The organism is Tolumonas osonensis, from assembly GCF_014202415.1.
In the GTDB taxonomy this organism is placed as follows: Bacteria; Pseudomonadota; Gammaproteobacteria; order Enterobacterales; family Aeromonadaceae; genus Tolumonas; species Tolumonas osonensis.
The window spans coordinates 57,672-115,342 of sequence record NZ_JACHGR010000010.1 but is presented as its reverse complement, the minus strand read 5'-3'; the positions used below and the strand labels follow the sequence as shown (position 1 = coordinate 115,342).

At 52.9% G+C, this 57,671-nt stretch carries 51 protein-coding genes and 1 pseudogene (2 of these 52 cut by a window edge); 21 read left to right on the top strand and 31 right to left on the bottom strand.

Features of this window, described 5'->3' with window-relative positions:
* On the top strand, nt 1-784 hold the 3' portion of the coding sequence (gene pfkB / locus HNR75_RS14000) for a 1-phosphofructokinase (protein WP_188027606.1). It extends 155 nt beyond the left edge of the window; the window shows 784 of its 939 coding nt (coding positions 156-939); its start codon lies beyond the left edge, outside the window; it ends in the stop codon at nt 782-784.
* Between the two features lie 11 nt (nt 785-795).
* Nucleotides 796-2,532: a PTS fructose transporter subunit IIBC gene (gene fruA / locus HNR75_RS13995; protein WP_188027605.1), complete on the top strand. Its 1,737-nt coding sequence runs from the start codon at nt 796-798 to the stop codon at nt 2,530-2,532.
* 387 nt (nt 2,533-2,919) lie between these two features.
* On the opposite strand, the gene HNR75_RS13990 is transcribed toward fruA, so the two are convergent.
* The 3 genes from HNR75_RS13990 to HNR75_RS13980 form a co-directional block, all read right to left on the bottom strand.
* Complete coding sequence (locus HNR75_RS13990; protein WP_223157925.1) at nt 2,920-3,456, bottom strand: MltR family transcriptional regulator; 537 nt, start codon at nt 3,454-3,456, stop codon at nt 2,920-2,922.
* A gap of 122 nt (nt 3,457-3,578) precedes the next feature.
* Nucleotides 3,579-4,730 carry a mannitol-1-phosphate 5-dehydrogenase gene (locus tag HNR75_RS13985; RefSeq protein ID WP_188027604.1) on the bottom strand — a complete coding sequence of 384 codons (1,152 nt, stop codon included), beginning with the start codon at nt 4,728-4,730 and terminating at the stop codon, nt 3,579-3,581.
* A 57-nt stretch (nt 4,731-4,787) separates the two neighbouring features.
* Entirely contained in the window at nt 4,788-6,704 is a 1,917-nt protein-coding gene (locus tag HNR75_RS13980) for a PTS mannitol transporter subunit IICBA (RefSeq protein ID WP_188027603.1), read from the bottom strand.
* A gap of 480 nt (nt 6,705-7,184) precedes the next feature.
* On the opposite strand from HNR75_RS13980, the gene HNR75_RS13975 reads away from it, so the two are divergent.
* The gene (locus tag HNR75_RS13975) at nt 7,185-8,828 is read left to right on the top strand and encodes a GGDEF domain-containing protein (RefSeq protein WP_188027602.1); all 1,644 of its coding nucleotides are present in this window, start codon (nt 7,185-7,187) and stop codon (nt 8,826-8,828) included.
* A 56-nt stretch (nt 8,829-8,884) separates the two neighbouring features.
* Here HNR75_RS13975 and pgi read toward each other — a convergent pair whose 3' ends face one another.
* Together pgi and ilvY are read right to left on the bottom strand one after the other, a co-directional pair.
* The gene (gene pgi / locus HNR75_RS13970) at nt 8,885-10,534 is read right to left on the bottom strand and encodes a glucose-6-phosphate isomerase (protein ID WP_188027601.1); all 1,650 of its coding nucleotides are present in this window, start codon (nt 10,532-10,534) and stop codon (nt 8,885-8,887) included.
* A 140-nt stretch (nt 10,535-10,674) separates the two neighbouring features.
* Nucleotides 10,675-11,553, bottom strand: coding sequence for an HTH-type transcriptional activator IlvY (ilvY, locus tag HNR75_RS13965; RefSeq protein ID WP_188027600.1), 879 nt, complete (start codon nt 11,551-11,553; stop codon nt 10,675-10,677).
* A gap of 150 nt (nt 11,554-11,703) precedes the next feature.
* Between ilvY and ilvC the strand changes: the two genes are divergently transcribed.
* The 4 genes from ilvC to HNR75_RS13945 all read left to right on the top strand — a co-directional run bounded on the left by ilvC (nt 11,704) and on the right by HNR75_RS13945 (nt 16,893).
* Nucleotides 11,704-13,188, top strand: a complete 1,485-nt coding sequence (gene ilvC / locus HNR75_RS13960) for a ketol-acid reductoisomerase (RefSeq protein WP_188027599.1) — start codon at nt 11,704-11,706, stop codon at nt 13,186-13,188.
* Between the two features lie 174 nt (nt 13,189-13,362).
* Complete coding sequence (locus HNR75_RS13955; protein ID WP_188027627.1) at nt 13,363-14,673, top strand: PqiA/YebS family transporter subunit; 1,311 nt, start codon at nt 13,363-13,365, stop codon at nt 14,671-14,673.
* Complete coding sequence (gene pqiB, locus HNR75_RS13950; protein ID WP_188027598.1) at nt 14,663-16,300, top strand: intermembrane transport protein PqiB; 1,638 nt, start codon at nt 14,663-14,665, stop codon at nt 16,298-16,300. The genes HNR75_RS13955 and pqiB overlap by 11 nt, the downstream gene beginning before the upstream one ends.
* On the top strand, nt 16,297-16,893 hold the full coding sequence (locus HNR75_RS13945) for a PqiC family protein (protein ID WP_188027597.1): 597 nt from the start codon (nt 16,297-16,299) through the stop codon (nt 16,891-16,893). The genes pqiB and HNR75_RS13945 overlap by 4 nt, the downstream gene beginning before the upstream one ends.
* Here the strand turns inward: HNR75_RS13945 and HNR75_RS13940 are convergent.
* From HNR75_RS13940 to HNR75_RS13925, 4 genes are read right to left on the bottom strand one after another with little or no spacing between them, the layout of a single operon-like run.
* Complete coding sequence (locus HNR75_RS13940) at nt 16,881-17,888, bottom strand: NAD-dependent epimerase (protein ID WP_188027596.1); 1,008 nt, start codon at nt 17,886-17,888, stop codon at nt 16,881-16,883. The two genes, HNR75_RS13945 and HNR75_RS13940, sit on opposite strands and share 13 nt — an antisense overlap.
* 2 nt (nt 17,889-17,890) lie before the next feature.
* Nucleotides 17,891-19,606, bottom strand: a complete 1,716-nt coding sequence (locus tag HNR75_RS13935) for an ArnT family glycosyltransferase (RefSeq protein ID WP_188027595.1) — start codon at nt 19,604-19,606, stop codon at nt 17,891-17,893.
* Between the two features lie 28 nt (nt 19,607-19,634).
* On the bottom strand, nt 19,635-19,976 hold the full coding sequence (locus tag HNR75_RS13930) for a lipid-A-disaccharide synthase N-terminal domain-containing protein (protein ID WP_188027594.1): 342 nt from the start codon (nt 19,974-19,976) through the stop codon (nt 19,635-19,637).
* Nucleotides 19,966-20,739 carry a glycosyltransferase family 2 protein gene (locus HNR75_RS13925; protein WP_188027593.1) on the bottom strand — a complete coding sequence of 258 codons (774 nt, stop codon included), beginning with the start codon at nt 20,737-20,739 and terminating at the stop codon, nt 19,966-19,968. Before HNR75_RS13925 ends, HNR75_RS13930 begins: the two co-directional genes overlap by 11 nt.
* A gap of 208 nt (nt 20,740-20,947) precedes the next feature.
* On the opposite strand from HNR75_RS13925, the gene tcdA reads away from it, so the two are divergent.
* Nucleotides 20,948-21,727 (top strand): tRNA cyclic N6-threonylcarbamoyladenosine(37) synthase TcdA, encoded by a 780-nt coding sequence (tcdA, locus tag HNR75_RS13920; protein ID WP_188027592.1) that lies wholly within the window; start codon nt 20,948-20,950, stop codon nt 21,725-21,727.
* Nucleotides 21,728-21,804: 77 nt separating this feature from the next.
* Here the strand turns inward: tcdA and HNR75_RS13915 are convergent, their stop codons facing one another.
* The 5 genes from HNR75_RS13915 to HNR75_RS13895 form a co-directional block, all read right to left on the bottom strand.
* Nucleotides 21,805-22,482, bottom strand: coding sequence for an EAL domain-containing protein (locus HNR75_RS13915; protein ID WP_188027591.1), 678 nt, complete (start codon nt 22,480-22,482; stop codon nt 21,805-21,807).
* Between the two features lie 104 nt (nt 22,483-22,586).
* Nucleotides 22,587-23,045 (bottom strand): SufE family protein, encoded by a 459-nt coding sequence (locus HNR75_RS13910; RefSeq protein WP_188027590.1) that lies wholly within the window; start codon nt 23,043-23,045, stop codon nt 22,587-22,589.
* Nucleotides 23,038-24,264, bottom strand: coding sequence for an aminotransferase class V-fold PLP-dependent enzyme (locus HNR75_RS13905; protein ID WP_188027589.1), 1,227 nt, complete (start codon nt 24,262-24,264; stop codon nt 23,038-23,040). Before HNR75_RS13905 ends, HNR75_RS13910 begins: the two co-directional genes overlap by 8 nt.
* Nucleotides 24,265-24,372: 108 nt before the next feature.
* Nucleotides 24,373-25,494 carry a TAXI family TRAP transporter solute-binding subunit gene (locus tag HNR75_RS13900; RefSeq protein WP_188027588.1) on the bottom strand — a complete coding sequence of 374 codons (1,122 nt, stop codon included), beginning with the start codon at nt 25,492-25,494 and terminating at the stop codon, nt 24,373-24,375.
* A 35-nt stretch (nt 25,495-25,529) separates the two neighbouring features.
* Complete coding sequence (locus HNR75_RS13895) at nt 25,530-26,012, bottom strand: hypothetical protein (RefSeq protein WP_188027587.1); 483 nt, start codon at nt 26,010-26,012, stop codon at nt 25,530-25,532.
* A gap of 103 nt (nt 26,013-26,115) precedes the next feature.
* Between HNR75_RS13895 and rep the strand changes: the two genes are divergently transcribed.
* The 3 genes from rep (at nt 26,116) to HNR75_RS13880 (ending at nt 28,887) form a co-directional block, all read left to right on the top strand.
* Nucleotides 26,116-28,140, top strand: a complete 2,025-nt coding sequence (gene rep / locus HNR75_RS13890; protein WP_188027586.1) for a DNA helicase Rep — start codon at nt 26,116-26,118, stop codon at nt 28,138-28,140.
* A gap of 3 nt (nt 28,141-28,143) precedes the next feature.
* Nucleotides 28,144-28,446, top strand: a complete 303-nt coding sequence (locus tag HNR75_RS13885; protein WP_188027585.1) for a hypothetical protein — start codon at nt 28,144-28,146, stop codon at nt 28,444-28,446.
* A gap of 111 nt (nt 28,447-28,557) precedes the next feature.
* Nucleotides 28,558-28,887 carry a DUF496 family protein gene (locus HNR75_RS13880; RefSeq protein WP_223157922.1) on the top strand — a complete coding sequence of 110 codons (330 nt, stop codon included), beginning with the start codon at nt 28,558-28,560 and terminating at the stop codon, nt 28,885-28,887.
* Between the two features lie 43 nt (nt 28,888-28,930).
* On the opposite strand, the gene pmbA is transcribed toward HNR75_RS13880, so the two are convergent.
* A complete protein-coding gene (pmbA, locus tag HNR75_RS13875) occupies nt 28,931-30,274 on the bottom strand; it encodes a metalloprotease PmbA (RefSeq protein WP_188027584.1) in 1,344 nt (447 codons plus the stop codon).
* Nucleotides 30,275-30,360: 86 nt separating this feature from the next.
* Between pmbA and yjgA the strand changes: the two genes are divergently transcribed.
* On the top strand, nt 30,361-30,885 hold the full coding sequence (yjgA, locus tag HNR75_RS13870; protein ID WP_188027583.1) for a ribosome biogenesis factor YjgA: 525 nt from the start codon (nt 30,361-30,363) through the stop codon (nt 30,883-30,885).
* Nucleotides 30,886-30,933: 48 nt separating this feature from the next.
* Here yjgA and tldD read toward each other — a convergent pair whose 3' ends face one another.
* The 8 genes and pseudogenes from tldD to HNR75_RS13830 form a co-directional block, all read right to left on the bottom strand.
* Complete coding sequence (gene tldD, locus HNR75_RS13865) at nt 30,934-32,379, bottom strand: metalloprotease TldD (RefSeq protein ID WP_188027582.1); 1,446 nt, start codon at nt 32,377-32,379, stop codon at nt 30,934-30,936.
* Between the two features lie 4 nt (nt 32,380-32,383).
* Complete coding sequence (locus tag HNR75_RS13860; RefSeq protein WP_188027581.1) at nt 32,384-33,205, bottom strand: carbon-nitrogen hydrolase family protein; 822 nt, start codon at nt 33,203-33,205, stop codon at nt 32,384-32,386.
* Nucleotides 33,205-37,023 carry a YhdP family protein gene (locus HNR75_RS13855; protein WP_188027580.1) on the bottom strand — a complete coding sequence of 1,273 codons (3,819 nt, stop codon included), beginning with the start codon at nt 37,021-37,023 and terminating at the stop codon, nt 33,205-33,207. The genes HNR75_RS13860 and HNR75_RS13855 overlap by 1 nt, the downstream gene beginning before the upstream one ends.
* Nucleotides 37,024-38,493, bottom strand: coding sequence for a ribonuclease G (gene rng / locus HNR75_RS13850; protein ID WP_188027579.1), 1,470 nt, complete (start codon nt 38,491-38,493; stop codon nt 37,024-37,026).
* 9 nt (nt 38,494-38,502) lie between these two features.
* Nucleotides 38,503-39,096, bottom strand: a complete 594-nt coding sequence (locus HNR75_RS13845; RefSeq protein WP_188027578.1) for a Maf family protein — start codon at nt 39,094-39,096, stop codon at nt 38,503-38,505.
* A gap of 5 nt (nt 39,097-39,101) precedes the next feature.
* Nucleotides 39,102-39,593, bottom strand: coding sequence for a rod shape-determining protein MreD (gene mreD, locus HNR75_RS13840; protein WP_188027577.1), 492 nt, complete (start codon nt 39,591-39,593; stop codon nt 39,102-39,104).
* A 146-nt stretch (nt 39,594-39,739) separates the two neighbouring features.
* Nucleotides 39,740-40,633, bottom strand: a pseudogene (gene mreC, locus HNR75_RS13835) (rod shape-determining protein MreC); the annotation flags it as partial.
* 49 nt (nt 40,634-40,682) lie between these two features.
* Nucleotides 40,683-41,726, bottom strand: coding sequence for a rod shape-determining protein (locus tag HNR75_RS13830; protein ID WP_188027576.1), 1,044 nt, complete (start codon nt 41,724-41,726; stop codon nt 40,683-40,685).
* A 303-nt stretch (nt 41,727-42,029) separates the two neighbouring features.
* Between HNR75_RS13830 and HNR75_RS13825 the strand changes: the two genes are divergently transcribed.
* The 5 genes from HNR75_RS13825 to ohrR all read left to right on the top strand — a co-directional run bounded on the left by HNR75_RS13825 (nt 42,030) and on the right by ohrR (nt 46,412).
* Nucleotides 42,030-43,070, top strand: a complete 1,041-nt coding sequence (locus HNR75_RS13825) for a DUF2157 domain-containing protein (protein WP_188027575.1) — start codon at nt 42,030-42,032, stop codon at nt 43,068-43,070.
* Nucleotides 43,071-43,288: 218 nt separating this feature from the next.
* Nucleotides 43,289-44,332, top strand: coding sequence for a methionine ABC transporter ATP-binding protein MetN (gene metN / locus HNR75_RS13820; protein WP_188027574.1), 1,044 nt, complete (start codon nt 43,289-43,291; stop codon nt 44,330-44,332).
* The gene (locus tag HNR75_RS13815) at nt 44,313-44,966 is read left to right on the top strand and encodes a methionine ABC transporter permease (RefSeq protein WP_188027573.1); all 654 of its coding nucleotides are present in this window, start codon (nt 44,313-44,315) and stop codon (nt 44,964-44,966) included. The genes metN and HNR75_RS13815 overlap by 20 nt, the downstream gene beginning before the upstream one ends.
* Before the next feature lie 59 nt (nt 44,967-45,025).
* Nucleotides 45,026-45,823 carry a methionine ABC transporter substrate-binding lipoprotein MetQ gene (gene metQ / locus HNR75_RS13810; protein WP_188027572.1) on the top strand — a complete coding sequence of 266 codons (798 nt, stop codon included), beginning with the start codon at nt 45,026-45,028 and terminating at the stop codon, nt 45,821-45,823.
* Between the two features lie 136 nt (nt 45,824-45,959).
* Nucleotides 45,960-46,412: a transcriptional regulator OhrR gene (gene ohrR, locus HNR75_RS13805; RefSeq protein WP_188027571.1), complete on the top strand. Its 453-nt coding sequence runs from the start codon at nt 45,960-45,962 to the stop codon at nt 46,410-46,412.
* Here the strand turns inward: ohrR and HNR75_RS13800 are convergent.
* The 7 genes from HNR75_RS13800 to srlA all read right to left on the bottom strand — a co-directional run bounded on the left by HNR75_RS13800 (nt 46,409) and on the right by srlA (nt 52,259).
* A complete protein-coding gene (locus HNR75_RS13800; protein ID WP_188027570.1) occupies nt 46,409-47,866 on the bottom strand; it encodes an amino acid permease in 1,458 nt (485 codons plus the stop codon). The genes ohrR and HNR75_RS13800 overlap by 4 nt on opposite strands.
* Before the next feature lie 286 nt (nt 47,867-48,152).
* Complete coding sequence (gene srlR / locus HNR75_RS13795; protein ID WP_188027569.1) at nt 48,153-48,917, bottom strand: glucitol operon DNA-binding transcriptional repressor SrlR; 765 nt, start codon at nt 48,915-48,917, stop codon at nt 48,153-48,155.
* Nucleotides 48,918-48,996: 79 nt separating this feature from the next.
* Entirely contained in the window at nt 48,997-49,353 is a 357-nt protein-coding gene (locus HNR75_RS13790; RefSeq protein ID WP_188027568.1) for a transcriptional regulator GutM, read from the bottom strand.
* 107 nt (nt 49,354-49,460) lie between these two features.
* A complete protein-coding gene (gene srlD, locus HNR75_RS13785) occupies nt 49,461-50,237 on the bottom strand; it encodes a sorbitol-6-phosphate dehydrogenase (RefSeq protein WP_188027567.1) in 777 nt (258 codons plus the stop codon).
* A 78-nt stretch (nt 50,238-50,315) separates the two neighbouring features.
* Nucleotides 50,316-50,684, bottom strand: a complete 369-nt coding sequence (locus HNR75_RS13780; protein WP_188027566.1) for a PTS glucitol/sorbitol transporter subunit IIA — start codon at nt 50,682-50,684, stop codon at nt 50,316-50,318.
* A 24-nt stretch (nt 50,685-50,708) separates the two neighbouring features.
* A complete protein-coding gene (gene srlE / locus HNR75_RS13775; protein ID WP_188027565.1) occupies nt 50,709-51,683 on the bottom strand; it encodes a PTS glucitol/sorbitol transporter subunit IIB in 975 nt (324 codons plus the stop codon).
* A 21-nt stretch (nt 51,684-51,704) separates the two neighbouring features.
* A complete protein-coding gene (srlA, locus tag HNR75_RS13770; RefSeq protein WP_188027564.1) occupies nt 51,705-52,259 on the bottom strand; it encodes a PTS glucitol/sorbitol transporter subunit IIC in 555 nt (184 codons plus the stop codon).
* A 206-nt stretch (nt 52,260-52,465) separates the two neighbouring features.
* Here srlA and HNR75_RS13765 point away from each other — a divergent pair, with 206 nt between their 5' ends.
* The 4 genes from HNR75_RS13765 to HNR75_RS13750 are packed head-to-tail and all read left to right on the top strand — an operon-like array spanning nt 52,466 to nt 57,585.
* Complete coding sequence (locus HNR75_RS13765) at nt 52,466-52,690, top strand: hypothetical protein (protein ID WP_188027563.1); 225 nt, start codon at nt 52,466-52,468, stop codon at nt 52,688-52,690.
* 33 nt (nt 52,691-52,723) lie between these two features.
* Nucleotides 52,724-54,793, top strand: a complete 2,070-nt coding sequence (gene recG / locus HNR75_RS13760) for an ATP-dependent DNA helicase RecG (protein WP_188027562.1) — start codon at nt 52,724-52,726, stop codon at nt 54,791-54,793.
* Nucleotides 54,794-54,841: 48 nt separating this feature from the next.
* Nucleotides 54,842-56,881, top strand: coding sequence for an AsmA family protein (locus HNR75_RS13755; protein WP_188027561.1), 2,040 nt, complete (start codon nt 54,842-54,844; stop codon nt 56,879-56,881).
* Nucleotides 56,878-57,585: a spermidine synthase gene (locus HNR75_RS13750; protein ID WP_188027560.1), complete on the top strand. Its 708-nt coding sequence runs from the start codon at nt 56,878-56,880 to the stop codon at nt 57,583-57,585. Before HNR75_RS13755 ends, HNR75_RS13750 begins: the two co-directional genes overlap by 4 nt.
* Here the strand turns inward: HNR75_RS13750 and dtd are convergent.
* Nucleotides 57,539-57,671, bottom strand: the end of a protein-coding gene (gene dtd, locus HNR75_RS13745) for a D-aminoacyl-tRNA deacylase (RefSeq protein ID WP_188027559.1). Its footprint extends 308 nt past the window's final position; 133 of the gene's 441 nt are visible here — the last part of the coding sequence; its start codon lies beyond the right edge, outside the window; the stop codon is at nt 57,539-57,541. The genes HNR75_RS13750 and dtd overlap by 47 nt on opposite strands.

Below are 57,671 nucleotides of genomic sequence, written 5' to 3'. Positions count from 1 at the left end.
GGGAGCTGAAGTTGCCGTTAGCGGCATTCTCGGCGCCGGAAACCAGCAGGCTTTCCGTGATCTGTTCAAGCAATACGGCCTGACTGATCATTTTATGGCTGTACCGGGTGATACCCGTATTAACGTCAAAATGGTGGAAGAGAACGGTGATGTGACCGATCTGAACTTCCCGGGTGTGGCTGTCGCTGACGATGAGCTGAAAGAGTTCGAAGCTCGTTTATTACGTCAGGCGGAACAATACGAATATATCGTGTTTGCAGGCAGCTTACCTCGCGGTATCAGTGCTGAAGCCAGCCGTGACCTGATCGCCAAACTGCAACAAAAGGGTGCGAAAGTACTGTTTGATAGCAGTAAAGAAGCTTTAGTCAAAGGTCTGGAAGCCAAACCGTTCCTCATTAAGCCGAATGAAGTTGAATTGGCTGAATGGGCCGGACAACCACTGGACACCGAAGAAGCACTGCGTGCTCAGGCCGAAAAACTCTGCGCAGAGGGTATCGCCAACGTCGTGATCTCTCGCGGTGCGGATGGTGTGCTCTGGTGTGCAGATGGCGAATGCTGGGCAGCCAAACCACCCCGTATGGAAGTTGTCAGCACGGTCGGTGCCGGTGACTCCATGGTGGCAGGTTTTGCCTGGGGCTTAAGTCAGGGTATGGATAAAGAACAGATCCTGCGCCTTGCTTCTGCAGTGTCTGCTCTGGCTGTAACCCAGATTGGTGTGGGTGTTCCTAATAAACAGCAGCTGGCCGATATGATGGCGCGTATTGACGTGAAAAGATTAGGTTAAGGAATAAACATATGAATATTGTAATTGTCACCTCTTGTCCGAGTGGCATTGCCAACAGTGTTATCGCCGCAGGTCTTCTGGAAAAAGCGGCTGCCTCCCTGGGTTGGAATGCCGTTGTTGAATGTCATAACAACATTGAACCAGCAAAATTACTGACTGTAGACGAAATCAGCACTGCAGATCTGGTCGTTATTGCCGGCGACAACATTGATATCGCCCGTTTCACCGGTAAACGCGTTTACCAGGCAGGTGTAATGGATGCAATCCCGGACGCAAAAGCTTTCTTACAAACGGCAGCCGCAGCAGCGACAGTGACGTCAGCTGAGGCGGTTGCTTCTCAGCAAACCCAAGAGAAACCCAAGGTGTCCCCAATGAGCAAACGTATCGTTGCTATAACCGCCTGTCCAACAGGGGTTGCCCATACTTTTATGGCTGCCGAAGCACTGGAAGAAGAGGCGAAAAAACGTGGTTACTGGATCAAAGTCGAAACTCGCGGCTCTGTTGGTGCTAAAAACGCACTGACTGCTGACGAAATCGCGCAGGCTGATATTGTTATCATCGCTGCAGATATCGAACTGGATCTGTCTCGTTTCGCAGGCAAAAAACTGTACAAAACCAGCACCGGCGCAGCACTGAAAAAGACTGCTCAGGAAATGGACAACGCGCTGGCAACCCAGAACGTATTCCAGGGTGGGGCAACTGCTGCTGCGGCTCATTCAGGTAAAGCTGAATTGCCAGGTGTCTACAAACACTTAATGACCGGTGTTTCTCACATGCTGCCACTGGTTGTTGCAGGCGGTCTGTTGATTGCGCTGTCTTTCGTGTTCGGTATCGAAGCATTTAAAGAACAAGGTACTCTGGCCGCTGCACTGATGCAGATCGGTGGTGCTTCCGCGTTCGCGCTGATGGTTCCGATTCTGGCTGGTTTCATTGCGTTCTCTATCGCTGACCGTCCAGGTCTGGCTCCAGGTCTGATCGGCGGTATGCTGGCAAGCTCTTTGGGCGCTGGCTTCTTAGGCGGTATCGTTGCCGGTTTCCTGGCTGGTTACAGCGCTAAATTTGTTGCTGATAACGTAAAACTGCCTCAAACCATGGAAGCGCTGAAACCAATCCTGATCATCCCGCTGATTGCCAGCTTGATCACCGGTCTGGTTATGATCTACATCGTTGGTGGCCCGGTTTCTGCTGCAATGACTGGCCTGACTAACTTCCTGGCTGGCATGACCTCTGCGAACGCTGTTCTGCTGGGTATCCTGCTGGGCGCGATGATGTGCTTCGACCTGGGTGGTCCGGTAAACAAAGCGGCTTACACCTTTGGTGTTGGTCTGCTGGCTTCCCAGTCTTACCTGCCAATGGCTGCCATCATGGCTGCTGGTATGGTGCCTGCGCTGGGTATGGGTCTGGCGACTTTCGTTGCCCGTAACAAATTCACTGAATCTGAACGTGAAGCAGGTAAAGCCTCTTTCGTTCTGGGTCTGTGCTTCATCTCTGAAGGTGCCATCCCATTCGCAGCGCGTGACCCAATGCGTGTTATTCCGTCAACCATGGCTGGTGGCGCACTGACTGGTGCTCTGTCTATGCTGTTCGGTTGCACCCTGATGGCTCCACACGGTGGTCTGTTCGTACTGGCTATCCCGAATGCGGTTGGTAACGTACTGATGTATCTGGTTGCTATCGCTGCAGGTACTGCACTGACTGGCCTGATGTATGCCATGCTGAAACCAGCAATGGAAACTCAGGAAGCTTAATTGTTTCATCACAAATGGAACTAGCTCCCTCCATTTTTGTGTGCCCCCCTCCCCGGCTGAATAAGCCGGGGCTTTTTGCTTTCTGACAAGCAGGTGAAAGAAACCGGGGACAAAGGAAAAACGTCAGACACAGATTACGCTGTGTCTTTTCGTTGATGTCATAGTGGTTTGCTGAGCTTTCACCTGTGTCAGCAATATGCAGAATGGATCTGGCTTTCTAATCGCAAAAACGCCGCAGCAATAGCTGTGGCGTTTTTTTTCATATCAAACAGCCGGCTTATTTCAGCAGGTTACCCATGCTTACACAGGTGGAGACATTGATTTGCCAGATATAAAAAAGCTCCGTCAGCGTTGCTGCGGAGCTTTGTTCTCGCAATGGTGGCCGGTTTAAATAGGACTGTCTTTGCCTAATTCAGATAATACGGATGACACTGCCAGCAATAATGCGGAACGGATCACCTGGTCACGGCGATTAAGCTGTAACTGTAAAAGCATTGGATCGCCGTTATCGACCGGCTCATCAATTTGCATCATGCTGATATTCTGCAGACTGTGTAAGCGGTTAAGATGTTCTTTGACACACTCTTCACCAAAGCGGTGATCATGAATATCATTCACCAGGAAATCCCGCAGGCGAATGAAGCGTTCGATATCCTGAGAGACTTCGTAAGAAATCAGCCCCAATGCAAAAATAAGCTTTAAACGAATATTGAGATCAGCCAGCGGACCTTTGCCATTCAGCAGCGGTTCAATCGCATATTTCACCGCATACTCTTCCTGACGGAAAGCACGTCGCATCAATTGATCAACAGCGTCTTCCAGCATATCAACAACTTCAATGAAGAACCCTCGGGGGTTCTCCGGTTCAGTCAGACGTTCAAATACTGCGTCCTCCTGATAGGTTGGAATCTTAACTTTATTCATATTATGTAATCTTATGTGGAAACCCGAAAACCTGATCCAGTGCTGCTATCTATTCTTAATTGTTATAATTTGCTTGAACTATAAACGAGAAAAGAGAGGCCATAGCCTCTCTTTTCTGTGTATCACTGAGCCATGCGCTGATATTCAGCCACAATGGTAGCCACACAAGGCTCGTCTGCTTTCAGACCGGTAGCGCGTAATAACGCAGCCTCGACACCTTCCTGCTCGATCCAGCCCTGTAACTCTACGGCCTGAGGATCGTCAGCATTCCGGTAATGTAATGCTGCCGCAATTCCTTTCAATAGCGCGTCATTAGGTAAACCGTATTCCAGCGTACCCAGAAGCGGCTTGACCAGACGATCTTCCGCGCCCAGTTTACGCAGTGGCTGACGGCCGACACGATCAATTTCATCCACCAGATATGGGTTCGCAAAACGGGTCAGGATTTTCTCGATATAAGCATGATGCAATTGACGATCAAAGCCGTAACGATTCACCAGCACTTCACCGCTCTGCTGCATTGCCTGGCGCACGGTATTCTGAATGGCCTCATCAGCAATCGCTTCACGGATCGTTTTATAACCCGCCAGTTTACCCAAATAGGCCGTCACAATGTGGCCGGTATTCAGCGTAAACAGCTTGCGTTCCACATAGGCAAGCAGATTGTCAGTCAGTTCCATGCCCTGTACCGGCGGAATATCACCCTTGAACTGATTTTTATCGACAATCCATTCACTGAAACTTTCTACTGTTACTGCCAGCGGATCTTCGTCGTTGGCTGCAGCCGGAGGAACAATACGATCCACCGCAGAATCAACGAAACCAACATACTGCTCTAACAGATCATGGTATTGCTGTGGCAGTTCGGCTAATACAGCCTGTTTTAACTGGCTGGTGCCGCGAACCATATTTTCACAGGCAATAATATTCACCGGTGTATGGTTGCCCTGTTCAAACCGAAGTTGCAGGCCTTTCGCAATCGTTGCGGCAATTTTCGCCAGAACCTGTGGTCCGACAGCAGTCGTAATAATATCCGCTTTAACGATCTGACTAATTACATCATCACTGTTCGCCTGAACAGCGGCAATGTGACGGATAACATCGGTATGCTGGGTATCACCCACCACCCGGACATGATATTCCTGGGAATGATTCAGCTGATCAACCAGCTGTGTATTCGCGTCGGCAAATGTTACTTCTGCATCTGACTCCGCCAGTAATTTACCAATGAAACCGCGACCAATATTTCCAGCGCCAAAATGTAATGCTTTCATCTTATATAACTCCTTCGATCCGGGGTAAAGAAGGCCACCGGGGTGGCCTTCCTGCTATCATGCTGCGCGTTGACCACTGAGCAGTTCCAGCACGAACTTCACATCCGTGGTGGTTGCCAGACGCTCGATCAGCGATGGATCATCCAGAGTGCAGGTCAGGTTGTTGATCACTTGCAGGTGTTCATCGTTACGGGCTGCAATACCAATCACCAGACGAGCCACTTCATCTTTTTCCGGACCGAACTGCACACCTTCAGGGTATTGGCAGATCACGATACCGGTTTTCTTTACCTTATCTTTTGATTCAATCGTGCCATGCGGAACAGCGATGGATTCACCCAGATAAGTTGATACCAGTTTTTCACGTTCTAACATCGCATCAATATATTCAGGTTCAACACAGCCGTTAGCTACCAGCATTTCACCTGCTTTACGAATCGCTTCTTCTTTGGTGCTCGCTTTCAGACCCAGGCAAATGTGTTCTTTACCCAAGGTGAACAGCGCCGGACTCATATTCTCACCACGATAAGCGTCTTCGTTAGCGGCTACCGCCTTTGGGCGGCGACCTTCGCTTGCCTCCTGCAAGCGGGTGATCAGATTGTCATACAGCTGATTGTCCAGGAAGTTGTTCAGCGAAATATGCTGTGCATGTGGCGCATGACGTTTTGCACGGTCAGTCAGGTCACGATGCGTAATCACGATATCCGCTTTGTCATCCAGATTGTTGATAGCCTGGTTTACCACAGTAATTGGCAGACCTGCTTTTTCAATTTTCTTCCGCAGCATGCTGGCACCCATGGCGCTTGAACCCATACCGGCGTCACAAGCAACAACGATGTGTTTTGCAGTCAGTGGAGAATGGCCATCATCATTGGCAGCAGTTGAAACAGCAGCATTACCCTGTTTCATGCTCTTCATTTTACGGGTAGCTTCATCCAGCTCATCTTTGGTGTTAGCACCTTGGGCACGTACGAATACAGAAGCCACCAGGAATGACACTGCTGTTGCTGCGGTTACGGAACACAGAACACCCAGAATAGAATCTTTTGGCGTCATCAGCAGCACAGCGAAGATAGAACCAGGTGATGCCGGAGATACCAGGCCTGCGTTGAACATAGTCAGAGTGAACACACCAGTCATACCACCAGCAATAACCGCCAGAATCAGACGTGGGTTCATCAGCACGTACGGGAAGTAGATCTCGTGGATACCACCCAGGAAGTGAATGATAGACGCACCGGCAGCAGACTGTTTAGCGTTACCACGACCAAACATCATGTACGCCAGCAGAATACCGAAACCAGGGCCCGGGTTCGCTTCAATCAGGAAGAAGATGGACTTGCCATGTTCAGTGGCCTGCTGAATACCCAGTGGCGAGAAGATACCGTGGTTGATTGCGTTATTCAGGAACAGGATTTTCGCAGGTTCAACGAAGATAGAGGTCAGCGGTAACAGGCTGTTTTCAACCAGGAAACCTACACCAGCCGCCAGCGCAGCAGACATACCTTTTACAAACGGACCGATCAGGAAGAATGCCAGCATTGCCAACAACATACCGATAATACCGGCAGAGAAGTTGTTAACCAGCATTTCGAAACCGCTCTTGACTTTACCGTCAATCATGCGGTCAAAGCGTTTGATAGTCCAGCCGCCCAGCGGACCAGCCATCATCGCGCCCATGAACATTGGGATATCAGTACCTACGATCACGCCCATGGTGGTTACAGCACCAACCACAGCGCCACGTTCGCCGCCAACCAGTTTACCGCCGGTATAACCGATCAGCAGTGGCAGCAGGTACATAATCATCGGGCCAACCAGTTTGGCTAACGTTTCATTCGGCAGCCAGCCTGTTGGAATAAATAATGCGGTAATAAACCCCCACGCGATAAATGCGCCAATGTTGGGCATAACCATGTTGGAGAGAAAACGGCCAAAATTTTGTATCTTGACCTTGGTATCTGGTGATAGCATAAAACACCCCGTTCGATGCCTGATTAATGGTGGATTGTGGTAACGGATTTGCCGATCCGTGATTTGTTGTCTCATGAATAAATCTACCACTTTCTACGGAAATCGGGTTGAGAACGGGGGGTTTTGTGAGACGCATCAATTAATCACGACCCCTCCTTGGTTTTTGACGTGATCCCGATCACACAAAATGACCGGTTAGTCGGTGATTTTGTAACCATAACGCACGCAACTCCCCACTTTTTGTGATCGCTGTCACCTTTACTGATTGAGTCGCCCATCACAACTAAGTGATACAGATCACACTTCAAATAAAAATACCCAATCGAATCGCAATTAGGTATAACCCATATGACGCTTGGCCATAATTAGTGTGTATCCTTCCCGCGATCTCGTGCCACTATCTACACTATTAGAAAAGGAATGCAGGCATTTTCTTCCCGGCAGTGAAGAATATACCGTTTAATCAAAAAGGATCTTCTGATGGCGGCTTTCCGGTGGATAACATTGCTGTTACTCAGCAGTTTCATTACCTCTTCCACAGCAGCGGAGAAAGTTGTCGTTCAGCTGAAATGGGTCAATCAGTTTCAGTTCGCCGGTTATTATGCCGCACTGGAAAAAGGGTTTTATAAGGCCGCCGGGCTGGATGTCACATTGCGTCCTAATGGTTATAACGGTTCTTTCGTTTCACCAGTCGATGCAGTGGTGAGCGGAGATGCACAATACGGCATTTCCAACTCCGGACTGATACTTGATTATCTGAATGGTAAACCGGTCGTGGCGCTTGCTGCGACATTGCAGCATTCGGCCGTCAGCTGGCTGGTGCTGGAAAAATCCGGTATCAGAAATATTCATGATATGGCCGATAAACGGTTAATGACCGTTTTTCCGCTCAGTGAAAGTCTTGAGCTGCTCGAACCATTCAGGGCGGAAGGCATTGATCCGAAAAGACTGAACCTGATACAAACCATTTTTGATCTGCAACCACTGATTGACGGTCAGGTCGACGCCTATGATGGCTATGTCACTAATGAACCTTTTCTGCTGGAACAGAAAGGCATCCCTTACCGTTTAATTGATCCCCGAGCCTATGGGATTGATTTTTATGGTGATGTGTTATTCACCTCGCAGGCGGAACTGCAGAAGAATCCCGATCAGGTAGCCGCATTCTATCAGGCCAGCATGGCTGGCTGGCGCTATGCCATGGCTCATCCGGAAGAAATCATCGATATCATCATTAACAAATACGCACCTCAGAAATCGCGGGAGCATCTGCGTTTTGAGGCCCGAACAATGCGGAATCTGATGCAACCGGACATCATTGCAATCGGCCACATGAATCCTGGCCGCTGGTTGCGCATCGCCGAAGTGATGACAGAACATAACCGAGCCATCGATAACCAGGTACTGAATGCTTTTCTCTATAACAGGGAAGACTATCAGCCCAATCTGTTGCGTTATCTGCGTATTGCCACAATAGCCTCCGTTATTGCCTTGTTACTGGCAGGGATTGCAACCTGGATTTACCGGATAAACCGTCGTCTGAGCCGGGAAATCCTCGCAAGAGAGGCCGCAGAGCAGCAATTGCGCCATTTATCGGAAACAGACGCGTTAACCGGCCTCGCTAACCGGCGCGCATTTGATCAACGGTTACACAAAGAATTCCGGAGTTTTCTGCGAAACCAGCACTTCTTCAGTATCATCATGGTCGATATTGACTGGTTCAAACGGATTAATGACACCTATGGTCATCCGGTGGGAGATCATGTACTGACGGAATTTGCCTGGCGTCTGCGCGACCATATTCGTAAAACCGATTTTCTGGCACGGATTGGTGGTGAAGAGTTCGCCATCATCCTGCCGGAAACCTATCCCCAGGAAGCCAGAAAAAGATCCGAGCAGCTACAGCACGTGATAAACGATACCCCTTTTCTGCCACCCGGCGCAGATACTATCCCCCTCGTGATCACCGCGAGTTTTGGTATTTCCTGTGTAGCCGAAAATGATTTGGCGGCTGACGCTGTCCTGATCAGAGCGGATATAGCGCTGTATAAAGCCAAAAATAATGGCCGGAATCAGGTCGAGCTGTACCATGGTGAGAATAAGCTGGCATTAGTGACCCAATGAAAAAAGCCCCTTTCATCAAGGGGCTTTCATTGAGCAAACCTGACAAACCGGAAAGATTACGCTTTCCATGCCTTCCAGGTGTTGATCAGACCATTAGTTGAGCTGTCGTGGCTGGTCACGGCTGCATCTGAATTCAGTTCAGGCAGGATCTTGTTCGCCAGCTGTTTGCCCAGCTCCACACCCCATTGGTCAAAGCTGAAAATATTCCAGATGATACCTTGTACGAAGATTTTGTGTTCGTACATGGCGATCAGTGCGCCCAATGTTTTCGGGGTCATCTGCTTGAACAGAATGGAGTTGGTAGGACGGTTGCCTTCAAACACTTTGAACGGTACCAGATTTTTAACCTGTTCCAGTGTTTTGCCTGCCGCCAGGAACTCTGCTTCAACTGCTTCTTTAGACTTACCAAATGCCAGCGCTTCGGTCTGAGCGAAGAAGTTCGCCAGCAGTTTAGGATGATGATCACCGATTGGGTTGTGAGTGATAGCCGGAGCCAGGAAATCACAAGGGATCAGTTTAGTGCCCTGATGGATCAGCTGATAGAACGCGTGCTGACCGTTAGTACCTGGTTCACCCCAGATGATCGGACCAGTCTGGTAATCCACTTTGTTGCCGTTACGGTCAACATATTTACCGTTGGATTCCATGTTGCCCTGCTGGAAGTAAGCAGCAAAACGGTGCATGTACTGGTCATACGGCAGAATTGCTTCAGATTCAGCTTCGTAGAAGTTGTTGTACCACAGGCCGATCAAGGCCAGCAGAACCGGAATGTTTTGCTCGTAAGTGGTGGTGGCGAAATGGGTATCCATTTCAAACGCGCCTTCCAGCAGTGCTTCGAAGTTTTCGAAGCCCAGTGACAGCGCGATTGGCATACCGATCGCAGACCAGGAAGAGTAACGACCGCCAACCCAGTCCCAGAATTCAAACATGTTGGCAGTGTCGATACCAAATTCAGCCACAGCTTTGGTGTTGGTAGACAGTGCAGCGAAATGTTTCGCAACATGAGCCTGATCACCCGCGATATTCACAAACCAGTCACGCGCAGACAGCGCATTGGTCATGGTTTCCTGCGTGGTGAAGGTCTTGGATGCGACCAGGAACAGGGTGGTTTCCGGATCAACATTTTTCAATGTTTCCGCGATATGAGTGCCATCGACGTTGGAAACGAAGTGCATCTGCAGATGGTTTTTGAACGGACGCAGCGCTTCAGTGATCATCACCGGACCCAGGTCAGAGCCACCGATACCGATGTTCACTACGTGCTGGATCGCTTTGCCGGTATAGCCTTTCCATTCGCCGGAAATAACGCTGTCGCAGAAAGTTTTGATTTTAGCCAGTACCGCATTCACTTCCGGCATCACATCTTTGCCGTCAACCAGTACTGGACGGTTTGAACGGTTACGCAATGCAGTGTGCAGAACAGCACGGCCTTCAGTCTGATTAATCTTCTCACCATTGAACATGGCATCAATAGCAGAACGCAGATCCACTTCGTGAGCCAGATCGAACAGCAGAGCCAGCGTTTCGTCGGTGATCAGGTTTTTGGAGTAGTCCACCAGAATGTTGTCTTTGTAGGTGGTGGAGAACTTGTCAAAACGAGCTGGGTCGGCGGCAAACAATTCACTCAGCTGACGATCTTTATTTGCAGCGAAGTGTGCTTCCAGCGCTTTCCACGCTTTGGTCTGGGTAGGATTGATGTTTTTCATCGTGTCACTTTTCCTGAGTCGATTAATAAACTTTTATTGTCTGTACATACGTCTCACAGAGCCCCCACAAACGTATGTACAGTGCCGATGATTCAGCCTGCAGTTTACACCTTTTTGTGTGAATTTGCTGCAGACACCCGCTATTGCTGCACCATTTGCCAGAAGGCCTGAATCAAGGGCTCTTCCAATCGCCGTTTGAGAACACAAAAACCCACTTCGAAAGGTTTAAGTGCCGGTACCGGCTGGATCACCCGCACCTGCGACCCCAACGTACTATGCTCAATGACCGCTTCCGGCACCAGGCCGATACCGCAATCCAGCGTCACCATGCTGACAATGGCTTCATTGCCAGCCACTTCGGCATAGATATTGGGGCTGATACCTTTGTTGCGGAACCATTGATCACAACGCTTCCGGGCCAGCCCCTGCTGCGAAACAATGAGCGGTACCTGCGCCCAGTCGGGTTCACCGTCTTTGAGCCACTGACTGACATTGGTGCTGGTGCGCGGGGCGATAAAGACCAGCGGCACCCGCTGCAGCAGACAATATTGCAGACGGGCAGGCAACGCATCCGGCCTGGCGGCAATGGCAATATCGGTTTCTTCCTGCAGCACCTTATCCACCGCCAGTGCGGCATCCCCGGTTTCCAGCTTTAATTCCAGCTGCGGATAGCGGTGACGAAACCGCCCCAGCACTTCCGGCAGCAAAAAATAGCTGGCTGTCACCGAGCAGAACACCCGGATCCGCCCTTGCAGCGCTTCACGGGGATGGCGCAAATCGTCACGCAGTTCATGCCACTCCTGCAGCCAGCGTTCCGCAGAAGCGAGCAGGCGCCGACCCTCTGCCGTCAGCACCACACTGCGGTTATCCCGTTCAAACAAGGCACAGCCGGTTTCCTGTTCCAGACGCTGCATGGTCCGGCTTAGCGTAGAAGGGCTGACCGCCATCTGGTTGGCGGTATTGGCAAAATGCAGCGTGCGCGCCAGATGTGCAAATAACGATAATGTCCGGAAGTCCATCAGCTCCTCCACGTTGCAAAAAACGCAACATTTCGTTCCGAATATATCATTTCCAGCAATGTTCTGCCTCGTTTATAGTAGTGAAGTTTTCGGACTCTGACCGTTATCAGACAACACACAGAAATTAATTTATAGATGGAGCTATTCTCGATGGCTAACTACTTCAACACCCTGAACCTGCGTCAGCAGTTAGAACAGTTAGGCAAATGCCGTTTCATGAACCGTGACGAATTCGCCAGCGGTTGTGATTTCCTGAAAGGTAAGAAAGTTGTGATCGTGGGCTGTGGTGCTCAGGGTCTGAACCAGGGTCTGAACATGCGTGATTCAGGTCTGGATGTTTCTTACGCGCTGCGTGCAGAAGCTATCGCTGAAAAACGTAAATCATTCAAACAGGCTTCTGAGAATGGCTTCAAAGTCGGTACTTACGAAGAGCTGATCCCAACTGCGGATCTGGTAGTAAACCTGACCCCGGACAAACAGCATACTGCTGTAGTTAAAGCAGTTATGCCGCTGATGAAAGAAGGCGCTGCTCTGGGTTACTCTCACGGCTTCAACATCGTTGAAGAAGGTACTCAGGTTCGTAAAGACCTGACCGTAGTGATGGTTGCGCCAAAATGCCCAGGTACCGAAGTTCGTGAAGAATACAAACGTGGTTTCGGTGTTCCAACACTGATCGCGGTTCACCCTGAAAACGATCCGAAAGGTGAAGGTCAGGCCATCGCGAAAGCATGGGCTGCTGCAACCGGCGGTCACCGTGCAGGCGTTCTGGAATCCTCTTTCGTTGCGGAAGTGAAATCCGACCTGATGGGTGAGCAAACCATTCTGTGCGGTATGCTGCAGGCAGGTTCTATCCTGTGCTACGAAAAAATGGTTGCTGACGGCATCGACGCTGGCTACGCCGGTAAACTGCTGCAGTTCGGTTGGGAAACCGTAACCGAAGCCCTGAAACAGGGCGGTATCACTGCAATGATGGATCGTCTGTCAAACCCGGCAAAACTGCGCGCGTTTGAACTGGCTGAAGAAATGAAAGTGTTGATGCGTGCACTGTTCCGTAAACACCAGGACGACATCATCAGCGGCGCGTTCTCCAGCGGCATGATGGCTGACTGGGCAAACAACGACGCTGACCTGTTCAGATGGCGTGAAGAGACTGGTGCATCTGCATTCGAAAACGCACCAGCATTCGACGGCACTATCGCTGAACAAGAATACTTCGACAACGGCATCCTGATGGTTGCCATGGTAAAAGCGGGCGTTGAGCTGGCATTCGAAACCATGACCGAATCAGGCATCATTGCTGAATCTGCTTACTACGAATCACTGCATGAACTGCCGCTGATCGCGAACACCATCGCGCGTAAACGTCTGTACGAAATGAACGTGGTTATCTCCGACACCGCTGAATACGGTAACTACCTGTTCGCCAACGCAGCTGTACCATTGCTGAAAGAACACATCATGCCGAAAGTAGGCACTGACGTGATCGGTAAAGGTCTGACTGTGAAAGATAACGGCGTAGACAACGTGGCTCTGGTTCAGGTGAACGAAGCGATTCGCAACCACCCAATCGAGCAGGTTGGTAAAGTACTGCGCGGTTACATGAAAGATATGAAACGTATCGCAGTAGGTGGTTAATCGTTACTGATTAATTTCCGCTCAATACAAAAGCCCGGGCAGCGATGCGCGGGCTTTGTTTTATCTGTGCCATAATCCTCGTTGTTCATCGCAAATTCGTCTTAAGAACAGTTTCAGCCAACAGCTGCAACCGGTAAACTGTCCGTTAATTTCCCGAGCAGAAAATCTGATTTGATGAAGCGCCACCGTCGCAGCACCTATGTACCCTCAGCCGTGCAATACACCGCCTGTCATGAATGTGACTGGCTCATGGTGATTCCGCCGCTGCAGCCCGGTGAACAGGCCGTCTGCCCGCGCTGTGAACATAAGCTCCGCGCCTTGCCGGCAGAGGCCAGACTGCAGCCGATGGTTTACAGCATTGCCGCCTTGATCATGTTGCTGTGCAGTAACTTCTTCCCCTTCCTGGGGATGGCGGTCAAAGGTATCCATCAGGATATGACGCTCTATCAGACGGCAACGACCCTGCTGGAAGAACAGCATCCGGCGCTGGCACTGACCGTTTTCCTGTTCATGCAGATTTTGCCCGCCATCTGTCTGACCCTGATCTGCCTGATCTATTACCGCCTCGGTCACTGGCGCGGCAAGCGGCTGCGTAAACGTTATACACTCTGGCTGTTCCGGTTGATACCCTGGTGTATGGTGGAAGTCTTTCTGATCGGCGTGCTGGTCAGTCTGATAAAAATCGCATCGTTAGCGGATATCGAGCTGGGTTACAGTTTCTGGGCGTATGTCCTGTTTTCGCTGGCCATGCTGAAAGCCTTCAGCGCCATCGATCGGGACTGGCTCTGGCTGCAACAAAGCGGACCAATACACCTGCGGCAACCACCCGTTCCCCGTGGCAGAGCCATCGATCAGCATCTGACGCTGTGCCACGCCTGTCACGGACTGGTCTCGCTCCGCACTCACCGTTGCCCACGCTGTCATAGTGTGCTGCATGCCCGAAAGCCACATAGCCTGCAGTGGACACTGGCGCTGCTGTTCACCGCAGCTATTCTCTATATTCCGGCCAATGTCCTGCCCATCATGATCACCGAGAGTCTGGGGCAGCAAACCTACTCAACCATACTTGGTGGTGTCGTCTTGCTCTGGGAGATGGGCTCCTATCCGGTCGCGCTGGTTATTTTTATCGCCAGTATCCTGGTTCCGATTGTAAAAATGCTGGCTATTGCCTGGTTATGCTGGAGTGTCTATGCCGGCCGCATTCATCACCGCCGGGGACGAACCCGGTTATACCGGCTGACAGAATTCATCGGCCGCTGGTCCATGGTCGATGTCTTTGTCGTCGCCGTGCTGGTCGCCCTGATCCGGATGGGCAAACTGATGTCGGTTTATCCCGGCTCTGCCGCATTGGCTTTTGCCGGTGTGGTAATATTGACCATGCTCTCTGCCATGAGTTTCGATCCCCGGCTGCTTTGGGATAATGAACCCATCTCAGATCGTGCTAATCCACAGGAAAAAGAGGCTGAAACGAATCGTGCCGAATAACTATGCCAACATCAAAAAGTTACAACGTATCTCACCGATCTGGCTGATTCCGATTGTTGCAGCCTGTATCGGTTTATGGATGGTGGTCACGACGATCAGCCACCAGGGACCATTGATCACGCTGGAACTGGATAATGCCGAGGGGATTGAACCGGGTAAAACGCCGATCAAAGTCCGCAGTGTGGAAATCGGAAAAGTACAGACCGTGACCCTGGACGACGATCTTAGGCATGTCATCGTAACCGCACAGATGAACGTTGAAGCCGAACGGCTGCTCCGCGAGGATACCCGCTTCTGGGTTGTCAAACCACGCGTGGGCAAAAGCGGTATCTCCGGATTAAATACCCTGCTGTCCGGCTCCTATCTCGAATTGCAGCCCGGAAAAAGCAAAGAGTCGAAACTGGAATTCACCGTGCTTGATACCCCGCCGGTGACACCAACTAACGCGCCCGGATTACGGATTGAGCTCAGCAGCGAACAGGACAGCGCTTTATCGATCGGTGATCCGGTGTTATATCGTGGCTTTACGGTTGGCCGGGTGGAACAGGCTGAATTCAAATCCGATACCCGGCAGATGAGTTACCAACTGTTTATTCAGGCACCTTATGATGCGCTGGTCACCAGTAATACCCGTTTCTGGCTTAACCGCGGCATTCAGTTACAGGCCGCGACCGATGGTATCAAGATCAAAACCGGCACACTGGAAACCATCCTCTCCGGGGGAGTCAGTTTCAGCGTGCCGCCGGGTTGGGAACTGGGTCAGCCGGTAAAAAGCTATCGCTCCTTTAACCTTTATACCGATGAGGACAGCAGTACCATCCGTCGTTATCAGGATAAGGTTGATTACATATTACTCTTCGATGAATCCGTTCGCGGACTGAATCCCGGAGCCCCGGTCGAATATCGCGGCATTCAGGTGGGTAGCGTGCTGGCCGTGCCGTTCTCTGTACCAGGCAATGACCTGCTGACCGCCCGCTCACGCCAGATCCCGGTATTGATCCGGATTGAGCCGGGCCGTATCCGCAGTGATATGGATAAAGATCAGTTACCCAACTGGGAGAAAGAATTTACCACCGCAGTCAGACAAGGCCTACGCGCATCACTGCGCTCGGGTAATCTGCTGACCGGCGCGCTGTATGTTGATCTCAATTTTTATCCTGATTTACCCAAAACAACCGGTCTGGGTGAGCTGGCTAATTATCGTACCCTACCCACGGCCCCGGGCGGGCTGGCGCGAATCGAACAGCAGGTGGTGCAATTGCTGAATAAGCTGAACCAGCTGGATATTGAACAAGTGCTGACAAACGCCCAGACCATGCTGACAGAAACCGAGGCCGCTATGGCGAATGTACGCCAGGTCAGTGCCAGCATGGACAAAATTGCGACACAGCAGAGCACACAGCAATTACCGGCCGAATTGCAGAAAACACTGGCAGAGATGCAAAAAACGCTGCAGGGACTCTCCGCCAATTCACCTGCATACGGAGAGCTGAACCGTTCCATTCAGTCACTGAACCGGGTACTGCGTGAAGTACAACCGATGGCGCGAACACTGAATGAAAAACCGAATGCCTTACTGTTCCAGCCCGACGCGGACAATGATCCGGAACCGAGGAAAGCCAAATGATGAAGTTGCGATTATTACTGACGGGTCTGTTACTGGGGGGGCTTGCGGCCTGCAGCAACGGGAGTGCACCGCATTATTATGCGATTGCGTTACCAGAGGCACAGAACAGTTTCGTAACACCTAACCAGCAACCCGTTGTTTCAGTTAATGATATTGACCTGGCTGATTATCTCAACAGCGTCGGCATTGTGTATCAGCAGGATGATGTTCAGCTGACCACCGCGAATCAGCATCGCTGGGCAGAAGCGCTGGATAAACAGCTGACCCGTTCTCTGCTGCAAAGCCTGCGGCAACAATTACCGGCCTATCAGTGGCAAAACGGACAGACGGCCGGACAGAATGTCGCACAGTTGCAGGTCAAGGTACGCGGATTTCACGGCAGAGCCGATGGTCATGCCGTGATCAGCGGAGAATGGACGCTGGTTACCGGTTCGCAGCAATACAGCGGACAATTCCAGCAACAGTACCCGCTGACCGCCGACGGTTATCCGGCACTGGTACGGGAACTGCGCGCTGGCTGGCAACAGACCAGCCAGCAACTGGCAGTGCAGTTAAAACCGCTGCTTGCCGCTGCGGTTCATCACACCGAATAGAACGATTTATACCAGTCAACAAACCGCGCCAGCCCCTGCGCCAGCGGAGTCTGCGGTTTAAAACCAATCACGGCTTCCAGTGCCGACGTATCGGCGCTGGTCTCCAGCACATCGCCAGGTTGCAACGGTAACAGATTCATCTGCGCCGGAATCCCTAACGCTGTTTCCAGCTCATGGATAAATGTTTTCAGCTCGACCGGCTGGCTATTTCCGATGTTGTATACCCGGTACGGTGCGGAGCTTTCCGCCGGCGATCCGGTTTCTACCGTCCAGTCTGCATCCGGCTGCGGGATCACATCCGCCAAACGGATAATGGCTTCGGCAATATCATCGATAAACGTAAAGTCCCGCTTCATCTCGCCGAAGTTGTACACATCGATCGGCTGCCCGGCAAGAATGGCCTTGGTGAACTTGAACAGCGCCATATCCGGACGCCCCCACGGGCCATACACGGTAAAGAAGCGCAGTCCGGTACAAGGCACGCCATACAGATGCGCATAGCTGTGGCTCATCAGCTCGTTCGCTTTCTTGGTGGCCGCATACAGTGACACCGGATGATCCACAGAGTCATCAGTAGAAAATGGCGTTTTCCGGTTCAAACCATACACCGAGCTGGAAGAAGCATAGAGCAGATGTTCAATCTTGTGCTGACGGCAACCTTCCAGAATATTCAGATGCCCGACCAGATTCGCATCGGCATAGGCATGTGGATTTTCCAGTGAATAACGCACACCTGCCTGCGCTCCCAGATGGATCACACGCCGGAACTGCCCGTTAGCGAACAGATCAGCCATCATCGTACGATCGGCCAGCTCCCCTTTCACAAAATGGAAGGCGGAATGCGCCCGCAGTAACGCCAAACGACTCAGCTTCAGATTCACATCATAGTAATCATTCAGGTTATCCAGACCGGTTACCTGATGCCCTGCTGCCAGCAGCCGTTCAGCGACATGAAAACCGATAAAGCCGGCTGCGCCTGTAACCAGATAATGCATACTCACTCTCCTGCCAACAGTTTAGGCGCATAATAGAAAATATCGGCACCGGAGCTTTGCGCTGACTGACAGGCCGGGATGACGGCATCGGCCCGGAACAGGAACCAGTCATCACCATGACGCTGGCCCAGTGCAATACCCTTATCCGCCGCAAAACATTTACTCAATTTATCACCCGGACCTAATACCCACCGGTGTGGCGAAGCTTGTACCCAGACGGCCGCATCTGTTGGCTGCGGTTCATCGGCCTGCAGATAGGCAAAGTGATACAAGGGCCGATTCGCGAACAACAGGAACTGTTCCCGGAAATTGGTCAGCAATAGTTCATCCTGCGGCGCCAGACGCTGTCCTGCATCCTGCATGATCTGTTGCGGTGTCCGCAGATGATTCATCAGCGGGTACGACCAGAAACCATAATGCAGCCAAAGGATGGTCAGCATGGTCAGTATCGCCGAAAGCGGCTGACGTCGCAGGAACCAGTTGACCAGCAACCCTGTCACGCCCAGCGATAATGCCAGCAACACCGGCGAATCCATCTCTCCCAGTTTGGCAATCAGCGCGGGTTTGAGTAATAAAACAATACCGGCACACAGGAAGAGTCCGCTCAGCAACCAGCTTAATCCGGCCAGCAGACGGGCAGGCCAGCGGCGGTTCAGCAATTCAGGTAGCCAGTAAGCAACCAGCAGCGCCAGAACCGGAGTTGCCGGTGTGATATAGACACCGCGTTTACCCGCAGAAGCAGAGAAGAACAGCAGGGTCAGCAGCAGGTAACCCGCCAGCAATATCACCGGTCGTTGGCCCTGTTTCACATCCCGTTTAATCTGCCAGACCATCCAGGGTAACAATAACGACCACGGCAACCAGAATGACGGGATCACATTTACCAGATAGAACCAGAACGGTTTGATGTGGTGCCAGGCATTGGCATAACGGGTCACGGTCTGGCGGAACAGGATATTATCCCGGTACGCCAGAAATTCCGGTAACGGATGCTGCTGTACCACCAGCACCATGGGAATGACCCACAATGCGCAGGCCAGCAACATGAACAGCGGCCCCGCCAGCCCTTTCAGCCACTGGGCACCGGTGGCCTGTTTTATCTGTTCGCGATGTGTCCACAGCGTCGGAATCAGCATCAGCGCGGCAATAATGCCGACCCCCTTGGTGATAATGCCTAAACCGGCGGCAAACCAGCCCAGGTAGTACCAGCGCCAGCCGCCATTACACAGCAGAAAACGCAGGAAACCGTAGCCGCCCAGGGTGATAAAAAAGGTCACCAGCGCATCAATCTGGGCCTGTTTTGCCTGTACCGTGAATTGCACCGTAAACAATAAAAAAAGACCGGCGCGAAAAGCAGTTGCCCGATCCCAGATCCGGCGGGCAATGTCATAGGTCAGGACAAGACAACCGAGCCCTGCCAACAGTGACGGCAGCAAAAAAGCGACCCGCAATGAGCCGGTAATGAAATAACCCAGCGCGATGCCCCACATAAACATCGGCGGCTTATCCGGATAAATTTCACCACCACGGAACGGGAACAGCCACTGCCCCGATTCCACCATCTGTTTTGCTACCAGGGCAAAACGGGGTTCATCCGCCGGCCAGGGATCGCGCAGACCAAGCCCTGCACCCAGAATCAACAATCCCAAACCGAGTAAAAACAACAGATTGAGCCGGTCGTTCTGCCAGCCCTGCAACACATTACGATCAGTTATCATAAAGGATCCTGAAAAGCAGACTTCGTTATCAGTGCGAAGCCCTGTCCCGATGCCAGCCACGGTGCTTGATATCCAGCCAGAGACTGTAGAGCGCGGTAAACGCAGGGAATATATTCTGCAACACGCCGACCGAGTCCTGTTTGGCAGAAAACAGAAAATAGCTCAGCGTCATCAGACTGCCGCCCACACTCATGTACCAGAACAGCCGGGGAATGACCGGTTTACCGGCCCGTTTTGATGCCACAAACTGTACCAGCCAGCGACCACCAAACATCAGCGCGCCGGTATAACCAATAATCTTCCAGCCGGTGATATGCACACCCGTCCATTCCAGCCAGGAAATAGGCAGATCCAGCCAATCAATCGCCATTCAGGATCTCCCGGATCACAATCCGTTTCGCCCGGTGCTGTAACCAGCGCACACCGAAGACATCAACCAAGCCGACCCACAAACGGTTCCAGACGCCGTAGTTAGACACTCCGGCCATACGCGGACGATGATTCACCGGATGCACCAGCATTTCGCCCCCCATGCTCTGGATCAGCGCCGGGACATAACGATGCATATGATTGAATGCCGGCAACTGCACATACCAGTCACGACGAGTCGCTTTCAGGCCACAACCGGTATCAGGAATACCATCTTTCAGCATCCAGTCACGGAAACCATTCGCCAGCTTAGAAGAAAGACGTTTCACCCAGTCATCCCGACGCGTTACCCGATGGCCAATGATCCCGACTTTTTTCGGATCAGCCGCATAAGCCGCCTGCAGCGTCTTTAACATGCCTGGAATGTCCGCCGGATCATTCTGTCCGTCCGCATCCAGCACCACCAGCCATTCGCCTTTGCCATTTCGCGCACCATTCAGCACCGAAAAACTCTGTCCGACAGATTGCTGATGGCTGATCACTTTCAGCTTGCTGAAGCCTTCATCCCGGATAGTCTTCAGAATATTAAATGTCTGATCGGTACTGCCGTCATCAACGTAGATCAGTTCGTAATCAAATACATCATCCATCGCCGCACGGATCTCACTGATCAATGGACGGATATTTTCTGCTTCATTTTTCGCGGGGATAACAACGGTAACCGCCGGTTGGCGTTTCACCATTTCTGCGTGCTCACAGATCATGTTTTCTTCCTGATATTTCTGGGATATGTGCCAAGGCAACATAAAGGCAAGATGCCACTATTTTGCCTGATCCAGCACCATCACTAAATAGCCGTCTCCCGTTGATATGTAACAAAAGCACAAATTTCGGGATACCGGAGGCCATCAGCTTAATTCACAAAGCTGATATAATCCTTAAATTCTCATATTGATGTGAACGTTTAATAATATGCAGTCAGATAATTCTCAGCGTTTCGGTGGCATAGCCCGTTTATATGGTGAAAAAGCATTCCAGCGCTTTCAGCAAAGCCATGTCTGTGTCATCGGCATTGGTGGCGTCGGTTCATGGGCAGCAGAAGCACTGGCCCGCTCCGGGATCGGCCAATTAACACTGATTGATATGGATGATGTTTGTGTCACTAACACCAACCGCCAGATACATGCCTTGCAGGGCAATGTCGGCAAGTTAAAAACGGAAGTGATGGCAGAGCGTATTCAGCTGATCAATCCTGATTGCCGGATCCATATCATTGACGATTTTATCACCGAGGAAAATCTGAAGGAGTATGTAGACTCCCGCTTTGATTTCGTGGTCGATGCCATTGACAGCCTGCGCGCCAAAGTCGCGCTGCTGGCCTACTGTAAACGACAGAAGATCCCGTTGATCACCACGGGTGGCGCTGGCGGACAGATGGATCCTACTCAGATCACCATTACGGATCTGGCCAAAACCACCCAGGATCCGCTGGCAGCCAAGGTTCGGGCCGACCTGCGACGCAAATTTGGTTTTCCCCGCGATCCGAAGAAAAAATTCGGGATCCCATGCGTCTATTCCACAGAACAGCTGACCTACCCGGACGGCGCTGGCGGAACCTGCAGTGCCAAAGCCAGCAGTGATGGCAACATGAAGATGGATTGTGCTTCCGGATTCGGAGCCACGACCGTAGTGACCGCGACCTTTGGTTTCACCGCGGTATCTTATGTTCTGAAAAAACTGGCAGGAAAATAAACAAAAAAAAACACAAAAACGTCCAGGTTGTTTTTGTGATTTTCTGGTTGATTACACGGCTGAATCAGAATATCGGATTACGCAGTCTGATTCTGGTTCAGCAAGACCATATCCGCAAATATTTTACCCTGCAGGAAATCAATGCCCAGTTGAGACAATGTTTCACGGCGGGCTTCATCATCCACACCAGCCGCCAGCATAGGCACACAGTTACTTTCTGCAAATGAAATCCAGCGAGCCCATTGATCTTCCGGAACCTGACGGATATCCATACGTAAGGTATCGACCGGCAGAGACATGGCCGTGATTTGCATCAGCAATTTCACGTCATAGCTGAAACGGACACCACACTGGCGCAAATCGGCAATAACTTCTGCCAGATTAAACTGCTTGTTACTGGTATCCAGATTCATCACGTTGACCATAACCCAGCGTTTGGCACCCGGGTCCGCCAACATTAACAATGCTTCAACGACTGCCTCTTCCTGTAAGGAATCAGCAAACAGATTAATGCAGCAACAACCCGTCAAATTGTGAGTTCGCAGCACTGGCTCTGCCATACGACAAACTTCGAGATCCAGATTCTGACGCAAACCCATATGGTTTACGATTTTCATAAACATTGCCGGGTCTTTATGCTGCTTATGTAACAACATCATTTCGTGACCATATAATTCACCTTTCTGGCGAAAAATAGGCTGAGCCACGAACCGCAACGATGCTTTATTCAGTACGGCAGGTAATCCGTCTAGCATGCGATTCCTCCACCTGGAATTATCCGTTGGTTATTCTGATTAACCGGGAACCTATAACTATTATGATTCAGTAGGGTCCCGATTAATGTGCTCCAGTTATAATTTTATGCAGACAGCGCACAAAAATCACTCATTTTTTTCCATACGGCGACCAAACCGTTCGTCCGGGATGGCGTTATATGCTGAGCAAATCCCAGTTCAGCAAAATAGGATGCTACTTGGATCCTCTGGATCTTGTCAGCTGGTTGATGATCAACCGCAGCTAAAAGTGTGATCAGCAACGCTTTTACAATCCGGGACTCACTGTCGACCGCAAAATGATACAATCCCTCTTCGTCTTTATAAAGCACTAGCCACACCCGACTCTCACACCCGCTGACCTCAAACTCCGTCTGACGCCATTCCGGTGGGAGCGCCGGTACCTGCCGGGTTAACTGCAGCAACTGGCGATACCGCTCTTCCCAGCTGTGAGCGTTGGTTAACAACTGCCGGATATGATGTTCGTCTAGCGCCATGCCCGCACCGACAGGATAATGTATCGCCAAATCAGATAAATCAGTCATGCAACAGCTCCAGAGCCTGACGCAGTGCCTGCAGGAAAAGATCTATCTCCTCCTCACTATTATAGACACCCAGAGAGATTCGCAAGGTGCCGGCAAGCCCTAATTGACTCAATAATGGCATAGCACAGTGGTGGCCGCTGCGTACGGCGATACCCTGCGCATCCAGTAACTGGCAAACATCATGGTGATGTGCCCGCGTCAGAACGATTGAGACAACACCCTGCCGTTGTGCCGGTTGTCCCACCAGCGAGACGCCATCTATCTGCTGCAGACCCTGCAGTAAACGCTGCAACAGTTGTTGCTGGTACTCTTCTGCACCTGCGGCCTGCTGCTGACAAAGAAAGTCCAGTGCCGCCGATAATCCCAATGCTTCCGCGATCGCCGGTGTGCCGGCTTCGAAACGCAAAGGCGGCAGACTAAACTGCGTTTCGGTGAAAGAGACTTTTTCTATCATCTCACCACCAAACTGCCAGGGCGGTAGTTGCGCCAGTAACTCCTGCCGGCCATACAACACGCCGATTCCGGTTGGGCCATAGACCTTGTGCCCGGAAAAAGCATAAAAATCACAATCCAGTGCCTGCACATCTACCGGTGCATGCGCCACCGCCTGCGCCCCGTCGATTAGAGTCAGCGCCCCGGCCTGTTTTGCCAGCCGCACGATTTCTGCGACCGGATTCACCGTCCCCAGGACATTGGAGACCTGCACCACCGCGACCAGACGGGTACGCGCAGACAACAGATTCTGATACGCCTGCATATCCAGATCGCCGTTTTCCAGCAGCGGGATGATGCGCAACTGCGCGCCGGTTTCTATAGCAATCTGTTGCCAGGTGACCAGATTGGCATGATGTTCCATCGCCGATAACAGGAGCTCATCGCCCGGTTGCAGATTTCTGCGTCCCCAGGTCTGTGCCACCAGATTGATCGACTCGGTGGTTCCGCGCGTCCAGATGATTTCATGACTGCTGCGGGCATTGAGAAAATCGGCGACTCGCTGTCGCGCCCGCTCAAACTTGTGCGTTGCCCGGGCCGCCAGCGTATGCGCGCTGCGGTGAACATTGGCATTATCCGAGCGATAAAAATCAAACATTGCCTGCAGGACGCACTCCGGTTTATGGGCTGTTGCTGCACTATCGAGATAAACCAGCGGATAACCATTGATCTGTTGCTGTAAGATCGGAAACTGTTCGCGCACCCGCTGCACATCAAAAAAGGTCATAACATGAAACCACCTGCCGCACAAAGGTGGCTATGATAGCGTAAAGCGCAGATCCATGATGAAAAAAAACCACCGCCGCCAGCGGTGGTACGGTGTTTTTCCGTCACGTTACATACACAAACCGATAGCCCTGTCTTCCATGGTACAAGGTAACGCCGTGGATTCCGCAGCCAGTGATGGCTGGCTTGTGCTGTCGGCATTACACGCCTCCAGGACAGGCGTGGTGATATCGGAATATTTCCAGCCGGAAAGCAGAGACGGCAAGTGCGGACGTTGGGGAGACCAGACCAGCTCTTTCCACTTGTCATGCCCATGTTCATACAATTTATCGTAATTTTTACACAGTGAATCGGCGAACTGTTTCACAAAGCCACGGCGCTGTTTATCACGAAACTGCGCCGTGATCAGATACGACTGCACCATCATGACCGGCATATGTTTTGGCAGGAACGGATAGTTTTTCTGATCCGCAAAACCGATGCTGTAGTCTTTCAGCAACGCTTCCGTTGCATCATTTTTAATATTGGTTGCCAGCAGTTTGTAATCCTTGCCCAGGCGCTGCAGCAGTGGCAGTGGCTGACCGCCGATAATCACCACCACGTCCGCTTTGCGCTCTTCCGGACCGGCCTCAGGATGTGCCAGATGCCAGAGTGCGGAACGGACATAGCGCGTCCCTTCATCCGAGCCCAGAACACCCTCTTCGATGAACGGTTTCACCACGATCGGCGCTTTGCCGAACAGCTTGTAATAGATGTTTTTAGCGGTCAGATTGGTACCACTGCCTTCCGGGCCGATCGCCAGCCGCTTGCCGGCAATATCCTGTAACTCCTGCATCGGGGAGTCTTTATGCACGACAAAATAGATTTCTTCGCTATATAACGGTGCGACAACCCGCAATGAATTCAATAGATCAGAAGCCCATTGCCGGACCGCCGGATCCGGATCATTCTCCTGAAGATTTACATAGGTCTGATATACATCCGACTGCACAATAGCAAAAGAGACGCCCTTGGATTTACTGAGCGCCTTGATATTGTCGACTGCACCTCTTGAGGTCTGATTCTGTAATTCAGGCATCACGTATTGTCTGAGCTCTTCCCCTATCCGGAAATAGGTATCATTTTGTCCTCCGGTAGCAATCGCATTGCGCACCGGCGTGATAGCGCCGGCACCGGCACTCTGCAGCAACATCAACAAACTGACCGCGATAATAGATGAGCTCATTTTCATTACGTTATCTCCCTGATTATTATTTGTCCGTGTCATTACTGGCAAAGTTCGGCGGCCCGATCTTCTGCTGAACAGGAGATCTGCGTCGGGGTGTTCGAACGGGATGGTGTTGTTTGCGGTGGTGCTATTGATGCGGCGCTGGCAGTATCATCCGCCACAGCATGCGTGCCTGTGACTGCGGTGACAGCCGGCTCTGATTTTGTTGTGGGCTGAACCGGCTTCACGTTGCCGGGCTCGGCTACCGGCGCCGCGATAACGTCAGCCGATGCGATGGCCGCTGTTACTGCAGTTTTAGTCTGTGCCGGCTGTTCTTGTGCGGGAGTGACGGCCGCCGCCGGTTGTGTTGCCGCCGGAACCGGCTGGGAAACTGTTGTGGCTGGCGCAGAACCCAGCATGGCAAAGAGTTTCTCTTTGGTCATATCCGGAAACACCAGTTTCACCGTTACCAGCACACCAACTACGGCTAAGAACAATATGATCAGGCCGATCATTTTCCAGTCATACTGCGATGTTTTCATCTCGATTCCGGAATTCATGTAAGCCATCGAATTACACCTCCCACAAGGTATCTTGTATTTGTTTTGCTATACTGCCCGCCCGATGCGCTGATGGTGACAAGGCATGAAACTCAATCCCCGACAACTCGATGCAATGCATTATGTCTCCGGCCCCTGCCTGGTGCTGGCGGGTGCCGGTAGCGGAAAAACCCGTGTAATTACCGCTAAAATTGCTTACCTGATCCGCGAATGCAGCTATCAGGCACGTCATATCTTTGCCGTCACCTTTACCAACAAAGCAGCGCGAGAGATGAAAGAGCGTGTGGCGCAAACCCTGGGTCGCCGGGAAGCGCGTGGTCTGACGGTTTCAACGTTTCACTCTCTCGGGCTGGATCTGATCCGGCGGGAACACAAACAGCTGCAGCTCAAGGCAAACTTTTCCCTGTTTGATGACACCGATCAGATGAGTCTGCTCAAAGAGCTGACCGAGCCGGAGCTACAGGGTGACAAAGTTTTGTTACAGGAATTAGTACAAAGCATCTCCCGTTATAAAAATGATCTGATTTTGCCGGCGCAGGCCCTGAAACGGGCCCGGACACCGGAAGAACAGCGCACGGCGATCTTCTATGAACGCTATCAGAAGCAGATGAGTGCCTATAACGCACTGGATTTTGATGACCTGATCCTGCTGCCAACGTTGTTGTTAAAAACCAATGCCGAAGTGCGGGAACAGTGGCAAAACCGCATCCGTTACCTGCTGGTCGATGAATACCAAGACACCAATACCAGCCAGTACGAGCTGGTGAAACTGCTGGTTGGCGAGCGCGCCCGCTTTACCGTGGTCGGTGATGACGATCAGTCGATCTATTCCTGGCGTGGCGCACAGCCACAGAATCTGGTGCGGCTGCAGCAGGATTTCCCGCGCCTGAACGTGATCAAGCTGGAGCAGAACTACCGCTCCAAAGGCCGCATCCTGAAATGCGCCAATATCCTGATTGCCAATAACCCGCACGTGTTTGATAAACAGCTGTTCTCCGAGCTGGATTACGGTATTCCGGTGCGGGTGCTGATGGCAAAGAACGAAGAACATGAAGCGGAAAAGGTCGCGGCAGAAATCATGGGACATCGTTTCATGAACCGGACCAGCTGGAAGGATTACGCCATCCTGTATCGTGGCAACCATCAGTCTCGCCTGCTGGAAAAGGTGCTAATGCAGAACCGCATTCCTTACAAGATCAGTGGCGGCACGTCGTTTTTCTCGCGTACCGAAATCAAGGACATCATGGCGTACCTGCGTCTGCTGGTGAATCCCGATGATGATAACGCCTTCCTGCGGGTGGTGAATCTGCCCCGCCGCGAGATTGGTCCGCAAACACTGGAGAAACTCGGCCATTACGCCAATCAGCGGGGCAAGAGCCTGTATGCCGCGAGTTTTGAACTGGGACTGGAACAACATCTGCATGGCCGCGGATTGCAGGCGCTGCGGCATTTCTGCGACTGGCTGTGCCGCATGAGCGACAACGCGGCACGGGGCAACAGCGAAGAAGTGGTCCGCGATCTGATCAAAGACATTCACTATGAGGAATGGCTGTATGAAACCTCGCCCAGTCCGAAAGCCGCCGAGATGCGGATGCAGAACGTCTCCACGCTGTACCGCTGGCTGACCGATATGCTGGCCGGCGATGTCCAGACCGATGAAGCACCGCTGAATCTAAGCGAAGCGGTCGCCCGTTTTACACTGCGGGATATGCTGGAGCGCAACGAAGGGGATGAAGAGCTGGACCAGGTACAGCTGATGACTTTGCATGCCTCTAAAGGACTGGAATTTCCGTATGTCTTCCTGATCGGGATGGAAGAAGGACTGCTGCCGCATCAGACCAGCATTGATGAAGACAACATTGATGAGGAACGTCGCCTGGCGTATGTCGGCATCACCCGGGCACAGACCGAACTCTGTTTTGTGCTGTGCAAGGAACGCCGTCAGTTCGGCGATACGGTACGTCCGGAACCGAGCCGCTTCCTGCTGGAGCTGCCGCAGGATGATTTGCAGTGGGAAAACCGCAAAGAGCCGGCCAGTGCCGAACAGCGCCAGCAGAAAGGCAGAACCGGCATTGCCAACCTTCGTGCCATGCTGAAAGAAAAGGGGTAATTCATGTCCGCCACCCGTTGGAAATACGTCTTCAGCCTGAAAATCCGGCTGAGTTCGCTGGTACTGGGGATCGTCCCTGCGCTCGTCGTGCTCGGCTGGCTGGGGATCTGGCTGCCGGTGCCGTTACGAACGCTGATGCTCACCTTGTTTGATCAGCTGGGCGAACTGGTTTATTACCCGCTGGCGGCGCTGGCTCTGGCTGGTGGATTTTTCTGTGCCGCTTTGTGGCGGCGGGAATTTAACGGGCAATATCTGCTGGAAGGCACACTGTCTGTATGGATACTGCTGAATTGGCCGGTATACTGAAACCGGGGCTGGCTCTTGCGCCATAAACATGGCAGGATGAAGGTAAACCACAGCCAACAAAACAGTGGTCAGAGCGAAGAATCAACAAGCTGAAATATGGTGGACAACACAATGCAAAACAACGAAATGAATAACATTCTGGAATTCGTACGCGTGGCTCGTCTGAAAAACAAACTGACCCGCGAAATCGAAGACAATGCCCGCAAAATCCGTGACAACCAGAAACGTGTTGCACTGCTGGCTAACCTGACCGAATACCTGAAACCAGGCATGAGCTACGAAGATATTCTGGAAATCATCCACAACATGAAAGGCGATTACGAAGATCGCGTGGATGATCTGACCATCGTGGGTGCCGAGCTGTCCAAACAGCGTCGCGAAGCCAGCAAACAACTGCGTAACTTCCCGCGCACCTTCCGTAAAGAAGGCACCCCGGAGTAATTCCTGCTTAACAGACGGCCCTGGCGCCGTCTGTCATCCCGCCTTAATTGCCCGCGATTTTCATCCGCTCAATCAGCACGGAACCGCTTTGCAGACTGCAGCGGGGATCGATATCACTGCCGACGGCAACGATCTGGCTGAACATCTCTTTCAGATTACCGGCAATGGTGATCTCTTCCACCGGATACGCGATCTGACCGTTTTCCACCCAGAAGCCGGTCGCGCCGCGTGAATAATCGCCGGTCACGATATTGACCCCTTGCCCCATCAGCTCACTGACGACCAGACCGGTCCCCATCTGCTTGATCAGCGCGTCCAGTGTCTGTCCCTGACCGTCAACGCGCCAGTTATGGATCCCACCGGCATGACCGGTTGATTGCATGCCCAGTTTACGGCCGGAATAGGCGGTCAGCAGATAGGTCTGCAACACACCGTCCTGAATGATGGCCCGGTCACAGGTCCGGACCCCTTCATTGTCGAACGGCGAACTGGCCAGCCCTTTCGGCAGATGTGCATATTCATTGATTTGCAGCCAGGCCGGGAACAGGGATTGGCCCAGGCTATCCAGCAGGAACGAGGACTTACGGTACAGGTTGCCACCACTGATCGCGGAAACCAGATGGCCGAACAGGCTGTTCGCGGCTTCCGGCAGGAACAGTACCGGCACTTCGGTAGTAGCGATTTTACGGCCGCCGAGATGCGACACCGTACGTTGCACCGCCTCTTCCGCAATACGTTCCGGTGTCCAGAGGTCACTCAGCTCGCGCGCCGTACTGTAGCTGTAATCACGCTGCATATCGCCATCCAGTTCTCCGATCAGCACGCAACTCAGCGAGTGACGGCTGGCGGCATAGCCTTTGACAAAACCATGGGTATTGCCATAGACCTTGATGCCATGGTGACTGGAGAAACTGCCGCTGTCCGATTGCTTGATCCGCTTATCCAGTGACAATGCATGCTGCTCGCAGCGACGCGCCAGTTCAATTCCGTACTGCGGATCCAGGGCCACCGGATACAGCAGTGCCAGCTCCGGCGCATCCCAGGCCATCAGCTCGCGTTCAGCCAGCCCGGCACAGACATCCACTGCGGTATAGCGTGATATTTCCAGCGAGGCTTCAATACAACGACGGATAGCGGCGGTGCTGAGATCGGCGGTCGATGATGAGCCTTTGCGACCATCCCGATAGACCGCAATGCCAAGTGCGCCATCTTTGTTAAATTCAATATTCTCGACTTCACCGCCCCGGGTATTCACCGAAATACCGGTCTGCTTGCTGATCGAGATTTCGGCCGTATCCGCACCGAGCTCCTGCGCAATCTGCAGCGCATCCGAAATGACCTGTTCGAGTTTGTGCTGTTCCTGTAAAACCTGTTCCTGAGAATTCATGTTCGCCTGATCCGACTGCATTTTTTCACAGGCTATCACAGATACCTGTTACCATATAAGAGAGGAATAAAGAGAAGAGTGACACCATGAATCATCAGAAACAGACCCAGGACGACTGGGATGACGATTACGTCAGTAAAAGCGAGCTGAAACGTGAAGCCACTGCGCTGCAGAAACTGGGCGAGGAGCTGGTGAACTTAAAGCCTGCCGAACTGGAGCGCGTGCCACTGGATGAAGATCTGACCGACGCTATCGCCACCGGCCATAAGCTGAAGGGCAAACATGAAGCGTTTCGCCGTCATCTGCAATATATCGGCAAGCTGATGCGCAACCGGGATATTGAAGACATCAAAGCGGTACTGGATCAGATCCGCAGCCGCAACAACAGTACCAACACCCGCTTGCATAAACTGGAAAAATGGCGCGATCGTCTGCTGAGCGAAGGTGACGAAGCCATCAATGCCGTGCTGGCGGAATGCCATACCCTGGAGCGGCAGAAACTGCGTCAGTTAATCAGCAAAGCCAAAAAAGAACAGGCCGCCAATCAGCCCCCGGTGGCGTTCCGCGAATTGTTCAAATATCTGCGTGAGCATTTCGAGGCTCAGCTTTAAGCGATATCGCAGACCAAAACGGCGTGGAATACCACGCCGTTTTCGTTATTACCGGGTACCACCGACCGTCATTTCGTCCAGTTTCAGTGTCGGCTGACCGACACCTACCGGCACACTCTGACCATCCTTGCCACAGACACCGACACCGCGATCCAATGCCAGATCATTGCCCACCATCGACACCTGCTGCATCGCTTCCGGACCATTGCCAATCAGCGTGGCTCCTTTGATCGGTGCCGTGATTTTGCCATCTTCGATCAGATAGGCTTCCGACGCGGAGAACACGAATTTGCCGGAGGTAATATCAACCTGACCACCACCGAAATTCGGCGCATAAATGCCTTTCTTCACGGACGCGATGATCTCCTGCGGATCATACTCGCCCGGCAGCATATAGGTATTGGTCATGCGTGGCATCGGCAAGGCCGCGTACGATTCACGGCGACCATTGCCAGTGGAGGAGACACCCATCAGCCGCGCATTCAGCTTGTCCTGCATATAGCCTTTCAGAATCCCATTCTCGATCAGTACGGTATGCTGAGTTGGCGTGCCTTCGTCATCCACTGTCAGTGACCCACGACGCCCCATGATGGTACCGTCATCAACAATCGTGCAATGTTTTGATGCCACCTGTTGTCCGATTTTACCGCTGAAGGCAGAGGAACCTTTACGGTTGAAATCGCCTTCCAGACCATGTCCCACTGCTTCATGCAGCAACACACCCGGCCAGCCGGCACCCAGCACCACCGGCATCATGCCGGCCGGCGCATCCACCGCTTCCAGATTAACCAGCGCCTGACGCACAGCTTCCCGGACATAACCACGGGCGCGACTTTCGCCATGCTCCACTTCAAAGAAATAATCATAGCCACAGCGACCACCGCCACCGGCGCTGCCTCGTTCACGCCGGGCTTTCTGCTCTGCCAGCACGGTCACGCTGAGTCGTACCAGTGGCCGGATATCCGCCACCAGCGTACCATCGGTTGCCGCAATCAGCACTTCTTCATACACCCCGGATAACGAGGCCATGACTTGCGTGATCCGGGGATCAAGCGAACGGGCAAACTGATCCAGCTCTTCCAGCAAGGCAATTTTTTGCGGTTGAACCAATCCGGGTAACGGGTCTACCGCCGGATAGCGTGCCTGCGGACTGCCTGGCTGCCAGACCCTGATCTGGCCATCGCCGCCACTCCCGGCGACACCGCGGGCGGCAATAACGGCCTGCTGCAGCGCATTCAGACTCAGTTCATCGGAATAGGCAAAGCCGGTCTTTTCGCCACTGATCGCACGGACGCCGACGCCCTGCTCAATGTTATAGCTACCGTCTTTGACAATGCCATCTTCCAGGATCCAGGACTCATGCACACCGCTCTGGAAATAGAAATCACCGAAATCAATCTGATGACTCATCAACTGACGCAACTGCTGTGCCAGAATGTCCTGATCCAGACCGTTTACGGCCAATAACCGTTCGCTGACTTGCGATAACAACATTAAATTATTCTCTCCAGGCCGGTGTCAGTCTGGCATGCAGCTGGACCGGCATTGATTTGCGGATATGTTCCGTTTGTTGTGGATCCAGCGTGGCCGCAATCACGCCGGGCTGCGTGCCTTGCTGAGCCAGTACATCCCCCCAGGGCGCAATAATCACCGAGTGCCCCCAGGTTTCACGATTTCCGTCATGACTGCCACACTGATTGGCGGCCACGATATAACACTGATTTTCAATTGCCCGCGCCTGTAACAGCGGCAGCCAGTGGGCCTGCCCCGTCACTTTGGTGAACGCCGCCGGCACCAGTAAAATATCGGCTCCCTGCTGACGCAGTAAGCGGTACAGCTCCGGAAAACGCACGTCATAACAGATACTGAGACCCAGACCGCCGAACGGCGATGGCACCACACAGGTATCATTTCCCGGCACAAAGGAATCGGATTCGCGATAACGTCCGCGGGCATCCGCCACATCGACATCAAACAGATGCAGTTTGTGATAAAAATCCACCAGCTCACCCTGCGGGTTAAACACCAGTGACGTGGTATGCGTGCGTAATTCGTCCGGGACCCGGGTAGGCAGAGAACCGGCAACCAGCCAGATATCAAATTCTCGGGCCCATTCTCTCAGCTGATGTTGTACCGGGCCATCACCTACCGATTCGGCTAACTGCTGATAATCTCGGGGAGCCCCCATGCAGGCAAAGTTTTCCGGTAATAAAACCAGACAGGGACGTTCCAATGGCAAACGCTGCAACAACGCCGCGATCTGAGCCCGGTTATGTAACCAGTCAGCCTGAGCATTGAGTTGTAAAGCAACCAGCTGCATTACTTGCTCTCCTCTGTCTTGGGTGAAGGTAGTTTGACCTTTTCCTGTTTACGGCCCAGTTCGGTAATCACCGGTTTCGCGATATTACCGTTGACGGAATAACTGACCTGCGTAATCACATCAAAGACCGGTTGCAGAATCGTCGTCGCTGCCAGTACCGCAATACCGGTGATCGGTGTAATAGCAAATGCCGTGGCAACCCCGAAGCCGCCGGTCAGTGTCGGTGAGAACGTCACCTGATAATCGATCGTTTTCCGCCCCAGATCGACCAGACCATGTCCTTTCAGTTCACCGGAGTGACTTTCCAGCAACAGATCATCATTACGCAACACACCCCGGTCTAGTTTGCCGCTGAAGCTTATTTTTTTGAAATAGAGGCCATCACCGAAAATATCACGAAAATCGAAACTGATACGACTCACAATGGCATTCAGTGAGAACAACGACAATAAACGGTTACCACCGGTATTATTCACTTCCCGCAACACGCCTTCGCCAGTTTCCGCGCTGATCTGACCGCTCAACGCTTCCAGCCGGGGCTGAATCAATGCTCCGGGCCAGGAAACATCAATATCCATTTCACTTTTTGTACCGGTCAACCCGGGATCAAAACCAAAATGACCAAGAAAGACTTCGGTATTATTGCTGACAAATTTGCCTTTCAGCGCGCTGAGCGGCTGATAGTTGTTGATCAGCCAGCTCGCCTGGCCATCAAAGTGTGAATTGGCGACCTGCCAGTGCAGATCCCGGATCTCGCCACCCTGTTTTACCGGAGACAAATGCCCACGGAACTGCCCCAGCGTATTGCCACCATAACGACAGTCCTGACAGCTAAACAATAAGTCCGGCCAGCGCGCAAGCCATGCCTGTTGTGTACTCAGGCTCATCGGCGGTTCTGCTGGCTTGTCCTCACCACTGTCAGCCCAGTAGAGACGGGCCATATCAATACGGATCGGTTTCTTCTTGCTAGCCGGCAGATGAATCATACCCTGCGCTTTACTGCTCTCCAGCCAGATACGGTTACCATCACGATCCGGGCTCATATTAAACCGGACATCGCGCCATAGCTGATCCGCCAGATGCAGTTTATCCACCCGTACATCTACCGCACCGACGCTTGGAAACAGCTGATTGACGGTCTGCAGCCCATTTTTCGGCCAGCGCTGCCACCAGTCCAGCCAGGCAGAAACATCAGCCTCACTCAGAATGGCGCTGACCGAGAACGGTAAACGGGGGCCGGTACTGCGCTCAATCACCTGATTATCCAGCCAGAAACGGCGGAACTGTTTCTGGTCCGGAGCCCAGTCCGCCTGCAACTGCCATTCATGATTCAGCGATCCATTGATCACGCTGCTGTTCTGGTTACCGCTGACTTTGACCTGCAGCGGCCAGTTGCGGCCGGCTGGTTTGTTGTACGGTGCCGGCAAATCCAGCGCCAGCGATGTCAGTGGGCTGGTCAGTCGGGCATCGTAATAATAATGCCCGCCCTTATACAGATGCAGATCCAGTGTGCCCTGCCAGTTTGCCCGCCCCTGCAGCGTCTGGTGCGCCAACTGCGGTAATACCTTGTCGCGCTGACTATCCCACTCTCCCTGCAGACCCAATTTGACCTGATATTCATCGGCTTGTTGTTCACCGGCATACTGCACGCGCAATGGCTGCCCCCATAAGGTGGCCTGCAGTTCTTCTATCGCTGTTTTATTGTCATCGAAGCTCAGTTCGCCTTGCAACTGCTCCAGTGGTAAATCCAGACTCGGAAGATACAAACTGTTTCCTGCCAGTTTTACTTTGCCATTGACCTTAACCTGACTGCCATCCATCGGAATATCCAGTTTCAGCTCACCGGTTAATGGCTTCTGTATGCGGACGGCCTGCAGCGCACTGCCAACGGAATTCTGCAGCGGAGAGCGGTAGAGATAATCGCTGACCGCTTCACCGGTCCCGGCAATATCGGCATCAATGTACAGACGGGCACCTGGTGCCAGTTTCGGAAACCAGGCATGCAGGCGCGGCGAACTGGCATCACCGAGCAGGGCGTGATCGCCCTGCATATCCAGACGATCATTCTCAAACAACAAGTCCAGTGACATTTCGCGTAACGGCAGCCAGCCGGCACCGAACTGGAAAGTGGCATCACGTAACGGCACCCATGCCTGGAAGATGCCGTTTTTCTCTTTGAACGGAAAATCACGGAAGGCGCCATGCCACAGGATGCGGGCATTTTCAGCATGCCCGCCCTGTAATGCACTGGTCAGGTACTTGATCACCGGCTCGCCCATGGCACCGTGCGGAAAATAGTAATGCGCCTGACTGGCATCTTTCAGATCAACACCGCTGTCCAGCGCCAGAAACAGGGGCTGTTTTCCTTCCTGACTCAGACGGAATTGGGTTGCGGTGGTAACCACGTCGGTTTTGAGTTGCACCTGTTCCGCAGTTAATGCCCAGCCATCACTCAATTTCTGCCAGTTCAGAACGGCCGAAAACGCCTCTACCGGCCATGGCTTTTCAAAATAGGGCTGCAAATCCCATGTCTGCGGTTTTAACTGTTGGACCGTCAGAGCTACGCCCTGTGGCGACAGATGGAAAGAGGCGTCCACATCATGCAGCCCGGGAATCATGCGCCAGCGCTGCCACTGTAACTGCTCCATCTGCCCGCTGAACTGCCAGCTGTCCTGTGCTTCATCGCGGGAAAAACGGAATTCGCTCAGCCGGCCCTGCGGCGTCAGCGTCCGCAGCGCTTCTGACGCAGCCGACTCCACCGGCAGCAACATCCCCGCCAGCGGAGTCAATTCACTCAGCAGCAACGGATCCATTTGCCCGGTGTATTGTTCAGCCTGCTTGTTCAGTTGCAGTTGCCATGACCGCCAGGGCTGATTATCACTGTGTAATTGCAATCCCTGGCTGTATAGCTGCCAGTCATCGGCATGACGCTGCCAGACGATTTCTCCACCCTGCAGTTCCAGGCTGTGCTGCTGTTCGGCCTGCTGCCAGCCAAGACGGTTTAAACCCAGTTGCAGCAATGCGCTCTGCCACTGACCAGGTTGCCGCTCCAGCCAGAGCTGAAACGCCAGTGAACCGTGGATAGATTGTGCATTGACTGCCAGCGGCGTGGGCAACAAGGCCCCCGGCTGTTTGCTGGCATGCGGTTCTGTCGCCAGATAGATATGTCCCTGCAGGGCATCCTGACGCGCTGCGCCCTGCAATTCCGCCTGCAGCAATAACGGCACGACCAGGGCCTGCTGTGCCACGGAGATACGGGAAAAAAGCTTGTGCGCTCCGCCCCGGTTTTCCGCATAGAGCTGATCGATATGAAATTCCGCCAGTAACTGTTGCTGACGGAATAACCGGATCTGACTGTCGGTAATATTGGCCTGCGCGAACTGCTCCAGTAACAGCGGCAGGACGTCATTCAGGTCAGGGCTTTCGGCAGACGATGCCGCCGCTTTAGGCAAGTTCAGTGTCAGTTGCAGTTGATCTGCCTGCAGCGTGGCCAGACAACCGTGTGTTTTCCAGAACTGCAGGAACGGATTACAGTGCAATTGCAGCTGCTTGGCACTGAGCTCAAACGGGACGGCGCCTTGCTGCCGTAACGCCACATCGCGCAGTTCCAGTTGCAGGCCATAATCCTGCCAGCGCCAGCCAATCTGCGCTACTGATGCGGATGACACCGTATCCGGCAATAACTGTTTCAGTATCCAGTCCCGATGCGGCTGTAAATCGGGCAGTCCAAAGCGCAGCGCGGTAACCAGCACTGCCAGCAGCATCAGAATAACGGAAAGGAAAACAGCGCCGCCACGCACAATGCCACGCCAGTTCACTTACATCATCACCACGTCATACTGCTCCTGGTTGTACAAGGGCTCAGGCTGCACCTTGACCTGTTTGCTGATGAACACCTCCAGCTCCGCTAGGCTATGGGATTCATCACCACGCAACGCTTCCGCCACTGCCGGTGAGGCGTACACGACAAACTGGTCGGCATCATACGCCCGGTTGACGCGCAGAATTTCACGCAGAATCTCGTAGCAGACGGATTCCACGGTTTTCACCCGTCCCCGGCCTTTGCAGGCAGGACATTCGGAGCAGAGGACATGCTCCAGACTTTCCCGGGTACGCTTACGCGTCATTTCAACCAGCCCGAGTTGCGAGAAACCATTCACCCCGGTTTTGGCGCGATCTTTTGCCAGAGCCTGTTCCAGACTTTGCAGGACGCGGCGGCGGTGATCCTCACTCTGCATATCAATGAAATCGATAATGATAATGCCGCCGAGATTACGCAGCCGCAACTGACGCGCAATGGCGGCAGTCGCTTCAATGTTGGTGTTGAAGATGGTCTCTTCCAGATTGCGGTGACCAACAAACGCACCGGTATTGATATCAATCGTGGTCATGGCTTCGGTCTGATCAATGATCAGATAACCGCCGGATTTCAGCTCGACCTTGCGCTCCAGCGCACGCTGAATCTCATTCTCGACATCATACAAGTCAAAAATCGGCGACTCCCCGGAGTAGTAATCCAGTTTGCCAGCCATTTCCGGTACGAATTCATCGGTGAAATGCGCCAGTTGCTCGTAAGTCTGCCGTGAATCGACCCGGATCCTGTCCAGTTCATCACCCACAAAATCACGCAGGATACGGAAGGCCAGACTCCACTCGGCGTACAGCACATGACTGGTCGGATATTTCTGCCGGCGTTCCAGCACTTTGCGCCATAAGCGTTTCAGGAAGATGGTGTCCTGTTCCAGCTCTTTCTCACCGACACCTTCGGCCGCCGTACGGACAATAAAACCGCCCAGTTCGTCGACATGGTTACTCACGATCTGCTTGAGGCGCTCACGCTCTTCTTCACTGTCGATGCGTTGTGAAACCCCGACATGCGCACTGCCCGGCATAAACACCAGATAACGGGACGGCAGCGTGATATCCGTGGTCAGACGGGCACCTTTGGTGCCCATGGGATCTTTCACCACCTGTACCATGATGTCCTGCCCCTGGCGAACCAGTTCGGCAATATTACCGGCCTGAAAGTGCTCTTTCTCTTTTACATCCACACATTCGGTGTGCGGCACAATATCGGAGGCGTGCAGAAATGCGGCTTTATCCATGCCAATATCGACAAACGCGGCCTGCATACCGGGTAATACCCGGCTGATTTTGCCTTTGTATATGTTACCGACAATCCCGCGTTTGGCCTGGCGCTCAATATGCACTTCCTGCAACATGCCATGATCCACCAGCGCGACACGGGTCTCGGAAGGGGTTACGTTGACCAGCAATTCGGTTGACATAGTTCAGCCTTAATAATCTGACGTCATGAGTGGTGACAATACTTTTTGCAGTAACAAATCGGTTTCCAGCAGCGGCAATCCCACCACAGCGGAATAACTGCCACTGAGATGACTGACGAACTTCCCGCCAATACCCTGAATGCCATAGGCCCCGGCTTTATCCGCCGGTTCGCCGCTTTGCCAGTAACGACGGATCTCTTCCGGCGTTAATTTACGGAACGTGACCTGCGAACTGACCAGTACCACTTCACAGTCCAGTTCCGAAGAAAGCGCCACCGCCGTCATCACGGTATGGGTATTACCTGACAATAACTGCAATATACGCTGAGCATCGGCGAAATCCCGTGGTTTTTCCAGCACTTCTTGCTCAAAAACCACGATGGTGTCGGCACCTAATACCGGTTTCTGGCCACCGCAGGCCAGCCAGCCGGCCTGCGATTTATCCCGGGCCAGACGCTGCACATACTCAGCCGGTAATTCATCGGGTTGCCGTTGTTCCTCGACATCCACTGCCAGCACGTCAAAAGGGTAATCCAGCAGTGATAACAGCTCCCGGCGGCGGGGTGAGGCCGATGCCAGATATAAAACGGCGCAGGCTGACATAATGTTTACCTGATGTTGAATCGGCGGCGGATATACCGCAGAAAGAGATAGACCGAAGGCCAAAGCAGCGTGGAACTCAGCGATGCCCAGACAAAACGGGTATTGAGGCGGGGCGAGGCAAACAGATGCTCCACCCAGAAAATCAGCAACTGGCCGATGAAGATCAGGGATCCCATTACCAGCGCCTGTTGCCAGACAGAGAAATTACGGATCTTCTGGTATTGCGCCGCAGCCACATAGGTCGTGACCGCCATTCCCAGCGCATGGATCCCCAGAGTCGAACCCAGCAGAATATCCATGATCAGTCCCACCACCCAGGCACTGACAATGCTCAGATGATGCGGTAATGCTATAACCCAATACAGGACAACCAATGCCACCCAGTCCGGGCGGAACATATCGATTGCGACCGGCAATGGCACCATTGCCAGAATAATCGCCACAATCAGTGTTAAATAGATTGAACCTTTACCATGACCGGTCAATGAGCCGCTCATTATCTCTGCTCCTGATGCTTCTCTTTTCCGGATGTCATGAATACGGATTTATTTTTTGCAGCCGACGTAACTTCAGCGCCGATTTTCTGCCCCTTCTCCGGGGTTTGTTCCAGGGATGGTGACGGTACCGTGGCGGTTGCGGCAGAAGTCGAGATCGCCGCAGAGGTTGCTGCCGCCGCAGAAGAAGCCTCACTCATGACCGGCAACGGTCCCATGGCTTTGGCATCTTCCCAAAGCAGCAGGACATAACGCAGTCTGTCCAGCGTCGCTAGCGGTTCAGCCTTGATTTCGGCAAACGGACTCTGTTCTTCATTCGCCATCCGGGTGATCTTCGCCACCGGATACCCTTCCGGGAAATGGCCACCCATGCCCGAGGTCACCAGAATATCGCCATCCCGGATATCCACGTTACGAGGCAGATTATTCAGGGTCAGCTCATTGATATTGCCGGTTCCGGCCGCGATCGCGCGCAAATCATTACGTAATACCCGCACCGGCAAGGCATGACTGACGTCGGTAATCAGCAATACCCGGCTTGAGGTTTTACCGACACTGACCACCTGACCGATAACACCCTGATCATTGACGACCGGCTGTCCCTCATAGACATGGTGCTCAATGCCTTTATCGATCACGACCTGATAGACAAAGGGATCGGAGTCCACAGACAGGATCCGGGCCACCAGCTTGCGGGAATCCTGCGTCACCGGCGAGCCAAGCAATTCACGCAGACGGCGGTTTTCCTGACTCAGTTCCGCCATGCGTAGCAGATCGCTGCGCAACAGAAAAAGCTGTTGCTGCAGTTGCTGATTGTCTTTCAGCAATTCACTGCGGGATTTCAGTTGCAGGCTGGCCTCTTCGACCACATCGCGGGGAACACTAGCCAGGTGCAGTAACGGGCTGGCAAAGGTATTGATGTAAAGACGCATGCCGTCAAACAGATGAAAACGGGCATCCGCAACGATGCCCGCCAGTGACAGCAGCACAGTGATAAATAACCGGAGTTGCAGGGATGAACCCCTGCCGAAAATAGTCCGCATGGATGCTATCAGTCCGGAGCAGTCGTTATGCCACGCCGGACAGACTCAGTTATTCGTAATGAAACAGGTCACCACCGTGCATGTCGATCAGCTCAAGAGCACGACCACCACCACGGGCAACACAGGTCAGCGGATCATCCGCCACAACCACCGGAATACCGGTATGTTCCATCAGCAGACGATCCAGGTTACGCAGCAGCGCACCACCACCGGTCAGCACCATCCCCTTTTCGGAGATGTCGGAAGCCAGTTCCGGCGGGGATTGTTCCAGCGCCACCATGACCGCACTGACGATACCACTCAGAGGTTCCTGCAACGCTTCCAGAATTTCGTTGGAATTCAGAGTGAAACTGCGCGGTACCCCTTCCGCCAGGTTACGGCCGCGAACTTCAATTTCACGCACTTCATCACACGGATACGCTGAACCGATTTCATGCTTGATACGTTCTGCGGTCGATTCACCAATCAGGCTGCCGTAGTTACGACGCACATAGCTGATGATCGCTTCATCAAAACGGTCGCCGCCGATACGGACAGAGGACGAATAAACCACACCGTTCAGAGAAATGATGGCAACTTCAGTGGTACCACCACCGATATCCACTACCATCGAACCCGCGGCTTCAGATACCGGCAGACCTGCCCCGATTGCTGCCGCCATTGGCTCTTCGATCAGATAAACTTCCCTGGCACCCGCGCCTTGAGCTGATTCTTTGATCGCCCGGCGTTCAACCTGGGTGGCTCCGCAAGGGATACAAACCAGTACGCGAGGACTTGGACGCATCAGGTTATTTTCGTGAACCTGTTTGATGAAATGCTGCAGCATCTTCTCGGTTACCGAGAAATCAGCAATAACCCCATCTTTCATCGGACGGATCGCCGCGATATTACCCGGGGTACGCCCCAACATCATTTTGGCAGCATGACCAACCGCAGCGACAGATTTAGCGGCACCACCGCGTTCCTGACGAATGGCAACCACAGAAGGTTCGTTCAGGACGATACCTTTGCCCTTAACATAGATCAGTGTATTAGCGGTACCCAAATCGATCGAAAGATCGTTGGAAAACAGACCACGGAGCTTCTTGAACATGATGCGGGGGATCCTGATTAATTACGGGATATATGAAAAACGGCTCACTTTACCAATCCCGGCCCTGATCAGCAAGCGTCCGGCACAGAAGAAAACCGGATTCTGTCCGATCTTTGCTTAATCAGACGATTATTAATTACTAATCACTTCCTGCCGCTAAATTAGTCAATCCGTGCCGATATAATACTCACTCTTTTTTCTCCGCCGCTGCAGCAAGCATGAATAACACTTATCTGCCTGAAAAAGAAAGCGTCACGTATACTAAAGGCTGAAGATCTGCGATCGTCTTATCAGGATGGATGAATGGAGCTGAAACAACGGCACCTGCAACAGGCCAGCGAGAAGGGGTTACTCACCCCCGAACAAATCACACCGCTCTGGAACTATCTGCAAAATCTGCCGGCGGAAAATGCCTCCTTCCGTGCGACCCATATTCTGTTCTATCTGGGCGGACTCATCGCTATCGCTGCCATGAGCCTGTTTATGACCCTTGGCTGGGACGCCTTTGGCGGCATCGGCATTTTTCTCATCGCCTGTGGCTACGGCATTGCCGCCTGTCTGGTCGCGGACTGGTTATTGTGGCAACAGCGGCAACCGGTCCCTGCCGGATTACTCGCCGCACTGGCCGTCACCATGGTACCGCTGGCGATTTACGGGCTGCAGGCACACCTGGGCTACTGGAATGGTGCCGCGCATACCGAATACCGCGATTTCCACCGCTACATCGACTGGCGCTGGCTGATGATGGAACTGGGCACCTTGCTGTTCGGTGCCCTCCTGCTGTGGCGATACCGGTTACCATTTATGGTGATGCCTCTGGCGGTGGTGTTGTGGTATCTGAGCATGGACCTGACGCCGTTCCTGTTTCAGGATGAGGATTACAGCTGGCATCACCGGCAGCAGGTTTCCATGGTGGTGGGTCTGCTGATGCTGTGCCTGGCGTTTTATATCGATCTGCGAACCCGCCACACCCTTGATTTTGCCTGGTGGCTCTATCTGTTCGGACTAATGGCCTTCTGGGGCAGTTTATCCATGCAACATTCTGACAGCGAACTGAGCAAGCTGGGTTACTGCCTGATCAATCTGCTGCTCATCGCGACCGGCGGCATGATTGGGCGGCGTGTCTTTGCCGTGTTTGGTGGTATGGGCGTCGCGGGATATCTTGGTTATCTGGCCTGGGATCTATTCAGGGACAGTCTGGTTTTTCCGTTTGTCCTCTCGCTGATCGGCCTGGGTATTATCTGGCTTGGCCTGCTGTGGCAGCGCCATGAGGCCAGAATTCAGCAACTGCTGCAACGCTATCTGCCTGCGGCATGGCGGGAACTGCTGACGCAGCGGCGCTGAAAAAGGAGGCTCCGGGTGATACCTCAAAGAAGCCATGATATTTCCATATCTGTTTTTTGCATAACGATTCCCGGTTTTGGACGTCTAAACATCCAAATGTCCGTTGACATACCTGATAATGACTCGTAGCATGAACTCCTGACAGCTCATCGCTATTCAGTCTGATTTTCTGTAACCACCTGCTATTGGTGGATTTTTGAGTAAATAACGGTTCCCTTATGATTAAGTTATCTTCCCTGTCAAAAGTGTACGGCGAAGGGAAAAGCGCCTTTTACGCTTTGAAAGGTATAGAACTCGATGTTCCGGCCGGCCAGATTGTCGGCGTGATCGGCGCATCAGGTGCGGGTAAAAGCACCCTGATCCGCTGTGTTAATTTGCTGGAACGTCCCACACAGGGCCGTGTGGAAGTGGATGGTGTGGACCTGACCGCACTGGATGCCCAGGCGCTGACGCTGGCACGCCGCAATATCGGCATGATTTTCCAGCATTTTAATCTGCTCTCGTCACGCACCGTATTTGAGAACGTGGCATTGCCACTGGAGCTGGCCAACTGGCCGAAAGAGAAGATCACCGCCCGGGTCACCGAACTGCTGGAGCTGGTCGGTCTGAGCCATCGCGCCAAGGCGTATCCGTCGCAGCTCTCCGGCGGTCAGAAACAGCGTGTCGCCATTGCCCGTGCTCTGGGTCCGGCACCGAAAGTATTGTTATGTGATGAAGCGACGTCGGCACTCGACCCGCAAACCACCCAGTCCATTCTGACGTTGCTGAAAGAGATCAATCAGAAACTGGGCATTACCATTTTGCTGATCACCCATGAAATGGCGGTCGTTAAAAGTATCTGTGACGTGGTAGCTCTGATCGATCAGGGACAGATCATCGAACAGGGTGAAGTCGGCTGGTTCTTCGCGCATGCACAGTCGCCGCTGGCCCGGGAATTTATCCGCTCCAGCCTGCATCTGGAGATCCCGGCACCGTATCGCGAACGGCTGCAGAGTACGCAGACCGATGGCACGATCCCGCTGCTGCGGTTAGGTTTCAGTGGCAACACCATTGATACTCCGGCGATTTCCCACGCCAGTCGCCAGTTCGGGATTGATGTGAGTATTTTAAGTGCCAGCATTGAGCAGATCGGGCATTCCCGCTTTGGTTTCCTGCTGGTAGAACTGTTAGGTGATGCAGACGCACAGCAAGTGACGATCGATTACCTGAAGCAACAACAGATAGATGTCGAGGTATTGGGCTATGTTCAGCAGCATGCATGAGTTGTTATTGCTGGCGCTGGGTGAAACCCTGTGGATGGTGTTCGCCTCTGCCCTGTTCGGCACGATTTTAGGGGTTCCGCTGGGGATTGCGCTGCACATCACCAAACCGGGACAGATTTCGGCGCATCCGGCCTTTAACAAGGTGCTGGGTACCATTGTGAACATCGGTCGTTCGGTGCCGTTCATTATTCTGCTGGTCGCGATCATTCCGCTGACCCGCCTGATTGTCGGCACTAGTATCGGCACCAATGCGGCGATTGTACCGCTGGCGATTGGCGCCATTCCGTTTCTGGCCCGTCTGGTGGAAGGTGCGCTGATGGAGATCCCGGCCGGTCTGATTGAAGCCGCGCAGGCGATGGGTGCAACGCACCGTCAGATCATCCGTAAGGTGATGCTGCCGGAAGCCTTACCGGGCATTCTGAATGCCATCGTGATCACGCTGGTGGCACTGGTGAACTACTCGGCGATGGCGGGTGCCATCGGTGGTGGCGGGCTCGGTGACGTCGGTATCCGCTATGGTTATCAACGATTTGATCCGGCCATCATGCTGATCACTGTCGCGATTCTGGTCGTATTGGTTCAACTGATTCAAAGCGTTGGCGAGCGTTTGGTAAAACGCGTCGATCATCGTTAAGAATGTAAAAACACTGTTGCCGGTGGTGGCGCAGTAAATCATAAAACAAGGAGTAAACGATGAATTTATTCAGCAAAGCGATTTTAAGTGCCGCCATTATCGGGATCGCATTAACCGGTTGCGGCGAGAAAAAAGATAACCACCTGAAAGTCGGTGCCATCTCCGGCGCGGAAACTCAGGTAGCAGAAGAAGCAGCGAAAATCGCCAAAGAGAAATTCGGTCTGGAAGTGGAAATCGTACAGTTCAGCGATTTTGCAACGCCGAACGTGGCACTGAACGATGGCAGCATCGACGTCAACGCGTTCCAGCATAAGCCTTATCTGGATTCACAGATCAAGGATCGCGGTTTCAAACTGGTTGCGGTTGGTAACACCTTCGTTTATCCGATTGCCGGCTACTCCAAGAAGATCAAGAACATCAGCGAGCTGAACGAAGGTGCGCAGGTTGCCGTGCCAAATGATCCGACTAACCTGGGTCGTTCACTGCTGCTGCTGCAGAAACAGGGTCTGCTGAAACTGAAAGAAGGTTCAGGTCTGTCTGCCACCGTGCTGGACATCGTTGAAAATCCGAAGAACCTGAAAATCGTTGAACTGGAAGCCGCGCAACTGCCACGCGCACTGGAAGACGTGGAACTGGCGGTCATCAACACCGTCTATGCTTCTCAGGTTGATCTGCAGCCAACCCGTGATGGTCTGTTTGTGGAAGACAAAGAATCACCATACGTGAACCTGATCGTGGCACGCGAAAACAATCAGAACGACGAAAAAGTGAAGAACTTCGTGAAAGCCTATCAGGACGAAGCGGTATTCAAAAAAGCGACCGAACTGTTTAACGGTGGTGTCGTGAAAGGCTGGTAATCTCTTCCTTTCCGGATAGCTATGACGGTCGGCATTAGCCGGCCGTTTTCTTTTCTGCCAACAGATTAACGCCGCCCCATAGGCAATAGCCAAAAGTTACATATAATCCCTGTAAACTCATTGCGCACAATTCATTATGACCGACGAAAAAACGCCCGATTTGCTGCGGCTGGATAACCAGCTCTGTTTTGCGCTCTACAGCGCCAGTAACGCCATTGTCCGCGCTTACCGTCCGTTACTGGAGACGCTGGATTTGACCTATCCGCAATATCTGGTGATGTTGGTGTTATGGCAGCAGGATGGCATCAGCGTCAAGCAACTGGGGGAAAAACTGTTTCTTGATTCCGGCACACTCACACCTCTGTTAAAACGGCTGGAGACGAAAGGTCTGATACAGCGTGAACGCAGTACACAGGATGAACGTGTACGGGTACTGACGCTGACCGGGCAGGGAAAGACATTGAAAAAACAGGCCGCAAACATCCCGGTACAGATGCGCGGCCAGTTAAACATTACCGAAAGCCAGTTGCAGTTGCTGAAAGCGCATTGTGAGCTGGTCCAGCAGCAACTGCATGAGCAGGAGGATTAATCCTTCTGCGGGAATTGCATTTCGTCATAGCGCACGAAACGGGTTTTATGCTTGAGCTTGTAACCCAGCCACAGCGTAAAGAATAGCGGGATCCCCACATATGTCGCGGCAGCACCTTTCCAGTCAATACTGTCGGCGGTAAAGGCACTGTAATCCTGTCCCAGTGTCACCAGCAGACAGAGCGCAAATGCCAGTAGCGGACCAAGCGGGAAAAACAGGGCCTTATAGGGCAGATGATGCAGCTCGCCGCCCTGCAGCAGATAACCTTTACGGAACCGGTAATGACAGATCGCGATACCCAGCCAGGCGATAAAACCACTCATACCGGATGCACTCATCAGCCATATATAGACCGTCTGATCGCCGAACAGCGACGTCAGGAAACAGAGCATGGCCACCAGTGTGGTCGCAATCAGGGCATTGACCGGTACACCGTTCCGGCTTAACCCGGCCAGCCATTTTGGTGCCATACCGCTGCATGCCATGGTGTAAAGCATGCGGGTGGAGGCGTACATCCCTGAGTTCCCTGCTGACAGGATCGCCGTCAGGATCACCGTATTCATCACCGCGGCCGCCAGCGCCAGGCCGGCGCGTTCAAACACCAGTGTAAACGGGCTGGCACTGATATCGGTCACATCATTTTTCAGCAGTTGCGGGTCGTTATACGGTAGCAATACGCCAATGATGAAGATGGCGAACACATAGAACAGCAGAATACGCCAGAACACCTGCCGCACGGCACGCGGAATATTCTTGCCCGGATTATCCGACTCGCCGGCAGCAACGCCGATCAGTTCCGTCCCCTGAAAGGAGAAACCGGCAATCATGGCGACACTGAGCAGCGCCGGAAAACCACCGACAAACGGCGCATCGCCAGTACTGAGATTACTCCAGCCTGGATGCGCTTCACCGTGCATGATGCCAAACACCATCAGCAGACCGATGCCAATGAAAGCGATGACGGTCAGCACCTTGATCAGCGAACACCAGAATTCGGCTTCCCCAAATCCTTTCACCGTAAACGCATTCAGCGCCACAATGATGGCTAGAAACGCCGCACTCCAGATATAGCCCGGGACGTCCGGAAACCAGTATTTCATGATGATAGCCGCCGCCGCCAGTTCCACGGCCACGGTGATCGCCCAGTTGTACCAGTAGTTCCAGCCCTGCGCGAAGCCGAACGCCGGATCGACAAAATGGCTGCCATAGGCGGCAAAGGAGCCGGATACCGGCATAAACGCCGCCATTTCACCCAGACTGGTCATCAGAAAATAGACCATCAGCCCGATCAGCAGATAGGCCAGCAGCGCTCCGCCCGGGCCGGCATTTGCAATGGTGGCACCGGAAGCCACAAATAATCCGGTACCAATGGAACCACCAATCGCGATCATACTGAGATGCCGCGACTGCAGTTTACGGTGCAGCCCCTGCCCCGCCTGCGTGGAGGTCGACATGATTTTCTCCTTACCTTGTTTAATGCTGTATCGTCAGCAACCTGCATCTTTTTCGCGCAGATGCTCAAAAGGCCGCTAGAAATACGCAGCAAACTACTTTTTGGCAAGGATTTTTTGGAGGTAAAACGAAAAATACTGGCATAAAAAACCAGACAAAATTAATTCGGTGAGATAAAAAATTAAACTCTATGCATGAAATAGCAGTTAATGCGAATTAAGCCCTGTTTTTGTTGATCAGAACTGCATAACTATTAAAACTGCTATTTCACAGCAACTCGCGGCACCATCAGACCAGCAATACCCGAATGCCCCGCTGTTCCAGCACCGCTTTATCTGCGTCACTGATGCCGGCATCGGTAATGACAATGTCAATTTTATCAATAGGCACCACTACATTCGGTGTTTTCCGGCCAAATTTGCTGGAATCGGTCACCACGATGATCTGCTTCGCGGCCTGACACATGGACTGACTGACCTGATAGGCCTCATTGAAGGTGGTTGTCCCCTGTTCAATGTCAAAACCATCCGCGCCGATAAATAACTTATCGAAGGTATAGGCCCGGAATGCCTGCTCTGCCAGTCCACCATGAAACGAGGATGAACGTTTACGGTAAGTACCACCCGGCATCAGCAGCGTCATATTGCTGTCACGCGCTACCGCTTCATTGATAATCAACAGACTGTTGGTCATCACCGTCAACGCTACCCGCTCCACCAGCCATGGCACCATCTGTAACGTGGTGCTGCCGTTATCCAGAATGATCGAATCGCCATCATGGACCAGCGAAGCCGCTTTCGCGCCAATACGTTGTTTGATGTTCTGATTCAGCGCCGTCTTTTCATCCATGGTGCGATCTTCTGCCACCGGCTGCGTGACAGCTTCAGCCCCACCATATCGGCGGGTCACCTGATTGGATTGCTCCAGATAACGTAAATCGCTGCGTACTGTGGCGCCCGTAATATTGAAGTGCGCGGCCAAATCATTAACCGTGGTTCTGCCATGTTCCCGCAAGTAGCGGACTAACATATCCCGACGAATTTCGACGCTCATATCAGGCTCTCTGTATAAATAAACTACTTACAAGATACATGGTGATTTTCAAAATGAAAGAATTAAAATAATTACATTATCATTTTGTGGATAAAGCACAGGTTATTGCTTCTCTGGTTGAGGCATCCAGTTCAGACAACACTTTTTCTGACAATGGAATCCGCGCATGCAGCACCGCAGATAATGCTTTCGGTCTGGCAAAAATAGTGAGTCCTTTCATGATGCTGGCATCAACGATCACATTATCAGCATTGTGAGCTAAAACCACCAATGTACGAGGCTTCCAGCGGGAAGAGGTCTTGCCGATTTTCACACTGCCTTTCAGACTCATCGTTTGCAGCATCCGGTTGAATGCCCGCATCTGCAGAAAACCGGTTATAATCTGTAAACCCCAGGCGATAACCGCACAAATAATCAGCGTGTTTGTTGCATCCATTTTTCACCTCGTTTATGGAAAAAAGGCAGTGTAAAAACACTGCCAATATAACAGGCACCCTCAGGAGCTGAACCGGGATCCCATTAACCCTGAACGATATCTGCCCATCAGAACATGACCTGTCCGCCGGTAATGTTGATCATCTGGCCGGTACAATACCCGGCTTCTTCGCTGGCATAAAACTTCAGCACATTCAGTACATCCTGATAATCACAGCCGCGTTTCAAGGGCACTTTGTCGATATAGGTTTGTTCAACCTGATCTTCCGGAATACCCAGTTTCTTCGCGTATTGCGGCAGCAGAGACTGGAACATCGGGCTCTTCAGCAGATTGCCCAGCATCAGGGAATGCACAGTAATGTTGTAATCCGCCAGATCCAGTGCCAGGGATTGTGTCAGGCCTACTCCGCCAAATTTCGCGGCCGAGTAGCCGGAGTTGTGTTTTGAGCCAACTTTACCGGATTTGGAGTTGATCTGGATGATGCGGCCAAATTTCTGTTTCATCATGATCTTGGAAACCGCACGGGCACACAGGAAGTAGCCGGTCAGGTTGACGTCGATAGAACGTTGCCAGGCATCCAGTGAGAAATCGTCAATGCGGGAAGCCTGCGCCACACCGGCGTTATACACCATCACATCAATACGGCCGAAGCGATCTGCCACCGCACCAATCATGCGGGCCACGTCCTGTTCATCAGTGGAATTTGCCTGTACAGCCATGACGTTCTGAGCGCCAAACTGTTCGGCAATCGTGGCCGCCGTTTCGGTTGCGTTTTGTCCATTCAGATCGGCAACAACGACTTTATAACCACTGGCTGCCAGACCACTGCACAGAAATGCGCCTAAATTGCGACCACCACCAACTACCAATGCCACTTTTGACATGTTAATCTCCTTGATTGCTAGTCTCGCTCCCCCCTGCAACGAGCGCCAACTCATGTGTTGCAGAGGGGGCAGTGAGTTTTAGTTATTCAGTTCAAATCTAATTTCTGTTCCCAGCACCAGTTCATCAGGGCATTTCCCTTCAACATGTACGGTGCCCGGGTATTCGGCTTCTGCACCACCATCAAAACGGATGGTGATATGGCCAAGTTGTGCGAGATTCTGATTGACCACATCCCCCACCGCGGTGATCGGATAGCGTGATGTGCCCAGCACGAACTGACCGCCAGCGGTGATCTCGCCTGTTAAGTCTGCCGCCGGATGGATGAAGCAGTAATCGGCTACATCCGCGGGGGCGTTATCGTTAAACAGGATCATCATATTGTCATTCAGTGCGTCTGCCGCGTATTCGCCGATCTGTGTCACTTGGGTACGGTACAACATAGTCATTCTTTCCTCTGTCAGTACTACTTGTTACTGGTAAATAAAGAAGGATACGAACCAGGCCAGCAAGACGGTCGGTGCGCCGGTCAGGAACCGGGAGTAAAGCACAGACGGTACGCCAATCTGGACAGTTTCAGGTTTCGCTTCGGCCAGACTCAAACCCACCGGAATGAAGTCACAAGCGGCCTGCGCATTAATCGCAAACAATGCCGGTAATGCCAGTTGAGGCGGGATGTTACCCAGACCAATCTGTGTACCCACCAACACCCCGATAACCTGCGCAATAACCGCGCCAGGGCCAAGGAAGGGCGACAGGAATGGGAACGAGCAAATCAGTGCCAGCGTGATCAGACCAATCGGACTTTTTGCCAGCGGGATCAAGGCATGCGCAATCACATCACCGACACCGGAGGCAATAATCACCCCGATCAACATCGAAACGAAAGCCATGAACGGCAGTATAGACTTGAGTACGGTATCAATGGTTTCTCGGCCGGCCTGAAAGAAGGTCGCCATCACAGATCCCATGCCAATCCCGATCCTGGCCAGCAGACCATCGCTCTGTTCGCTCAGCTTTTTGCTGCTGTCATACTGACGCGGCTCTTCTTTATAGGTGTGTTGCATGGTCGGAGCCGCCAGCTGTTCACTGACTTTAATGTTGTCAGGTCGCACACCGGAGACATAAATGTCTTCGACAATAAACTCCGCCATCGGACCACTTTTACCGGTGGAATGGATGTTGACCGTTGGAATGCGTTTTTTCGGATACAAGCCGCAGCGCAGTGTGCCGCCGCAATCAATGACCGCGACCGCAATTTCACTATCAGGCACCGAGGTTTTAAAACCATCCACCGCTTCCATGCCTGACAGTTCCACCATGCGGTCCACGATGTCCGGACGCGTACCAGCAGTGATGTAGATGATCTTCTTGTTCTTTTCGACCGGGATTGTCAGCGGGCCGCCCCAGCCACCATTGCCTTTGCTGATATAAAGTGCGTTTGCCATGATATCTGCTCCTGAATCTGATTAGTTAGTGCTCATCTGCACTTCGGTGCTGAGACGAATGTCTTGTTGTTTTTCCACAAAGGCAGTGGTGAAATCCGTCACCCAGCCGCGGAAGAAGTTAGACACCATACCCACGAACAGATAGCTGATAGCCAGTGGCGCCAGAGGCAGATGCAGCTGGGTCAGACCATTTGCGATGCCTAAATACACGAACAGTTCACCTGGGTTGATGTGCGGGAACAGACCGTTCATTGAATGACAGCTGTAGGAAGCCGCGGCGTAGTAAGAAGGTTTGTATTTTTCCGGTAAGAAGCGTCCCAGACTCAGCGTCATCGGGTTCATGAATACGAAAGTACCCACAACCGGCAGGATCAGATAACGGGAGACCGGGTTTCCCGCGCATTTCTGTGCCAGACGCTCAACTCGTTCCTGACCGATAAACCGGATCAGGGCATTCATCGCCACCATCAGCGAGATCAGCAGCGGGAGAATGCCGGTCACCATACCAACAAACACCTCACCACCTTTCTGGAATAGGCCGATAAACCACTCTGCTGCATGAATAACAAAATCCATGACATATTCCTCAATTTGATTCCATCAGTGAAGGGACACACCAAACAACGCAGGGATCATGATGTGTAGTTCATAACAGGCTGCGAGATGAACGGGGGTGTATCACGTAACCTGTATGTTTATATTTTCACAATGAACGAACATTTTCATATTTTGATTTTCACATTGTGATGCATGTAGCGTTTTTAGTTTGAAAGACGTTTGCTTTGAAACCCGAAAGTATCCATTACCCAGTAAAAATAGCTTCTATCGAAGCTTTTTATGCTTTGTATGACGAGAATAGCCGCCAGAAAGGAAAGAAAAAGGGGAAAAACATCGCCAACGCAACCCGCAGTATGAAAATAAAAAACAAAAACATTATTTTCATTTTGAAAATAACTTTATCCGATACCCGACCGGGACGATTTGCCCCACGCAAAGCCTCTTGCTAATATCTGGATAAAATCACAGTATCAGAGGTGTCCATGGAACTCGCTGCGATCCCGGTATCCATGCTTAAAGGTGTTGGCAGTAAGTTGGCGGAAAAGCTGACACACCTGCGGCTGCACACCGTACAGGATCTGCTGTTCCATCTGCCGCTGCGCTACGAAGACCGCACCCGTCTCTATCCGATAGCGGAACTCAGTGCAGATCACGCCTGCACCACCGAAGGTGTGCTCCAGAGTTGTGATATTCAGCAGGGCAAACGACGCATGCTGATATGCCGTATCAGTGACGGTAATGGCTCGTTAACCTTGCGCTTTTTCCATTTCACCGCCGGACAAAAAAACGCACTGGCTATTGGCCGGCGTATCCGCTGTTTTGGTGAAATCAAACGCGGCCTGCATGGCTTCGAGATTGTCCATCCGGAATATAAGCTGCTGGATGACGACGCCACGCTGGAGACCGATGCCACATTGACGCCGGTTTACCCCACCACGGAAGGCTTACGTCAGGCCTCATTACGTAATCTGACCGATCAGGCGCTGCAGTTACTGAAGGAAAACGGCATCCGCGAGCTATTACCGGACGGGTTATATCCACGGCAACTCAGCCTGAGCGAAGCGTTGCTGTTGCTGCATCGTCCGCCACCGGATGTCTCGCTGGCACAACTGGAAAACGGGCAGCATCCGGCCCAGCAGCGACTGGCACTGGAAGAGCTGATTGCTCATCATCTGACTGTCCTGCAACTGCGTTATACCGCACAACAGCATCAAGCCCGGCCATTGGCGACTGACTGGTCTTTGTGTGAACAACTGCTGGCGCGGCTGCCGTTCAAACCGACCGGCGCACAGCAGCGGGTGGTGAATGAAATCAGTCAGGATCTGACCAAGCCGCACCCGATGATGCGGCTGGTACAGGGCGATGTCGGCTCCGGCAAGACGCTGGTCGCCGCCCTTGCCGCATTACAGGTGATCGCCCATGGTGGACAGGTGGTGCTGATGGCCCCGACCGAACTGCTGGCGGAACAGCATGCCAACAACTTCAGCAACTGGCTGACTCCGCTCGGCATCGAAACCGGCTGGCTGGCCGGCAAAGTCAAAGGTAAAGCCCGCGAAGCCCAGCTGGAAGCTATCCGCAGCGGTCAGGTCAAAATGATCGTGGGTACGCATGCCGTGTTTCAGGATCAGGTGGAATTTCAGCATTTGCTGCTGGTGATTGTCGATGAACAGCATCGTTTCGGTGTCCACCAGCGGCTCGCGCTGCGGGAAAAAGGCGCGCAGGATGGTGTCTATCCGCATCAGCTGATCATGACGGCGACCCCGATCCCGCGCACACTGGCGATGACCATCTATGCCGATCTCGATACCTCCATCATTGATGAACTGCCGCCGGGACGTACCCCGATCACCACGATCGCGCTGCCGGATACCCGCCGGGAAACAGTGATCGAACGGGTTCGTCAGGCCTGTCTGGAAGGGCGTCAGGCGTACTGGGTCTGCACACTGATCGAGGAATCAGAAGTGCTGGAGTGTCAGGCGGCAGAAAATACCGCCGAAGAATTACAGTTGCTGTTGCCGGAACTGCATATCGGACTGGTACATGGCCGCATGAAGCCGCTGGAAAAACAGCGGGTGATGCAGGAATTCAAAGAAGGCCTGCTGCATCTGCTGGTGGCGACCACGGTAATTGAAGTGGGTGTGGATGTCCCCAATGCCAGCCTGATGATCATCGAAAACCCGGAACGTCTGGGTTTAGCCCAGTTGCACCAGTTGCGCGGACGCGTCGGCCGGGGCGCCATTGCCTCCCATTGCGTGCTGCTCTATCACGCGCCACTGTCCAAAACCGCCCAGCAACGTCTCGGCGTGCTGCGTGACAGTAACGACGGTTTTGTCATCGCGCAGAAAGATCTGGAACTGCGCGGCCCCGGTGAAATGCTGGGAGCCAAACAGACCGGCCTCGCCGATCTGAAAATTGCCGACCTGGTCCGGGATCAGGCCTTGATTCCGCAGGTACAGCAGCTGGCGCAGCGAATTTTTCAGCAATATCCGGCTTGTGTCACACCGCTGATCCGGCGCTGGTTCGGTGAACGCGATGATTATTCTCAAGCCTGATGTCATCCGTTACACTGAAAGCAAATCTGCTTTAAGAATGTATTCTGAATGGCTTTTTTCATGCATCGTGCCTTCCGCTGGTTTCTTTATACCATTCTGGCTCTGGTCGCCGCGATCTGGCTGACCTTGGGTTTGCTGAAACCGGAACATCTGAAAGGACCGTTTGTCGCCTGGGTGCAACAGCAAACCGGTCTGCCGCTGGAAATCGGCAAGCTGAATTACAATCCACTGTATCCGAATATCGTACTGGCAGAAAATGTCACACTCGGTCCTGACATCAGGGTAGGAAAGATCTACCTGGAAATTGCCGGAGGTTCGTGGTGGCAACGTCAGCTGCATATTGCTCATCTCGATATTATTAACCCACAAATAACATGGCGCCCCGGCCTGCAATTGCCGCAACCGTTACGGCAATTGCAGGTTGATGATCTGACCATCGATAAGCTGCAACTCCGCTGGCCGGAAGGCTCACTGCAGGATGGCGCACTGCATCTGACCAACTGGCACCCGATCCGCGACGGAGAGCTCATCCCGCTGGCGGATGTCAGCTTTGATGCCAGTATCGGACAGTTGCAATACGCGGCCTTCCGAGCAGGGAAAACCCGCATGCAGGGTGCCCTGAATGCGAAGCAGCTGAACATTGAGGAACTGGAGAGCAATATCTTCCATGGTGCCGCTGCCGCCCGTCTGAACTGGGATCTGAACAAGAATCAGCTCATCTTCCGGGAACTGGCACTGGCTAACTGGCAACTGGATTTACAGACGCTCTCCGCCGTAACGCCACGACTACCTCATCTCAGCGCGGAACAGGTGTCGCTGGAAAATGTCAGTGCCATCGACCTCTCCCGACGTTTTGCACTTAACCAGGTCTCCGGCACACTGGAAAAACTGCAATGGCAGCCGGGACAACTGCCGACTTTTGAGTATCAGGGCAAAGTGGGTGAATACACGGATGGTCTGTTCCAGCTGACCGATATGCAGGGGGAAGGCCGTCTGCGGGAGCAGGACTGGCGGATGCGGCTGAATGGTGCCGCCTATGCTGGCAAATTCACCGCCGACCTGGAGGGGATCCGCCAGCCAGCCACACTCACCATCAACGAACTGCAACTGAGTGATATGCAACCGGAACTGCAGCCCGGCTGGCGGGAATGGCTGGCGACCCAGCCCTTTCAGCAGATCGATTTGCGCCGGTTAGACATCAGCCATCTGTCCCTGATTTCATTTGATGACAGCGTACCGCTCACCGTGAAATGGCTCGATCTGTTCCTGACCGATCTGCGCTGGACAGGGCAAAGTCTGCAGAGCAGCAATCACAAGGCCCGGCTGGAAGGCAGCTGGCTGGAGCTGGTCTGGCAAACACTGGTCAGCCGCAAAGCCGAATTTCAGGCGGAACTGGCGGATAACAAGATCACGCTGGAACACTTTAATACACAACTCGAAGAGTCCGATTTTACTGTCAGCGGTCAATTAGGCTTAATCCCCGCCATTCCGCATCAGCTGAAAGCCTCACTGAAAAAATTCGATCTGGAGCAGCTCAGCGACATGCTCGGCCCCCGTTATCCATTTGCCGGTAAATCCGATCTGAGCGTGGATCTGCAGGCAACCGGCTATGATATGGCGGCGCTCCGGCAAAGCCTGCAGGGTACGGCCTCACTGGCGGTACAGGATCTGTTTGTCGACGGTCTGAAACTGGACTCCTGGCTGGATGAACAACTCACCCCGGCAGCCCCGGCACCCCAGAGTTTTGAACAGCTGACGGGTAAACTGCGCGGCGGCGATACAGCCTTCAATCATGCCTATCTGCAAATGCAGGCCAGCAAGGGCGTGCTGGATTTCAGTGGTTCGGCTTTTGAATCCATTACCCATCTGGTCGGTGTGAAACAAGGGATTGATCTGAATAAACAGCAGTGGCAGCTACAGCTGGGGCTACTCAACGATCGCAACCAGCCCGAACTCCTGGGAACAATGACCGGTGCACTGAACGCACCTCAACTGCAGTTCCACCTGCCGGGCCGCAATGCCACCAGTTGGTCGACCCAACCGATCAGTTACCCGCCACAGGGACGACAAGGATCACTGCGCGAATGAGTCACCAGACTACCAGCGAGTTCGATGTTGCCGTCGCCACCAGTAACGGTACGCAGATTTACCGGCTGCGCGCCGGTGAACAGGAACTGGAAATCCGCGAGGATCCGCAGTTTCGCTGGTTGTTGCTGGATGGCGTGGTGCAATCCGTGCTGCAGCATACACAGCCGGAAGAACTCTGTTTGCCACATCAGCGCATCCTGCAGGCATTGCTGCCGGCACAGGCTCAGCAGATCCTGCATCTCGGCCTGGGTGGCGGTGATTTCCTGCGCTGGCTGCATCACCGTTACCCGGGGGCGCAGCAGACAGCAGTCGATTTAAATGCACCGGTACTCGACATCTACCAGCGCTATTTCCGGCAACAGGAGCGGCCAGCACTGCATTGCGCGGATGCGTTTGTCTGGCTCAGCCACCAGCAACAGACGTATGATTTGATCCTGGTCGATCTGTTTCGCGACGATGGTAGTCCGGCGCCGCTGTTTCAGCAGGAAACCTACCGGCATCTGCAGCGCCTGCTGACGCCCGGGGGCCGGGTGATCGTCAATCTGCTGCCACGGACCGATCAGGAATGGCAACAGGTACAGTATTTGCTGACCGCCTGCGGCGAGGCGCGCAGTCTGCGTGTCGCCAACTACCGCAATTACCTGATCTGGACCGAGCCTAAACCTGCAGCCAGAAGGTCACCGGACCGTCATTCACCAGGCTGACTTTCATATCGGCGGCAAAACGTCCGCTGGCAACCGGGATCGCCTTCTGCGCAATCTGGCCGATAAAATGTTCATACAGCGTTTCC

Coding starts and splice junctions, on each gene's coding strand:
- HNR75_RS13845 (WP_188027578.1), bottom strand. CDS start 39,096: ATGTCAGCCTGCGCCGTTTTATATCTGGCATCGGCCTCACCCCGCCGC.
- pmbA (WP_188027584.1), bottom strand. CDS start 30,274: ATGAATTCTCAGGAACAGGTTTTACAGGAACAGCACAAACTCGAACAG.
- HNR75_RS13975 (WP_188027602.1), top strand. CDS start 7,185: ATGGCGGCTTTCCGGTGGATAACATTGCTGTTACTCAGCAGTTTCATT.
- HNR75_RS13935 (WP_188027595.1), bottom strand. CDS start 19,606: ATGATAACTGATCGTAATGTGTTGCAGGGCTGGCAGAACGACCGGCTC.
- rep (WP_188027586.1), top strand. CDS start 26,116: ATGAAACTCAATCCCCGACAACTCGATGCAATGCATTATGTCTCCGGC.
- HNR75_RS13800 (WP_188027570.1), bottom strand. CDS start 47,866: ATGTCGACCTCCACGCAGGCGGGGCAGGGGCTGCACCGTAAACTGCAG.
- HNR75_RS13755 (WP_188027561.1), top strand. CDS start 54,842: ATGGCTTTTTTCATGCATCGTGCCTTCCGCTGGTTTCTTTATACCATT.
- HNR75_RS13955 (WP_188027627.1), top strand. CDS start 13,363: ATGAAGCGCCACCGTCGCAGCACCTATGTACCCTCAGCCGTGCAATAC.
- HNR75_RS13915 (WP_188027591.1), bottom strand. CDS start 22,482: ATGCTAGACGGATTACCTGCCGTACTGAATAAAGCATCGTTGCGGTTC.
- HNR75_RS13750 (WP_188027560.1), top strand. CDS start 56,878: ATGAGTCACCAGACTACCAGCGAGTTCGATGTTGCCGTCGCCACCAGT.
- HNR75_RS13895 (WP_188027587.1), bottom strand. CDS start 26,012: ATGAAAACATCGCAGTATGACTGGAAAATGATCGGCCTGATCATATTG.
- yjgA (WP_188027583.1), top strand. CDS start 30,361: ATGAATCATCAGAAACAGACCCAGGACGACTGGGATGACGATTACGTC.
- tcdA (WP_188027592.1), top strand. CDS start 20,948: ATGCAGTCAGATAATTCTCAGCGTTTCGGTGGCATAGCCCGTTTATAT.
- mreD (WP_188027577.1), bottom strand. CDS start 39,593: ATGAGCGGCTCATTGACCGGTCATGGTAAAGGTTCAATCTATTTAACA.
- srlE (WP_188027565.1), bottom strand. CDS start 51,683: ATGGCAAACGCACTTTATATCAGCAAAGGCAATGGTGGCTGGGGCGGC.
- HNR75_RS13815 (WP_188027573.1), top strand. CDS start 44,313: ATGTTCAGCAGCATGCATGAGTTGTTATTGCTGGCGCTGGGTGAAACC.
- HNR75_RS13780 (WP_188027566.1), bottom strand. CDS start 50,684: ATGACTATGTTGTACCGTACCCAAGTGACACAGATCGGCGAATACGCG.
- HNR75_RS13985 (WP_188027604.1), bottom strand. CDS start 4,730: ATGAAAGCATTACATTTTGGCGCTGGAAATATTGGTCGCGGTTTCATT.
- HNR75_RS13885 (WP_188027585.1), top strand. CDS start 28,144: ATGTCCGCCACCCGTTGGAAATACGTCTTCAGCCTGAAAATCCGGCTG.
- srlD (WP_188027567.1), bottom strand. CDS start 50,237: ATGTCAAAAGTGGCATTGGTAGTTGGTGGTGGTCGCAATTTAGGCGCA.
- ilvY (WP_188027600.1), bottom strand. CDS start 11,553: ATGGACTTCCGGACATTATCGTTATTTGCACATCTGGCGCGCACGCTG.
- HNR75_RS13825 (WP_188027575.1), top strand. CDS start 42,030: ATGGAGCTGAAACAACGGCACCTGCAACAGGCCAGCGAGAAGGGGTTA.
- rng (WP_188027579.1), bottom strand. CDS start 38,493: ATGTCAACCGAATTGCTGGTCAACGTAACCCCTTCCGAGACCCGTGTC.
- HNR75_RS13830 (WP_188027576.1), bottom strand. CDS start 41,726: ATGTTCAAGAAGCTCCGTGGTCTGTTTTCCAACGATCTTTCGATCGAT.
- recG (WP_188027562.1), top strand. CDS start 52,724: ATGGAACTCGCTGCGATCCCGGTATCCATGCTTAAAGGTGTTGGCAGT.
- HNR75_RS13790 (WP_188027568.1), bottom strand. CDS start 49,353: ATGGATGCAACAAACACGCTGATTATTTGTGCGGTTATCGCCTGGGGT.
- ohrR (WP_188027571.1), top strand. CDS start 45,960: ATGACCGACGAAAAAACGCCCGATTTGCTGCGGCTGGATAACCAGCTC.
- HNR75_RS13925 (WP_188027593.1), bottom strand. CDS start 20,739: ATGATCTGTGAGCACGCAGAAATGGTGAAACGCCAACCGGCGGTTACC.
- HNR75_RS13905 (WP_188027589.1), bottom strand. CDS start 24,264: ATGACCTTTTTTGATGTGCAGCGGGTGCGCGAACAGTTTCCGATCTTA.
- fruA (WP_188027605.1), top strand. CDS start 796: ATGAATATTGTAATTGTCACCTCTTGTCCGAGTGGCATTGCCAACAGT.
- pgi (WP_188027601.1), bottom strand. CDS start 10,534: ATGAAAAACATCAATCCTACCCAGACCAAAGCGTGGAAAGCGCTGGAA.
- srlA (WP_188027564.1), bottom strand. CDS start 52,259: ATGGATTTTGTTATTCATGCAGCAGAGTGGTTTATCGGCCTATTCCAG.
- srlR (WP_188027569.1), bottom strand. CDS start 48,917: ATGAGCGTCGAAATTCGTCGGGATATGTTAGTCCGCTACTTGCGGGAA.
- HNR75_RS13980 (WP_188027603.1), bottom strand. CDS start 6,704: ATGCTATCACCAGATACCAAGGTCAAGATACAAAATTTTGGCCGTTTT.
- HNR75_RS13880 (WP_223157922.1), top strand. CDS start 28,558: ATGCAAAACAACGAAATGAATAACATTCTGGAATTCGTACGCGTGGCT.
- HNR75_RS13860 (WP_188027581.1), bottom strand. CDS start 33,205: ATGCAGCTGGTTGCTTTACAACTCAATGCTCAGGCTGACTGGTTACAT.
- metQ (WP_188027572.1), top strand. CDS start 45,026: ATGAATTTATTCAGCAAAGCGATTTTAAGTGCCGCCATTATCGGGATC.
- HNR75_RS13940 (WP_188027596.1), bottom strand. CDS start 17,888: ATGCATTATCTGGTTACAGGCGCAGCCGGCTTTATCGGTTTTCATGTC.
- HNR75_RS13945 (WP_188027597.1), top strand. CDS start 16,297: ATGATGAAGTTGCGATTATTACTGACGGGTCTGTTACTGGGGGGGCTT.
- tldD (WP_188027582.1), bottom strand. CDS start 32,379: ATGTTGTTATCGCAAGTCAGCGAACGGTTATTGGCCGTAAACGGTCTG.
- HNR75_RS13930 (WP_188027594.1), bottom strand. CDS start 19,976: ATGGCGATTGATTGGCTGGATCTGCCTATTTCCTGGCTGGAATGGACG.
- HNR75_RS13990 (WP_223157925.1), bottom strand. CDS start 3,456: ATGAATAAAGTTAAGATTCCAACCTATCAGGAGGACGCAGTATTTGAA.
- metN (WP_188027574.1), top strand. CDS start 43,289: ATGATTAAGTTATCTTCCCTGTCAAAAGTGTACGGCGAAGGGAAAAGC.
- ilvC (WP_188027599.1), top strand. CDS start 11,704: ATGGCTAACTACTTCAACACCCTGAACCTGCGTCAGCAGTTAGAACAG.
- HNR75_RS13900 (WP_188027588.1), bottom strand. CDS start 25,494: ATGAAAATGAGCTCATCTATTATCGCGGTCAGTTTGTTGATGTTGCTG.
- HNR75_RS13910 (WP_188027590.1), bottom strand. CDS start 23,045: ATGACTGATTTATCTGATTTGGCGATACATTATCCTGTCGGTGCGGGC.